Origin of the sequence: Pseudomonas sp. (assembly GCF_051660785.1) — a bacterium.
Lineage (GTDB): Bacteria > Pseudomonadota > Gammaproteobacteria > Pseudomonadales > Pseudomonadaceae > Aquipseudomonas.
In genome coordinates this window covers 1-55,972 of the sequence record NZ_JBOFQE010000017.1, presented here as the reverse complement: position 1 = coordinate 55,972, position 55,972 = coordinate 1, and the positions used below count along the sequence as shown (strand labels likewise).

General features: G+C 59.6%; 53 protein-coding genes and 2 pseudogenes. 29 read left to right on the top strand and 26 right to left on the bottom strand.

Translation table 11 applies throughout. The features are described from left to right. Window positions 1-324: 324 nt before the first annotated feature. Both ACRC4F_RS04670 and ACRC4F_RS04665 read left to right on the top strand, forming a co-directional pair. Window positions 325-1,299, top strand: coding sequence for a 2-hydroxyacid dehydrogenase (locus ACRC4F_RS04670; RefSeq protein WP_438658292.1), 975 nt, complete (start codon window positions 325-327; stop codon window positions 1,297-1,299). 140 nt (window positions 1,300-1,439) lie between these two features. Next, on the top strand, window positions 1,440-1,949 hold the full coding sequence (locus ACRC4F_RS04665; protein ID WP_438658291.1) for a DUF2165 family protein: 510 nt from the start codon (window positions 1,440-1,442) through the stop codon (window positions 1,947-1,949). A 28-nt stretch (window positions 1,950-1,977) separates the two neighbouring features. On the opposite strand, the gene ACRC4F_RS04660 is transcribed toward ACRC4F_RS04665, so the two are convergent. Further along, window positions 1,978-2,880: a DMT family transporter gene (locus tag ACRC4F_RS04660; protein ID WP_438658290.1), complete on the bottom strand. Its 903-nt coding sequence runs from the start codon at window positions 2,878-2,880 to the stop codon at window positions 1,978-1,980. Window positions 2,881-3,158: 278 nt separating this feature from the next. Here ACRC4F_RS04660 and ACRC4F_RS04655 point away from each other — a divergent pair, with 278 nt between their 5' ends. Beyond that, window positions 3,159-4,034, top strand: a complete 876-nt coding sequence (locus ACRC4F_RS04655) for a helix-turn-helix domain-containing protein (RefSeq protein WP_438658289.1) — start codon at window positions 3,159-3,161, stop codon at window positions 4,032-4,034. Between the two features lie 128 nt (window positions 4,035-4,162). On the opposite strand, the gene ACRC4F_RS04650 is transcribed toward ACRC4F_RS04655, so the two are convergent. From ACRC4F_RS04650 to ACRC4F_RS04625, 6 genes are all read right to left on the bottom strand, one after another. Then, window positions 4,163-6,592, bottom strand: a complete 2,430-nt coding sequence (locus ACRC4F_RS04650; protein ID WP_438658288.1) for a TonB-dependent siderophore receptor — start codon at window positions 6,590-6,592, stop codon at window positions 4,163-4,165. A gap of 215 nt (window positions 6,593-6,807) precedes the next feature. Then, window positions 6,808-7,797: a FecR family protein gene (locus ACRC4F_RS04645; protein ID WP_438658287.1), complete on the bottom strand. Its 990-nt coding sequence runs from the start codon at window positions 7,795-7,797 to the stop codon at window positions 6,808-6,810. Further along, entirely contained in the window at window positions 7,794-8,357 is a 564-nt protein-coding gene (locus tag ACRC4F_RS04640) for an RNA polymerase sigma factor (RefSeq protein ID WP_438658286.1), read from the bottom strand. The genes ACRC4F_RS04645 and ACRC4F_RS04640 overlap by 4 nt, the downstream gene beginning before the upstream one ends. Further along, complete coding sequence (locus ACRC4F_RS04635) at window positions 8,354-8,680, bottom strand: DUF3325 domain-containing protein (RefSeq protein WP_438658285.1); 327 nt, start codon at window positions 8,678-8,680, stop codon at window positions 8,354-8,356. The genes ACRC4F_RS04640 and ACRC4F_RS04635 overlap by 4 nt, the downstream gene beginning before the upstream one ends. After that, window positions 8,681-10,261, bottom strand: coding sequence for a PepSY-associated TM helix domain-containing protein (locus tag ACRC4F_RS04630; protein ID WP_438658284.1), 1,581 nt, complete (start codon window positions 10,259-10,261; stop codon window positions 8,681-8,683). Continuing rightward, window positions 10,258-10,563, bottom strand: coding sequence for a DUF3649 domain-containing protein (locus tag ACRC4F_RS04625; protein ID WP_438658283.1), 306 nt, complete (start codon window positions 10,561-10,563; stop codon window positions 10,258-10,260). Before ACRC4F_RS04625 ends, ACRC4F_RS04630 begins: the two co-directional genes overlap by 4 nt. Before the next feature lie 177 nt (window positions 10,564-10,740). On the opposite strand from ACRC4F_RS04625, the gene ACRC4F_RS04620 reads away from it, so the two are divergent. The 3 genes from ACRC4F_RS04620 to fecA all read left to right on the top strand — a co-directional run bounded on the left by ACRC4F_RS04620 (window position 10,741) and on the right by fecA (window position 14,787). Further along, complete coding sequence (locus ACRC4F_RS04620) at window positions 10,741-11,229, top strand: sigma-70 family RNA polymerase sigma factor (RefSeq protein ID WP_438658282.1); 489 nt, start codon at window positions 10,741-10,743, stop codon at window positions 11,227-11,229. Then, window positions 11,226-12,164 (top strand): FecR domain-containing protein, encoded by a 939-nt coding sequence (locus ACRC4F_RS04615; protein WP_438658281.1) that lies wholly within the window; start codon window positions 11,226-11,228, stop codon window positions 12,162-12,164. The genes ACRC4F_RS04620 and ACRC4F_RS04615 overlap by 4 nt, the downstream gene beginning before the upstream one ends. Window positions 12,165-12,453: 289 nt before the next feature. Further along, a complete protein-coding gene (fecA, locus tag ACRC4F_RS04610; protein ID WP_438658280.1) occupies window positions 12,454-14,787 on the top strand; it encodes a TonB-dependent Fe(3+) dicitrate receptor FecA in 2,334 nt (777 codons plus the stop codon). Between the two features lie 255 nt (window positions 14,788-15,042). On the opposite strand, the gene ACRC4F_RS04605 is transcribed toward fecA, so the two are convergent. Together ACRC4F_RS04605 and ACRC4F_RS04600 are read right to left on the bottom strand one after the other, a co-directional pair. Beyond that, the gene (locus ACRC4F_RS04605) at window positions 15,043-15,450 is read right to left on the bottom strand and encodes an HPF/RaiA family ribosome-associated protein (RefSeq protein WP_438658279.1); all 408 of its coding nucleotides are present in this window, start codon (window positions 15,448-15,450) and stop codon (window positions 15,043-15,045) included. 213 nt (window positions 15,451-15,663) lie between these two features. Beyond that, window positions 15,664-16,611, bottom strand: a complete 948-nt coding sequence (locus tag ACRC4F_RS04600) for a LysR substrate-binding domain-containing protein (protein WP_438658278.1) — start codon at window positions 16,609-16,611, stop codon at window positions 15,664-15,666. A 135-nt stretch (window positions 16,612-16,746) separates the two neighbouring features. Here ACRC4F_RS04600 and ACRC4F_RS04595 point away from each other — a divergent pair, with 135 nt between their 5' ends. Together ACRC4F_RS04595 and ACRC4F_RS04590 are read left to right on the top strand one after the other, a co-directional pair. Beyond that, window positions 16,747-18,123 carry an L-serine ammonia-lyase gene (locus ACRC4F_RS04595; protein ID WP_438658277.1) on the top strand — a complete coding sequence of 459 codons (1,377 nt, stop codon included), beginning with the start codon at window positions 16,747-16,749 and terminating at the stop codon, window positions 18,121-18,123. A 338-nt stretch (window positions 18,124-18,461) separates the two neighbouring features. Further along, entirely contained in the window at window positions 18,462-18,779 is a 318-nt protein-coding gene (locus ACRC4F_RS04590) for a DUF3509 domain-containing protein (RefSeq protein WP_438658276.1), read from the top strand. Here ACRC4F_RS04590 and ACRC4F_RS04585 read toward each other — a convergent pair. Then, window positions 18,776-19,276 (bottom strand): phosphate-starvation-inducible protein PsiE, encoded by a 501-nt coding sequence (locus ACRC4F_RS04585; RefSeq protein ID WP_074873852.1) that lies wholly within the window; start codon window positions 19,274-19,276, stop codon window positions 18,776-18,778. The two genes, ACRC4F_RS04590 and ACRC4F_RS04585, sit on opposite strands and share 4 nt — an antisense overlap. 335 nt (window positions 19,277-19,611) lie before the next feature. On the opposite strand from ACRC4F_RS04585, the pseudogene ACRC4F_RS04580 reads away from it, so the two are divergent. Continuing rightward, window positions 19,612-19,866, top strand: a pseudogene (locus ACRC4F_RS04580) (YebG family protein); the annotation flags it as partial. Window positions 19,867-20,025: 159 nt separating this feature from the next. Here ACRC4F_RS04580 and ACRC4F_RS04575 read toward each other — a convergent pair. Further along, complete coding sequence (locus tag ACRC4F_RS04575; protein ID WP_219095759.1) at window positions 20,026-21,045, bottom strand: Glu/Leu/Phe/Val dehydrogenase family protein; 1,020 nt, start codon at window positions 21,043-21,045, stop codon at window positions 20,026-20,028. Window positions 21,046-21,228: 183 nt separating this feature from the next. Here ACRC4F_RS04575 and ACRC4F_RS04570 point away from each other — a divergent pair, with 183 nt between their 5' ends. Next, entirely contained in the window at window positions 21,229-22,032 is an 804-nt protein-coding gene (locus ACRC4F_RS04570; RefSeq protein ID WP_438658275.1) for a SirB1 family protein, read from the top strand. A 118-nt stretch (window positions 22,033-22,150) separates the two neighbouring features. Here the strand turns inward: ACRC4F_RS04570 and maiA are convergent, their stop codons facing one another. The 3 genes from maiA to hmgA are packed head-to-tail and all read right to left on the bottom strand — an operon-like array spanning window position 22,151 to window position 25,411. Further along, window positions 22,151-22,786, bottom strand: a complete 636-nt coding sequence (gene maiA, locus ACRC4F_RS04565; protein WP_438658274.1) for a maleylacetoacetate isomerase — start codon at window positions 22,784-22,786, stop codon at window positions 22,151-22,153. 12 nt (window positions 22,787-22,798) lie between these two features. After that, entirely contained in the window at window positions 22,799-24,103 is a 1,305-nt protein-coding gene (gene fahA, locus ACRC4F_RS04560) for a fumarylacetoacetase (RefSeq protein WP_438658273.1), read from the bottom strand. A gap of 3 nt (window positions 24,104-24,106) precedes the next feature. Next, the gene (gene hmgA, locus ACRC4F_RS04555; protein WP_438658272.1) at window positions 24,107-25,411 is read right to left on the bottom strand and encodes a homogentisate 1,2-dioxygenase; all 1,305 of its coding nucleotides are present in this window, start codon (window positions 25,409-25,411) and stop codon (window positions 24,107-24,109) included. A gap of 165 nt (window positions 25,412-25,576) precedes the next feature. Between hmgA and ACRC4F_RS04550 the strand changes: the two genes are divergently transcribed. Next, window positions 25,577-26,377 carry an IclR family transcriptional regulator gene (locus ACRC4F_RS04550; protein ID WP_438658271.1) on the top strand — a complete coding sequence of 267 codons (801 nt, stop codon included), beginning with the start codon at window positions 25,577-25,579 and terminating at the stop codon, window positions 26,375-26,377. Window positions 26,378-26,387: 10 nt separating this feature from the next. Here ACRC4F_RS04550 and ACRC4F_RS04545 read toward each other — a convergent pair whose 3' ends face one another. The 3 genes from ACRC4F_RS04545 to ACRC4F_RS04535 form a co-directional block, all read right to left on the bottom strand. Next, window positions 26,388-28,937, bottom strand: a complete 2,550-nt coding sequence (locus ACRC4F_RS04545) for a LuxR C-terminal-related transcriptional regulator (protein ID WP_438658270.1) — start codon at window positions 28,935-28,937, stop codon at window positions 26,388-26,390. A 140-nt stretch (window positions 28,938-29,077) separates the two neighbouring features. Then, entirely contained in the window at window positions 29,078-30,445 is a 1,368-nt protein-coding gene (locus ACRC4F_RS04540) for a DUF1329 domain-containing protein (protein WP_438658269.1), read from the bottom strand. A 23-nt stretch (window positions 30,446-30,468) separates the two neighbouring features. Next, window positions 30,469-32,262: a DUF1302 domain-containing protein gene (locus ACRC4F_RS04535; protein WP_438658268.1), complete on the bottom strand. Its 1,794-nt coding sequence runs from the start codon at window positions 32,260-32,262 to the stop codon at window positions 30,469-30,471. Between the two features lie 795 nt (window positions 32,263-33,057). On the opposite strand from ACRC4F_RS04535, the gene ACRC4F_RS04530 reads away from it, so the two are divergent. From ACRC4F_RS04530 to ACRC4F_RS04520, 3 genes and pseudogenes are all read left to right on the top strand, one after another. After that, window positions 33,058-35,115, top strand: coding sequence for an S-type pyocin domain-containing protein (locus ACRC4F_RS04530; protein WP_438658267.1), 2,058 nt, complete (start codon window positions 33,058-33,060; stop codon window positions 35,113-35,115). A 1-nt stretch (window position 35,116) separates the two neighbouring features. Continuing rightward, window positions 35,117-35,356: pseudogene (locus ACRC4F_RS04525) on the top strand (bacteriocin immunity protein); the annotation flags it as partial. A 33-nt stretch (window positions 35,357-35,389) separates the two neighbouring features. Next, the gene (locus ACRC4F_RS04520; protein WP_438658293.1) at window positions 35,390-35,635 is read left to right on the top strand and encodes a bacteriocin immunity protein; all 246 of its coding nucleotides are present in this window, start codon (window positions 35,390-35,392) and stop codon (window positions 35,633-35,635) included. Between the two features lie 44 nt (window positions 35,636-35,679). On the opposite strand, the gene ACRC4F_RS04515 is transcribed toward ACRC4F_RS04520, so the two are convergent. The 4 genes from ACRC4F_RS04515 to ACRC4F_RS04500 all read right to left on the bottom strand — a co-directional run bounded on the left by ACRC4F_RS04515 (window position 35,680) and on the right by ACRC4F_RS04500 (window position 39,061). Next, window positions 35,680-36,591, bottom strand: coding sequence for an SDR family oxidoreductase (locus ACRC4F_RS04515; protein WP_010463212.1), 912 nt, complete (start codon window positions 36,589-36,591; stop codon window positions 35,680-35,682). Window positions 36,592-36,703: 112 nt separating this feature from the next. Further along, window positions 36,704-37,606 carry an alpha/beta fold hydrolase gene (locus ACRC4F_RS04510; RefSeq protein WP_438658266.1) on the bottom strand — a complete coding sequence of 301 codons (903 nt, stop codon included), beginning with the start codon at window positions 37,604-37,606 and terminating at the stop codon, window positions 36,704-36,706. Continuing rightward, window positions 37,606-38,388, bottom strand: coding sequence for a class II aldolase/adducin family protein (locus ACRC4F_RS04505; RefSeq protein WP_438658265.1), 783 nt, complete (start codon window positions 38,386-38,388; stop codon window positions 37,606-37,608). The genes ACRC4F_RS04510 and ACRC4F_RS04505 overlap by 1 nt, the downstream gene beginning before the upstream one ends. Window positions 38,389-38,605: 217 nt before the next feature. Beyond that, on the bottom strand, window positions 38,606-39,061 hold the full coding sequence (locus tag ACRC4F_RS04500; protein ID WP_438658264.1) for a flavodoxin: 456 nt from the start codon (window positions 39,059-39,061) through the stop codon (window positions 38,606-38,608). Window positions 39,062-39,162: 101 nt separating this feature from the next. Between ACRC4F_RS04500 and ACRC4F_RS04495 the strand changes: the two genes are divergently transcribed. Beyond that, window positions 39,163-39,639, top strand: coding sequence for a PAS domain-containing protein (locus ACRC4F_RS04495; RefSeq protein ID WP_438658263.1), 477 nt, complete (start codon window positions 39,163-39,165; stop codon window positions 39,637-39,639). A 54-nt stretch (window positions 39,640-39,693) separates the two neighbouring features. Further along, the gene (locus ACRC4F_RS04490; RefSeq protein WP_438658262.1) at window positions 39,694-40,299 is read left to right on the top strand and encodes a hypothetical protein; all 606 of its coding nucleotides are present in this window, start codon (window positions 39,694-39,696) and stop codon (window positions 40,297-40,299) included. Between the two features lie 2 nt (window positions 40,300-40,301). Here the strand turns inward: ACRC4F_RS04490 and ACRC4F_RS04485 are convergent, their stop codons facing one another. Beyond that, window positions 40,302-41,261 (bottom strand): MerR family transcriptional regulator, encoded by a 960-nt coding sequence (locus ACRC4F_RS04485; protein WP_438658261.1) that lies wholly within the window; start codon window positions 41,259-41,261, stop codon window positions 40,302-40,304. Window positions 41,262-41,472: 211 nt separating this feature from the next. On the opposite strand from ACRC4F_RS04485, the gene ACRC4F_RS04480 reads away from it, so the two are divergent. The 7 genes from ACRC4F_RS04480 to ACRC4F_RS04450 all read left to right on the top strand — a co-directional run bounded on the left by ACRC4F_RS04480 (window position 41,473) and on the right by ACRC4F_RS04450 (window position 46,198). Next, the gene (locus ACRC4F_RS04480; RefSeq protein WP_438658260.1) at window positions 41,473-42,042 is read left to right on the top strand and encodes an antibiotic biosynthesis monooxygenase; all 570 of its coding nucleotides are present in this window, start codon (window positions 41,473-41,475) and stop codon (window positions 42,040-42,042) included. 244 nt (window positions 42,043-42,286) lie between these two features. Beyond that, window positions 42,287-42,997 (top strand): dihydromonapterin reductase, encoded by a 711-nt coding sequence (gene folM, locus ACRC4F_RS04475; protein ID WP_438658259.1) that lies wholly within the window; start codon window positions 42,287-42,289, stop codon window positions 42,995-42,997. Between the two features lie 22 nt (window positions 42,998-43,019). After that, window positions 43,020-43,595 carry a GTP cyclohydrolase I FolE gene (gene folE, locus ACRC4F_RS04470; protein ID WP_438658258.1) on the top strand — a complete coding sequence of 192 codons (576 nt, stop codon included), beginning with the start codon at window positions 43,020-43,022 and terminating at the stop codon, window positions 43,593-43,595. Window positions 43,596-43,597: 2 nt separating this feature from the next. Continuing rightward, window positions 43,598-43,969, top strand: coding sequence for a dihydroneopterin triphosphate 2'-epimerase (gene folX, locus ACRC4F_RS04465; protein WP_007970304.1), 372 nt, complete (start codon window positions 43,598-43,600; stop codon window positions 43,967-43,969). Between the two features lie 68 nt (window positions 43,970-44,037). Then, window positions 44,038-44,334, top strand: coding sequence for a DUF1244 domain-containing protein (locus tag ACRC4F_RS04460; RefSeq protein ID WP_008150700.1), 297 nt, complete (start codon window positions 44,038-44,040; stop codon window positions 44,332-44,334). Then, entirely contained in the window at window positions 44,327-44,665 is a 339-nt protein-coding gene (locus ACRC4F_RS04455) for a HopJ type III effector protein (protein ID WP_438658257.1), read from the top strand. The genes ACRC4F_RS04460 and ACRC4F_RS04455 overlap by 8 nt, the downstream gene beginning before the upstream one ends. Before the next feature lie 282 nt (window positions 44,666-44,947). Beyond that, a complete protein-coding gene (locus ACRC4F_RS04450) occupies window positions 44,948-46,198 on the top strand; it encodes a 2-aminoadipate transaminase (RefSeq protein WP_438658256.1) in 1,251 nt (416 codons plus the stop codon). Window positions 46,199-46,374: 176 nt separating this feature from the next. Here ACRC4F_RS04450 and trxB read toward each other — a convergent pair whose 3' ends face one another. After that, window positions 46,375-47,337 carry a thioredoxin-disulfide reductase gene (trxB, locus tag ACRC4F_RS04445; protein WP_438658255.1) on the bottom strand — a complete coding sequence of 321 codons (963 nt, stop codon included), beginning with the start codon at window positions 47,335-47,337 and terminating at the stop codon, window positions 46,375-46,377. A gap of 314 nt (window positions 47,338-47,651) precedes the next feature. Here trxB and cysZ point away from each other — a divergent pair, with 314 nt between their 5' ends. Both cysZ and ACRC4F_RS04435 read left to right on the top strand, forming a co-directional pair. Further along, on the top strand, window positions 47,652-48,404 hold the full coding sequence (cysZ, locus tag ACRC4F_RS04440; RefSeq protein WP_438658254.1) for a sulfate transporter CysZ: 753 nt from the start codon (window positions 47,652-47,654) through the stop codon (window positions 48,402-48,404). Between the two features lie 40 nt (window positions 48,405-48,444). Continuing rightward, window positions 48,445-49,650 carry a glycosyltransferase family 4 protein gene (locus ACRC4F_RS04435; RefSeq protein ID WP_438658253.1) on the top strand — a complete coding sequence of 402 codons (1,206 nt, stop codon included), beginning with the start codon at window positions 48,445-48,447 and terminating at the stop codon, window positions 49,648-49,650. A gap of 111 nt (window positions 49,651-49,761) precedes the next feature. Here the strand turns inward: ACRC4F_RS04435 and ACRC4F_RS04430 are convergent, their stop codons facing one another. The 3 genes from ACRC4F_RS04430 to ACRC4F_RS04420 all read right to left on the bottom strand — a co-directional run bounded on the left by ACRC4F_RS04430 (window position 49,762) and on the right by ACRC4F_RS04420 (window position 52,112). Next, window positions 49,762-50,865, bottom strand: coding sequence for an NADH:flavin oxidoreductase (locus ACRC4F_RS04430; protein WP_438658252.1), 1,104 nt, complete (start codon window positions 50,863-50,865; stop codon window positions 49,762-49,764). A gap of 155 nt (window positions 50,866-51,020) precedes the next feature. After that, window positions 51,021-51,503 (bottom strand): glutathione peroxidase, encoded by a 483-nt coding sequence (locus tag ACRC4F_RS04425; protein ID WP_438658251.1) that lies wholly within the window; start codon window positions 51,501-51,503, stop codon window positions 51,021-51,023. A gap of 123 nt (window positions 51,504-51,626) precedes the next feature. Further along, window positions 51,627-52,112 carry an FKBP-type peptidyl-prolyl cis-trans isomerase gene (locus tag ACRC4F_RS04420; RefSeq protein WP_438658250.1) on the bottom strand — a complete coding sequence of 162 codons (486 nt, stop codon included), beginning with the start codon at window positions 52,110-52,112 and terminating at the stop codon, window positions 51,627-51,629. Between ACRC4F_RS04420 and ACRC4F_RS04415 the strand changes: the two genes are divergently transcribed. The 4 genes from ACRC4F_RS04415 to ACRC4F_RS04400 all read left to right on the top strand — a co-directional run. Then, window positions 52,081-52,419 (top strand): DUF3565 domain-containing protein, encoded by a 339-nt coding sequence (locus ACRC4F_RS04415; RefSeq protein ID WP_438658249.1) that lies wholly within the window; start codon window positions 52,081-52,083, stop codon window positions 52,417-52,419. The genes ACRC4F_RS04420 and ACRC4F_RS04415 overlap by 32 nt on opposite strands. Window positions 52,420-52,479: 60 nt before the next feature. Further along, on the top strand, window positions 52,480-54,579 hold the full coding sequence (gene pta, locus ACRC4F_RS04410) for a phosphate acetyltransferase (protein ID WP_438658248.1): 2,100 nt from the start codon (window positions 52,480-52,482) through the stop codon (window positions 54,577-54,579). Then, entirely contained in the window at window positions 54,580-55,485 is a 906-nt protein-coding gene (locus ACRC4F_RS04405) for an acyltransferase (RefSeq protein ID WP_438658247.1), read from the top strand. A gap of 172 nt (window positions 55,486-55,657) precedes the next feature. Then, window positions 55,658-55,972 (top strand): leucine zipper domain-containing protein (locus ACRC4F_RS04400; protein WP_438658246.1); only part of this gene is annotated, 315 nt, incomplete at its 3' end.

Here is a 55,972-nt window from a genome sequence, read left to right as displayed (position 1 = left end):
GAGGGCGATGCCCCCGGATGAATGCCGGAGCGAAGGTACGCCGAGCCTAAGCGAGGGGCCGGACGCTTGGGGCGAGCCTTTTTTTGCTTACTTTTTTTTGGCGTTTGAAAAAAAAGTGAGTCGCCGTAAGGGCGAAACCATAAGCAGCCGTTACCGCAGAAATGGATATGTACCCGGTCAAACACAACATGGTCGGCCCAAAGGCCGCCATCGCTGGCAGGCCAGCTCCCACAGAAACTCCCGGGCAATCCGCGGACTCGCACAACAACGAGGAAGAATGTTAGCGTGCTTGGCATTCTCCAAGCCCCGACGAGCCCTCCTCCCATGAAAAAGACCGTCCTCGCCTTCAGCCGCGTCACCCCGGAAATGGTCGAGCGCCTGAAGCAAGACTTCGACGTCATCGTCCCCAACCCGAAAAACGGCGACATCAACGCCCAATTCAACGAAGCCCTGCCCCACGCCCACGGCCTGATCGGCGTCGGTCGCAAACTCGGCCGCACACAACTGGAACACGCCGCCAAACTGGAAGTCGTCTCCAGCGTCTCCGTCGGCTACGACAACTACGACGTCGCCTACTTCAACGAACGCGGCATCATGCTCACCAACACACCGGATGTCCTCACCGAAAGCACCGCCGACCTGGCCTTCGCCCTGCTCATGAGCAGCGCCCGCCGCGTCGCCGAACTCGATGCCTGGACCAAGGCCGGCCAATGGCAAGCCACCGTCGGCGCACCGTTGTTTGGCTGCGATGTACACGGCAAAACCCTGGGCATCGTCGGCATGGGCAACATCGGCGCGGCCATCGCCCGACGCGGTCGCCTGGGCTTCAACATGCCAGTCATCTACAGCGGCAACAGCCGCAAGACCGAGCTGGAACAAGAACTCGGCGCTCAATTCCGCAGCCTCGACCAACTGCTCGCAGAAGCCGATTTCGTCTGTCTGGTCGTCCCGCTCAGCGAAAAAACCCGACACCTGATCAGCCACCGCGAGCTGGCATTGATGAAGCCAAGCGCCATCCTGGTCAACATCGCCCGCGGCCCGGTCGTCGATGAGCCCGCTCTGATCGAAGCGCTGCAAAACAACCGCATTCGCGGCGCCGGGCTGGACGTCTACGAGAAGGAACCACTGGCCGAGTCGCCATTGTTCCAGCTGAAAAACGCGGTGACATTGCCGCACATCGGCTCCGCCACCCATGAAACCCGCGAGGCCATGGCCAACCGCGCGCTGGCCAACCTGCGCAGCGCACTGCTGGGCGAGCGGCCGCAAGATCTGGTCAACCCGCAAGTCTGGAAAGGCTAATTAAAACGGGCAGACACTTATAAAGTGTCTGCCCGTTATTTACACAACTTGCAATTCAGTCAACAAACTAAAAAAAGTCAGGCGCTTTAGACTCCCCTCCACTTACCCGACCCCGGACTATGTATATGGAGAACTAAAGCTTGAACAACTACACCACTGAAAAGCTCATCAGAGTCAGCAAGATTGCACTGATGGCTTATATAAGCTTCTTTGGACTTTTGGTGATGTATAGCAACTTCACCGACTACGCCACAAACTACGAATATGTCGCCCACGTCCTGAGCATGGACACAACCCACAACAATGAACGAACAACCTACCGGGCCATCACGTCGCCCATGCTGCACCACCGGATCTACTGGCTCATCATCACCCTCGAAGTCACCTACACCGTTTACTGCCTGGTAGGCACTTACCACCTCTATCACAAACTGAATGCGTCAGCCCGAGAATTCCATGAAGCAAAAAAGTTCTCGATTATCGGCTTACTGATCGGCTTGTTCATCTATTACGTTTGTTTGCAGGTCGTCGGCGTTGAATGGTTCAACATGGATAAATCACAAACATGGAATGCCAAGGATTGGGCCCGGCATATCGTTGATTTCATGTTGCCGTTATTGATGTATATCGCGTTAAAGATCGAGCGCTGAAGCGTATCGCGCTCGATCTCCAGAACTATCAGGCCAGATTTCCAGTCTGCTGCAACACGCGCACCTTGGGTTTGCGGAACACCAGCACGTTGCCCAGCATCACCAGCACCAACCCGACCAATGCCGGCGCGGTCCATTGATAACCTTCGGCAAACGCCGAGACATTCAGTGCCACGACCGGGAACAGCACAGTGCAATAGGCCGCTCGCTCCGGGCCCATACGCCCGACCAGCGTCAAGTACGCGGTGAAGCCGATGACCGAACCCGGAATCACCAGGTACAGCAGCGAGCCGATGTAGCGCGCGTTCCATTCCATGTCGAACGGAATGCCTTTGACCAGGCACCACACTGACAACATCGCGGCGCCATAGGCCATGCCCCAGGCGTTGGTGGTCAGGGGTTTCAGGCCGGCCTTCTGTTGCAGGCTCGAGAGCATGTTGCCGGCCGAGAAACACAGGGTGCCAAGCAGTGCCAGGCCCAGGCCGAGCAAGGTTTCCGGACTGGCCGTATGACCGGCCAACTCAGGCCAGAACAGCAAGCCAAGTCCGAACAAACCCAGTGCACCGCCCATCAACACGTTGCGGGCGATTTTCTGGCCGAAGAACACTCGCGCATTAAACGCGTTCCATAACGTCGCGGTGGAAAACACCACGGCAACCAGACCGCTGGGAATCCACTGGCTGGCCGTCAGGAAGCACATGAAGTTGATGCAGAACAGGCACAAGCCCTGAGCCAGACAGATCAAATGCCCGCGACGGTTCATCACTTGCAGTCGGCGGGTGAGCAGCAACAGGACAAACAGCACCAGCGCCGCCAGGCCGAAGCGATAGACGATCGACACCGGAATGGCCACCACGCCCAGCTGCCATTTCAAGGCAATCCAGGTGGTGCCCCAGATCAGCACGGTCAATAAATACAACGAAAGGTTCATGGCAACAGCTCCGGAATGGGCAATGCTGTGTGGCGAGCGAGCTTGCTCGCGCCGGGCTGCGTAGCGGCCCTCAAAATCCTGGCAATTTCGCCAGGTATTGTGAGTGCTGCGCACTCAAGCGGGAGCAAGCTCCCTCGCCACAGTGCATTGCCTGATTAGGGATCCATTGTGCGGCGCTGATCGTGGGTGCACTTGCATAAACTTGCGCTTTTGTCGGCGCAGTGGCTGGCAGCGCAAGGTCTACGGAGTAGGATGCAAAGCGTCGGAGAGAAGCGATCATGCCCGCACTGGAAACCCTTCAAGTCTTTCAAGCCCTCAACCGCTCGCCCAATGCTCGCCTCGAGCACAGCGCCGAGCTCGGTGACGGCATGGCTGCAGCCTTGTGGAGCAACCATCACGACGCCCAAGACTACGAGGCGCCAAGCCATCACACGTTGTCGTGCTATATCGCCGGTGGCACCGGCACCTTTCGCCGCGACCAGCCCGGCACCAAGGGCGGCCCGGACAAGCTATGCATCCTTCCCGCCGAGCATCAGTCCGGCTGGGTGATCAACGGCGACATTCGCCTGGCCCACGTGTATTTCAGCCCCGAACAATTCGCCATCGGCTGCGTCACGCTGCTGGACCGCGAACCGCGTGAATTGCAGTTGCGCGAAGCCACTTTCCTCGATGACCCGGCACAGGCCCGGCGCTTTCGGCAAATGCTCACCCTCAACTGGGACGAACCCGGCGAACGCCTGCTCACCAGCAGCCTCGCTCACGAAATGCTCAGCCACGTGTTGCTCGGTCAGGTCGGGATGCGTGAGGGCTTGCGGCTCAAGGGTGGACTGGCGGCGCATCAACGGCGGCAGTTGGTGGAGTTCATCGACAATCAGTTGGCCGAGGCCATCAGCCTCGGGCAGTTAGCCGCGCTGTGTGCACTGTCGGAATATCACTTTGCGCGGATGTTCCGCGAGAGCTTTGGCTTGCCGCCGCATCAGTATGTGTTGGCTCGCAGGCTGAGCCGGGCGCGGGAGTTGTTGCGTTCGACATCGCAGCCGTTGGGGGAAATTGCATTGGCGTGTGGGTTTGCCAGTGCGAGTCATTTCACCAATCGGTTTCGGCAGGTTTTGGGAGGGACGCCTGGGGAGTATCGGCAGGCGTTTTTGCGCTAGGCTCGGAGATTATCGGTGTCTGTCAGGGCGCCATCGCGAGCAGGCTCGCTCCCACATTTGATCTGTGGCGTTCACAAAACCAATGTGGGAGCGAGCCTGCTCGCGATGAACGATGACGCGGTTTCCGATCAGAATTCCAAAGTGCTCGACAACGAGATCTGCCGCGAATCCCCCATCGACACAAAGAACCGGCTCGCCGCCGAGGTGTAGTAGGTACGGTCAAACAGGTTCTTCACGTTGAGCTGAAACTTGACCTTCTGCCCTTCAACCCTGGTGTCATAGGTCGCGAAGGCATCGGCCACGGTGTAGCTCGGCAGGTCGAAATCATTCACGGCGTTACCCGCACGCTCGCCGACATACCGCGCACCCGCGCCGACCCGCAATTGATCGCCGCCGACGATGGTGCCGAAGTCGTAGACCGCCGACAGCGAGCCACTGTTCTTCGCGACGTTTTGCAGTTGTTTGCCCTTGTAGACCGGGTCTTCGGTGACTTCGGCGTCGGTGTAGGCATAGCTGCCGATCATGCTCCAGCGGTCGCTGAGCTGGCCGCTCAAATCCACTTCCAGACCACGGGAGCGCACTTCGCCGGCGGCGCTGTAAATCGTCACCGGACCTTCGGAGTTGGCCACCAGCACGTTGCGTTTCTTGATGTCGAACAGCGCGACGTTACCGGTCACACGACCCGGCATGTCGAGCTTGGCGCCGAGCTCCCAGGACTTGGCTTCTTCCGGCGCAACGCTGCCGTCGAGCACGGTGCTGCTGCCGCTCAACGGTGCGATGGTCGAGTTGGGTTTGAACGATTCGGTGTAGCTGCCGTAGAACGACAACTCATCGGTGAAACGATAGACCAGACCGGCACGCGGCACCCACTTCTGGCCGTTGCTGTCGGTGTTGGCCTGGAACGGCACGCCTTTGCCGGCATACTGGTCGTATTCCTGGAAGCGTGCGCCCGCGACGAAAATCCATTGATCGGTGAGGTGGATCGAATCCTGGAGGAAGAGCGAATCGCTGCGCAGTTTATCGGTCTGCGCGCTGTCCGCCGGGCTGACGGTGGTGCCGGCGACTTCGCGGCCATAGACCGGGTTGACGTAGCTAAAGGTGCCCAGGCTTCTCTGGCGGATCAGGTCTTCGCGGTAGATCTTGCGGTATTCGTCATCGACGCCGAACACCAGATCGTGTTGCATGCCCAGCACGTTAACCTTGCCTTCGAGGCTGGCGGTGGTGAAACGGTCGGTGCTGATCGCGTTTTGAGTGCCGTCCATGCTGCGGGTCAGCGTGCCGCGTCGGGTGTCGATGGCGGTGACGCGCACCTGGCTGGCGTCGTAGGTTTCACGATTCCAGCTGTAGCCGAAGTGGGCGTTCCAGTTATCGTTGAGCTCGTGATCGGCCTCGAAATGGTACAGGTCCGAGCGGCCTTCCATGTTGTTGAACGGCTCGTCCAGGCGCTCATTGCGCGAGATGTCCAACGGGTGATTGGTGCGCGGATCGATGATCGTGCCGCGGTCGAACGGGGTCAGGAACTCGCGGTGTTCATAGGAGAACAACAGCTTGGTGCTTTCGCCAAACCAGGCCAGCGATGGCGCCACCAGCGTCTCGCGGTGGGTGCCGAAGTTGCGCCAGTAATCTTCGTCTTCGTGGTCCAGCACCATGCGGTAAGCGAAACCGGAATCACCAAGGGCGCCGGTGCTGTCGAGTCCCCCGCCGCTGCCGTTTTTGCCGTCGTCGTAGGTCGAACCGCGCAGGGTCAGGGCGTTGTATTGCTCAAGCTCGGGTTTCTTGCTGACCATGTTGACCACGCCGCCCGGGTCCTGAATGCCGTACAGCAGCGAGGCCGGGCCCTTGAGCACTTCGACCCGGTCGACGGTGGCATTCATGCCACGACCCTGCACGATCGGCATGCCGTCGCGCATGATCGAGCCGTTACGGTTGTCGCCGAAACCGCGGGTCATCACCGAATCCTGGGTGCTCGCCAGCGTGTTGCCCTGGGTGATGCCGCTGACATTGGCCAGCGCATCATCCAGATTACGCGGTGCCTGATCGCGAATGACCTGGGCCGGGATGACGTTGACGGTCTGCGGGATTTCCTGGAGCAAGGCCGATGAGCGCATCACCGAACTGGTGGGCGGCGGCTGATAGCTCATGGATTGATCGGCCACCGAATTGATGGTGGTGGTGCCCAGATTCAACGTGCCGGCGGTGGGCACAGGTTCCAGCACCAGCGTGTGGGCGTCGCTGCGGCGGAAGGTGAACCCCGAACCGCCGAGCAAACGCTGCAGGGCCTGCTCGGCGCTCAATTGGCCATTGACCGCCGGGGCGGTGAGGCCGTACGGCGCTTCATCGGTGTAGACCACGCTGATGCCGGTGACCCGGCTGAAGTCGCTCAAGGCCTGGGGCAGCGGTTTGGCAGCGATGGCGAAGCTGAATTGGGTGCGCTGCTGCGTGTTGGCCACCTCTGCGGCGGATGCGATGCCCGATGGCAGCAAGGCCAACGCCGACATACTCAGTGCAGAGGCACCCAACCACTGTTTGACCGAACCCGATTTTGCCCTGGACTTCATTGCTCAATGACCTGTGTAGAACCTACGGGATGCGAATGACTCGCAGTTTCAGTCACTACACGGATGGGGATTGGGTTTACCTCATCAAAATTCTGAAAATAATTTTATTGGGAAGTCAGTGGTGTTCGATCTGGCCTCATCGCGAGCAGGCTCGCTCCCACAGGGTACGCATTTCAAATGTGGGAGTGAGCCTGCTCGCGATGGGGCCGTTTGATTCAACGCAAAATAATCAGATGCCCCAAAACGCTGGTCTGCTCAAACCCCAAAACACCCTGCAACGAACTCAACACCGCCTGCGGATCCTTGCTCGGAAAACTGCCACTCACCCGCCGCGCCGCCAGCTCATCATTGAGCAACACAATCCGCCCCGGGTAATACCGCCCCAGATCCTGCACCACCTCAGCCAGCGTGGCCTTGTAGTAATTAAGCCATCCCTGACGCCACGCCAGCTGCGCTTCGCTGTCCACTGCACGCAGCTTTTGCGCCGAACCCTCGCCATACGCCACTTGCTGGCCAGCGGTCAGAATCTGCTGCTCGGCGTGCTTGTCCGCCGTCACGCCAACCCGTCCGGACAGCACCGTTACTTGCGCCCCGTGCGGTTGCAGGCGCACTTCAAATTGCGTACCGAGCACCCGCGCCTGGCCTTTTTCAGCGTCGACCACAAACGGATCGCCCGTGTGAGTCACGCTGAAAAACCCGGCACCGCGACGCAGCTGAACGTGGCGTTCACCGCGACTGAAATCCACGGCGATGGCACTGTCTGCATCCAGCGTGACTTGCGACTGATCGGCCAATGTAACGGTGCGAATTTCCCCCGGCGCAGACACATAGTCCGCTCCCAGATCATCGATCCAGCGCGTCGGCTTCCAACCCGCGCCAAGGCCGATCATCAGCACCAGACATGCGGCCATGGCCAGCGCGCCCGACCAGCGCCGCACGCTGGTACGTCGAGACCGGTTCATGGCGTTGAGGTAACCCTGCAAGGCGAAAGCGTCTTCGTCGGCCAGGGTTCGCGCCGGCGCTTCGCTCAATTCCCACAGCACTTGTGCCTGGGCGTAAGCCTCCGCGTGGGCGGGATCGGCCTGCAGCCAGCGGCTGAACGTGAGTTGATCGCCGCTGCTCGGCTGGTCGTGCAACAGGCTCAGCCAGGCGAGCGCAGCCTGCTCCTGAGCGGGCGTCGGGACGACGCGGTCGAGCTGATTCACGGTGCTTTCCCTGGCGTGCGCGTGGGCGGTTCCTGCAGGCTGGCCTTGCAGGCATCGAGGGCGCGCATCATATGTTTTTCCACGGCGCTTTGGGACAGGCCCATGGCCTTGGCGATCTCGGCGTATTTGCGGCCGTGGATGCGGTTGAGCAGAAAGATTTGTCGAGTGCGTTCCGGTAACGCGCGCAAGGCCGCTTCGACGTGACGCAGGTCGTTGCCCGCCTCCAGCGCCGCTTGCGGCTCGCTGCCCTGGCTGTCCGGTTCATCCGGCATCCAGCCTTCGTTGACCCGCACTCGCGTGCCTTCGCTGCGCAAATGGTCGATGGCGATGTTGCCGGCGCAACGCAGCAGGTAAGTGCTGAGTTCTTCGACCTGCACCAGCGGCCGCCGCCAGAAACGCAGGAACAAGTCCTGCACCAGATCGGCGGCGGTCGCTCGGCAGCCGACACGCCGGCTCACCAGCGCTTCCATCTGCGAACGCTGGGACAGGAACACCTGGAGGAAATGCGCGCGGGCGCCGCGATGCTCCTCATCGTGTGATTCAGGTGGATTGGTGATCATCCCTGCGCAAACACGGCGACGGGGCTGGCGAGCAGGCTCAACCCGGCCAATGCCAGGGCCAGGCGCGGGCGATACGGCATCAACAGCACCAGCAGCAAAGCGCTGAGCATCAACACCGCAAACCATTCCACCAACCCGAGACCCCAACCGGTTTTCGACACCGCCGCCCATAACGAAACCGCCAGCAACAACCAGCCGCTCAGCTTGAACGCTTTGCGCCGCCGGGCCGACGATTTGCGCCCCAGCAGTTCAGCGTGATGCCGGTCCATCGATAAACACAGCGCGGTGAAACCGCCGTAGCACAGCAGCAGGGCCAGCAACATTCAGTTCACCTTCTGCTCAAGCGTGATCGGTCGGGCGCGTTCTTTCGCGACGCGGACGGTCTGCCCGGCTCGCTGCATTTTCCACGCAGCCCAGGCCAGGAACACGCCACTGACCAGACTGGTCAGATCGAACCCGGCGAGCGTCCAGTCGCCTTGAGCCAGCGTCACGCCCAAGTGGTACGGCGTGGTCAGTGCGTTCAATAACGGCACGCCGCAGAACAGCACCGCGGCCAACGCCAATTGCTCGACCCATGCCGCGCGACCACGGCGGACCACCGCATGAATTACGCTCAAGCCCCAGACAATGAAGAAGCTATTCACCTCCCAATCCGCCCGAGTGGCCATCTCGACCGGCAGCAGCCGATTGGCCCAGAAGAACGCCGCCACCGCGACCACCAGCCCGGACATGCTGGCGATGTTCAGCACTTCCACCAGCCGCAACTCAAAGGGCATCACGGCGCTTTTCGCATGTTTGAGCTGGCGCTTGCCGAGCCAGACCACCAGCCCGGTGCCGATCAATGCGGTGCTCGCCAGACCGAAAATAAAGTACAGCCAGCGCAACACCGGGCTCGCAAAATGGCCCATGTGCAAACCGTAAAAACTGCCGGCAATCACCATCGGCACCGGTTGCTGCGGTGTGGCGCTGAGTTGTTGCCCGGTCACGCCGTTGAACGTCACCGCGCTGCCCGCGTCATGCACCACCCGATCCGCGCCGTCACGCACCAGCACCACCGAGGCGTTCGCATCGCCCGGATTGTTCACCGTCAAACGCGCCACACGCCCGCCCGACCATTGCTCGCGCGCACGTTCCAGGAGGGGCGCCAGGGGAGCCAACTGCCCCGGCTTGCCCGCCAGTTCCGGTGTGCTGGAGGCTGGAAACACGTCGTCGAAAAACGCCCGGACATCCCCTTTGTACGAGGCCAGGATGCTCGCCGGCATCACCATCGACATGAAAATCACCAGGCTGCTGTAGGTGATCATCAGGTGAAACGGCAGCACCAGAACACCCACTGCGTTGTGCCCGTCCAGCCAGGAGCGCTGGCCTTTGCGCGGGCGGAAGGTGAAGAAGTCCTTGAAGATTTTCTTGTGGGTGATGATCCCGGTGATCAGGCCGATGAACATCACCATGGCCGCGATGGTCGACAACCAGCGGCCCCACGGATAAGGCATTTGCAGCTGGAAGTGGAAGCGATAGAAGAAGTCGCCGCCCATCGTCTCGCGGCCCTGCACTTCGGCGCCGGTTTGCGTGTCGAGGAGTTTTTCAGTGAATCGGCCGCGCTCACCCGGCTTGGGCGGCGACTGTTGCCAACGTACCGACAGGCCTGGCTCGCGGGGGCTTGGTAAATTGATGAGCCAGCGTGAGGCGCCCGGGGCGTGCTGCTGCAGATAGTTTTGCGCCAGCGTCAGACTGCTTTCGGCAGTCTCCGAACGCGCCGGTATTTCGGGCTGCATCCAGTGACTGATCTCGTCCTTGAAATACGCGAGCGTGCCGGTGAGGAAAATTGCGAACAACAACCAGCCGAAGATCAACCCGGTCCAGGTGTGCAACCAGGCCATCGCCTGGCGGAAGCCCTCTTTCATGAGCGGCCCATCCAGTGCGCCAACCCTGCCACTGCTGCCAGCACCAGGCTCGCCACGATCAATCCAGACCACGCCCGCCACGCACTGCGACAGGCAAAACACCAGAGCACCGCAACCAGATAAGCCAGGAACGAGGTCATCATCCCGGTCACCACCGCTTCGGCGCGGGCCATTGGCAACCACAGGCTCAGACTGACACTGGCCAGCGCCGCGACGATATAGCCGCCCACCACCGCGGCCAACACTCGCGAAGTGACGGCCAATCGATAGGTAACGGGGAGCGTACTGATTTTGCCTTTCATGTTTCGACCTTGAAACCGGGTGAGGCCGCATGAAGATCAAGGGCCAGCAAGCGCGCAATACTAATGATAAATATTCTCATACGCAAAACAGATCCGATTGCCGGGGGCCGTCGCACACCCCTACAATGCGAACAATTCTTGTTATCTAACGTATCCGTTTGTGTCGGAGTGGTTCTGTTGCAGCCAGCCAATCCCGTCGAAGTCCTCTATCACGCTCACCACAACTGGCTCACCGGTTGGTTGCGGCGCAGGCTTGGCTGCCCGGATAGCGCGGCGGATCTGGCCCAGGACACGTTCATCCGCGTGCTGACCGCCCGGGAAACACCGCAAATCATCGAGCCGCGAGCATTCCTCACCACGATCGCCAAACGTGTGTTGTTCAACCATTACCGTCGCCAGGACCTGGAACGCGCCTACGCCGAAGCACTGGCGCAACTGCCTGAGGTGTACGCGCCCTCCGAGGAAGAGCGGGCAATCATCCTGCAAACCCTGATAGAGCTGGACCATTTGCTCGACGGCTTGCCGCGAAGGGTCAAGCGCGCCTTTCTGCTGGCGCAGGTCGATGGCCTGACTTATCCACAGATCGCGGCGGAACTGGGCATTTCCATCGCCACGGTTAAACGCCACTTGAGTAAAGCAGCCATGCGCTGCTACTTCGCACTATGAACGGCACTCCGGACTTTTCTTCCCAGGTCGCCGAGCAGGCGGTGCACTGGCTGATGGAAATGCAGCAAGGCCCGCTGAACCCGCGCCAGCAACAGGCCTGGCAGCATTGGCACGACGGGCACAGCGAGCATCAGCGGGCGTGGGAACATATCCAGCGGGTCAATCAGCGGCTGCGTGGTTTGTCGTCACCGCTGGCCCACGCGGCGCTCAATGCGCCGAAGTCCGGCAGCCGCCGTCAGGCGCTGAAACTGTTGCTGATTCTTGGCGCAGGTTCTGCGGTCACTTGGGGCATGCGCGAACACAACATGCTGCCGCCGTTGCTCGCTGATTACCGCAGCCCCACCGGCCAGCGGCGCAAGGTGGCGCTCGGCGCAGGCAATCAGTTGCAGCTCAACACCGCGAGTTCGGCGGATGTGCGGATGGAGGGCCAGCAACGGCTGATTCGTTTGCTGGAGGGCGAACTGCTGTTGACCGCTACCCAGGCGTTTCAGGTGCAGACCGCGCAGGGTGTTTTGACGATGCAAGGTGGGCGCTTGAACGTGCGGCAATTTGCTGATCACACGCAGGTGGCGGTGTTCGAGGGCAGCGTTGAGCTGATGCCGAACGGTGGCGCCCCACTGGTTTTACCTGCCGCTCGGCAATTGGGATTCGGGGCGGGTGGCGTGGGTAAACCGCTGCCGCTGGACGCCAACAGCGGCGCCTGGGCCGACGGCATGCTGGTCGCCGCACACATGCGCCTTGGGGATTTTCTCGATGAACTCGGCCGCTATCGTCGCGGGCAGCTTCATTGCGATGCGAAGGTGGCGGATTTGTTGATCTCCGGGACGTATCCTCTGGACGACAGCGAGCGGATTCTGGATCTGCTGGAAATCAGTTTGCCGGTGAAGGTCAGGCGCTTTACGAGGTATTGGGTGACCGTCGAGGCAAAGGTGTAGCCCAAGGCAAAATACAAACCCTGTGGCGAGGGGATTTAGCGAAACGTCGCACCGCCCCGCTCGGCTGCGCAGCAGTCGCAAACCTGCAAACGTAAATTACCTGAAGGAATGCGTTCATCTGGTTCGGGGCTGCTTCGCAGCCCAACGGGGCGGTGCGACGTTTCGCTAAATCCCCTCGCCACAAAAGCGATCCGCGCAAAAAAGTTTTGTTCTACGTGAGCCGTTTTTCAGATCTGGCGTGACAGAGAAGGAAAGCCCCCGTGATTCCACCTTCTCAGGATCGTCCTCCATGCACCCCACCCGCCTCACTCCGCTGGCCCGAACCCTGCGTCACCTCCTGCTCGGCGCCAGCCTGAGCTTCGGCGCGCTGCCGCTCGCACTCGCCGCCGATGCCAAGCCGTACCACATCGCACCGTCCTCGCTGGAAAACGCCCTCAACCAGTTCGGCCGTGAAGCCGGCGTGTTGATCACCTTTGGTTCGCAAGTCACTAGCGGTGTGCAGAGTCGTGGTCTGGAAGGCAACTTCACTCCGTCCCAGGGACTGGACGCTTTGCTCGAAGGCACCGGCCTGCAAGCGCGCGCCGAGGGTGACAATGCCTTCAGCCTGCAACCGGCGGGCGACACTTCGCTGGAGCTGGACACCTCGAAAGTGGTCGGCGACTGGCTCGGTGACGCCGCGCAAATCAACGTCTTCGAGCACCCGGGCGCACGTGATGTGATCCGCCGCGAGGCGTTCGAGCGCCAAGGCGCGACCCAGGCCAAGGACGTGCTCAACCGCATTCCCGGGGTGAACGCGCCTGACAACAACGGCACCGGTAGCCACGACATGGCGCTGAACTTCGGCATTCGTGGCCTCAATCCGCGTCTGGCTTCGCGCTCGACCGTGTTGATGGACGGCATCCCGGTGCCCTTCGCACCTTATGGCCAGCCGCAGCTGTCATTCGCGCCAGTGAGCATCGGCAACATGGACGCGGTGGACGTGGTGCGCGGCGGCGGTGCTGTGCGTTATGGTCCGCAGAACGTCGGCGGCGTGGTCAATTTCGTGACCCGCGCGATTCCCGATGAGCCGACGGTAAAAGGTGGTTTCCAGACCGAGACCAGTCCGTCCTCAAGCCACGACGGTTTCAAAACCACCGGCAACTTGCTGGCCGGCGGCACGGCTGACAACGGTCTGGGCGGCGCGCTGTTGTATTCCGGCACCCGCGGTGGCGACTGGCGTGAAAACAGCGATACCGAAATCGACGACCTGATCCTCAAGGGCAAGTATCAGCTCGATGACGCCAACAGCTTCAACGCGATGGCTCAGTATTACGAAGGCAAGGCGGACATGCCCGGCGGTCTGAATGTCGCCGATTACGACGCCGACCCGTATCAGTCGACGCGCCCGAAAGATCAGTTCTGGGGTCGCCGGACAATGTTCAACTTCGGCTATCGCTATCAGGAAGACCGCCGCGAATTCACCGCCAACACCTTCTTCACCAAAACCCTGCGCAGCGGCTATCTGGATCAGGGCTCGTTCCTGTCGCTGTCGCCACGCGAGTATTGGGTGCGCGGCCTGGAAACCCGTTTCGCCCAGGGCTTTGACCTCGGCCCGACCAGCCACGAAGTCGGCATCGGTTATCGCTACATCAACGAAGCCGGCCACGAACTGCGCTACCGCGAGCCGATCGCCAACAATACGTACCCGACCACCAACAGCCGCAATGACCGCGACACCCGTGGCGGCACCGAAGCCAACGCGTTCTTCGTCGACGACCGGATCGACATCGGCAAGTGGACGATCACGCCAGGCATTCGCTACGAGATGATCGATTCGCAGCAGACCAACAACCTGACCAACGTGAAATACAAGGGCGACTACAACACGGCGCTGCCGGCGTTGAATGTGCTCTATCACGTGACGGACACCTGGAATCTCTACGCCAACACCGAAGGCTCGTTCGGCAGCGTGCAATACAGCCAGATGCCAAACCGGGTGACCAGCGGCGAAGTCAAACCCGAGAAAGCGCGGACCTGGGAACTGGGCGCCCGTTACGACAACGGGGCGCTGAGAGCCGAGATCGGTGCGTTCCTGATCAACTTCGACAACCAGTACGAAAGTAATCAGACCAATGACTCGGTGATCGCCCGCGGCGAGACGCGTCATCAAGGGATCGAAAGCAGCATCAACTACTCGCTGGATGACTTGAGCCCGTCGCTGGCCGGCTTCGATGTGTACGCCACCTACGCCTATGTGGACGCGACCATCCGCGAAGACGGGCCGAACAAGGGCAATCGTGTACCGTTCTCCTCGAAACACAAAGGCACGATTGGGGTGGGTTACACCGAAGGCGCCTGGAAGCTGAATCTGGACAGCAGTTATCAGAGCAACCAATTTGCCGACAACGCCAACACCTCGGTCGAGAGCGCTGATGGCAGCACGGGCAAGATTCCCGGGTACATGCTGTTCAGCAGCCGCGCGGCGTATGACTTCGGGCCGAAGCTGTCAGATTTGAATGTGGCGGTGGGGGTGAAAAACATCCTCAACCACCAGTACTTCACCCGCTCGTTTGATGACAACAACAAGGGCAAGTACGTGGGGGAACCGCGGACGGTATATGTGCAGACATCCGTGGCGTTTTGATTACCGCCGACATTACTTGAGATTGTCACAACCCCTGTGGCGAGGGGATTTATCCCCGTTCGGCTGCGAAGCAGTCGCCAATCCTGTTGGATAGTTTGTCTGGGAGAATGCCGGGGGCCGCTTCGCAGCCCAACGGGGATAAATCCCCTCGCCACTAGGTATTCATAAACTATATAAATCACCCACCCTGAAACAAAAACGGGCCTGCATTAGCAGGCCCGTTGTCAGTGGAAAGGTAAAAAAGTGAATCAGGCTTCAGCCGTTTTGCGCAGCCTGTTCGTTCTCGAGAAATTCGTCTTCCAGCAGCTTGTCAGCGGTGGGCCTTTCGAACGGCACCACAGCGGCACGTGGTTTGCCCCGCAGTTTGCCGAAAAGATGCTCAAGCGCGTGTTCAAGTTTTTCCGCCGCACCGTCGATCGCCAGTTCCAGGCTCGCGGCTTTATGGGTTACAGAAATCGGTTGGTGGCCTTTTGGCCGCGCTTCCAGTTGGCAGCGCATGTCATGGGGACCTGGCTTGTCGCCATTCTCGTCCCGTAGATGAACCTCGACGCGTGTCAGGTCCTCTTCATAACGTTCGAGCGTGCTCTCAATGGTAGTACGTACCCACTCCTCCAGTCGGATGCTGCTTTGAATATGGTTATCACTGTTGACTTGGATTTGCATAGTTCATCCCTTATTTCAGCTAGCTCGCGAGAGGCCCTTCGGCTAGCCCTTGGGCGTCATCACCGTGACCTCTTACTTACACAATCGGTCTGTGCGCAGAACATTTCAACCCCTAAAAAAAGATAAATATGGATTCGCAAAAAAAGCCGGACAACAGCCAAAAGCGCTGTTAAGGTCGGGAGTTGGGTCGCCTCGCTTCTTTGTCATAATTGCTCACATCTGCCCCTCCGCCAGTGGGTGCAGGCTCCGGAAAATCCCCGCCTCCTCTACCAGCCAGTCATGCACCGCGCGTACGCCCGGATGGCTCAGCGCACCCGGCGCATAGAGCAGCATGTAGCGCTTGTGATTGGGTACCGCCAGGCCGAACGGCACGATCAACGCCCCCCGTTCCAACTCATCGTTGAGCAGCGTCCGCCGCGCAATCGCCACACCCATGCCAGCAATCGCTGCTTCAATCGTCAGGTGATTGCGATTGAAGGTATGCCCGCGCCGTACGTCGGCGCCCTCGAAGCCGATGGCATTGAGATAGAACTCCCATTCCGCGTACTCGTAACTGCCGCGCCAGGCGGTGATGTCATGCAGCAGCGGGAAGTGCACCAGGTCCGCCGGACCGTGCAACGGTGGTCGTCCACGCAACAAACTCGGCGCGCACACCGGGAAGATCTGCTCGTCGAGCAAGGTTGTGGATAACAATCCGGGATAACTGCCGTCGTTCAGGTCGATCGCCAGGTCGAAGTCACCCTCGTGCAACGGCACGCTGCTGTCCTCGGCCACCAGGCGCAATTGAATGTCCGGAAAGCGCTGCTGCAAACGCGGCAAGCGCGGGGTCAGCCACTTGCTCAGGAACGACGGAATCGAACGCACCCGCAGAATTCCGCTGATCATTCCCGCGTCCAGTCGTCGCAATTCCGCATCGATGCTGCCGTAAGCCTCGTTGACCGTAATAGCCAATCGCTGGCCCTCGGCGCTCAATTCCACACCGCGCGCACGGCGGTGAAACAAGCGAAAGCCCAGGCGCTCTTCCAGTTGGCGGATTTGCTGGCTGACCGCACCCGGCGTGATGTGCAGCTCTTCGGCGCAACGGGTGAACGACAAGTGCCGAGCGGCACAGGAGAACACGTGCAGCCAGACGTAAGTCTGGGCGTGCAATTGGCGACTCATTGTTTAGTCCTGCTAAAGGCTGTCTTAGGAAGTTTCGTTGGTCCTGTCGGACCGAGGCAGGCAGTATCGCCGACATTGCGCTTGTCCTACAAAAATGGCAGCGATTTCTCTTCCATTGCTTGTATAGGCTTTAGCATGGCTATCAGTGTTTTCGATCTCTTCAAAGTCGGTATCGGTCCGTCCAGTTCCCACACCGTCGGCCCGATGCGCGCCGCTGCGACCTTTGCCCAAGCCCTGATTGACCAACAATTGCTGGCCGACGTACGGCGCGTAGAAATCCGGCTTTATGGCTCGCTGTCGGCGACCGGTGTCGGCCACGCCACCGACCGTGCCTGCGTCATGGGCCTGATGGGCGAATGGCCGGACAGCATCGATCCGACCACCATCGATAGCCGAATCCAGACCCTGCGCGAAACCGGCGAATTGTCTCTGGCCGGCAGCAAGACCATCGCCTTCAACTGGCAAAGCGATCTCCTGCTGCTCGACGAGAGCCTGCCTTACCACCCCAACGCCATGTCCCTGACAGCCTTCGGCGAAACCGGAGAGTTGTCGGAGCAAACGTACTACTCGATCGGCGGCGGTTTCATCATCGAAGCGGCTGAAGCCGAGTCCGGCATTGCGCCGACCAGCGACGTGGTGCTGCCCTTCGATTTTTCCAGCGCCGCCGAACTGCTCAGGCTCTGCAACCAGCACGGTCTGCGGGTTTCCGAGTTGATGATGGCCAACGAACTGGCCTGGCGCAGCGAGGCGGAGATCCGCCAGGGCTTGCTGCACATCTGGTCGGTGATGCGCGAGTGCGTCGAGCAAGGCTTGCGCCACGAGGGCATCCTGCCCGGCGGTCTGAATGTTCCCCGTCGCGCTGCGAAACTGCACCGCAGCCTGTTGGAAATCGGCAAGCCGAATGTCATCACTTCCACGTTGTCGGCCATGGAGTGGGTCAATCTATTTGCCCTGGCGGTGAACGAAGAAAACGCTGCAGGCGGACGCATGGTGACGGCGCCGACCAACGGCGCGGCAGGGATCATTCCAGCGGTGCTGCACTACTACATGAAATTCAACCCGGACGCGTCGGACGATGACGTCGTCGCGTTCTTTTTAGGCGCAGCGGCCGTAGGCATTCTCTGCAAGAAAAACGCATCCATCTCCGGCGCCGAAGTCGGCTGCCAGGGTGAAGTCGGCTCCGCTTGCGCGATGGCCGCCGCCGGTCTGGCCGACGTGCTCGGCGCCACGCCCGAGCAACTGGAAAACGCCGCCGAAATCGGCCTGGAACACAACCTCGGTCTGACCTGCGATCCGGTCGGCGGCCTGGTGCAAGTGCCGTGCATCGAGCGCAATGCGATTGCGGCCGTGAAGGCGATCAACGCCACGCAAATGGCCCTGCGCGGCGACGGCAAACACTTCATCTCCCTGGACCGGGTGATCCGCACCATGCGCGATACCGGCGCCGACATGCACGACAAATACAAAGAGACTTCACGGGGTGGCCTGGCTGTCAGCTGGGTGGAATGCTGATCGGTTGATTGCACTGTCAGCGATCATCTACTCATTCGTGCCCTGAAACGGGCAGGCAAAAAGAAGGCGGACTGTGTAGCAGCTGGCGAAGCCTGGGTTCGCCAGCTGCTACAGGGATCGTATCGGGGCTTGAATACTCAGGAATAGCCACGGGGCGAGCACTGTTTTTGCCACGATCCATGTTCGACAGTTTTCCCGGCATGGCCCTTGCTACGTCCAGTCTGAGGCAAAAGGACTTTTGAAAACCTCAGCGAGCGGCCTGCCGATGGTCCGGTGTTGCGAACCAACCCGATCATGGCCGGTCAACAACTGCACGTTCAATCAGGCGGTGACGCATCATGGACAACCCTTTTCAGCTCATTACCGATGCCTTTGCAACGGATTATCAGATCAACCTGAGCATTCAGGGACTGGACGGCAGCATCATGCTGACCCTTTCCAACAGCGGCCACGTGGTTGCCAAGCGGTTGATCAGCGCCGAACAACGCAATGACCCCAAGCGCCTCAAGCGCCTGGTGCAAAGCATTCAATTCGGCATCGCCATCGAACAGGGCCACAGCGCCGTGGCCATCCTCGAAGCCATGACCGATGGCGACAATCGCAACCTGCCGCCACCCCAAGTCAAAGCCAAGCCTCGCCCGACCATGGGACTTTAGATCTCGCCCTTCTCCACTTCGGGATGCTCACCGGAACCCGCACCGATCTTGCGTTGCGGGTGTTCGATCTTCACCGAAGGGAATTGCGACGAGGCGTAGCGCACCACCAGAATCGCAAACGCCAGCAGCAAAATTCCGCCGCATAGATAGATGATGCCGATGTCCGGCGGATTGTGGTGCGAGACGTTGGAAATCAGCAGCCGCGTCAGCGCCGTGATCGCCACGTAGATCAGGAAGCGCACCGGCATGTGGTTGGTCTTGAAGTAAATCCCGACCATCGCCCCCAGTTCCAGGTAGATGAACAGCAGCAAGATGTCATCGATCTTGATGTGCCCCTCTTCGATCATCCCCAGAAACTCCATCACCGCCGCCCACGCGGTCACTGCACCGATGGCGAACAGGGCCAGGTAATGGAAGGTCTCGACGAACAGGTTGCCCAGGGACTCGGCCAATTGATGCACGTTCTGCCGCAGTTTCTCGGCCCAGTTGATTTTCACGATGATTCTTCCTTAGCTCGGTTCGAGCGGATGATGCGGGTTTGACGTGACGGTTGTTCTGCATGCAGAAAAAAGGCCAGTGGCACCTGCCACATGATGGCGAGGTGCTCTAAATCACGCTCCGTGGCGTTTGGTCGCACCCATCCCGATCGCATACAAACCTGTGGGAGCGAGCTTGCTCGCGATAGGTCCACCTAGGTTCACCTGACAAACCCTGATTTCGGTCTACATTAAAAAGCCACTACCCAAAGCGCAGGGATTCGCTTATCCTTTTCGCTGTATATAAATACAGTGGTCGAAACAGACAACTAATGTGAAGGCATGTGAGGTGGTGAATGGCCGTCGAAGTGGTATACCGCAGCAGCCGAGATCTGGAGCGCTTGTTCATGGATAAAGCCGAAGCTGACCGTCATGACAAAATGCTCGAACTGGCTGAATTGCTGGCTGAAGTGTTGCACAAAGCCGTTCCGTCCCTGACCGAACAGCAAGTGGAAGAAGCCGGGATCTACATGGCGAAGAATCGCGATGTGTTTGCCAAGGCATTCAAGAGCCAGCCGGATGCCTTGTCCGAACTGCTGAATGCACCGGCTGAAGTGGTTGAAAAGTCTGAACCGGTTGAAGAAGTTGCCGCCGCTGAGCCGACCAAGCCAGCCAAAGCCGCCAAGACGCCGAAGTAAGTAATGCCGAATTGAATAGGCCCTGAGTCAAATGACTCAGGGCCTTTTTCATGTCCGCAGCAAAAGCAGGATTCAGCGGTACAGCACTTTCTCCGCCAACTCATCCGCCACCCGTGCCGGCGAACGTTTTTCCGCCTGCGCGTGAGCGAAGACTTCGGTCAGGCGCGAGGCGATTTTCGACAGGTGCGCGGTGATGGTCGTGAGTTCTTCGCCACGGTGTTTGAGCGAAACGTAGATCAGCCCGCCGGAATTGATCACGTAGTCCGGCGCATACAAAATGCCTCGCCGCTCCAGTTGATCGGCGACTTCCAGATGGGTCAGCTGATTGTTCGCAGAACCGGCTACCGCCGAGCAGCGCAGTTGCGTCACGCTGTGACTATTGAGCACGCCGCCCAGGCCGCAGGGCGCGAGAATGTCGCACGGTGTACTGAGCAGCGCATCGTTGGCGATCGGATGAGCGCCCAATTGCTCCATCGCCAATTGCACCTTGCCGTGATCGATGTCGCTGACCAACAGTTCGGCGCCGGCGGCGTGCAACTGTTCGGCCAAGGCATAACCGACGTTGCCCAAACCCTGGATGGCGACTCGCAGGCCTTCAAGGTTATCGCTGCCCAGGCGAGCCATGGCGGTGGCACGAATGCCGGTGAACACCCCCATCGCTGCGTGAGGTGCCGGGTCGCCCGCCGAGGTAGTGCTGGTGACGTGCTGGGTCTGTTGGGCGATGCAATCCATGTCCGCCACCGAGGTGCCGCTGTCGATCGCGGTGATGTAGCGCCCGTCGAGCTGATTGATGCAGCGTCCGAAGGCTTCAAACAGCGCGGCGCGGTTTTCCACATGCACCGGTCGAACAATCACTGCTACCCCGCCGCCCTGGGCCAGGCCAGCCAGCGCCGCTTTGTAACTCATGCCCTGCGCCAGGCGAATGGCATCCTCGACCGCAGATTCGTCGCTGGGATAGGCAAGGTAACGACATCCCCCCAGGGCAGGCCCCAGACGGCTGTTATGGATGGCAATGACCGCCTTCAACCCGGTAACCGGGTCGACGCTCAGATGCAGCGATTCAAGGCGAGTGCTTTGCATGAGAGCGAACATCGTAGGGCTCCCGAATCACTTCTTGTAGTCGCCAGTATAGGCTTGCGCCCAAAATTTGCAGAAGCGCACCGGAATAAGCAGCGCCGCCATAATGGCTTTCGGACATAACCTGGTACCGCATGTGTGCAGCACTGGACGAACGCAGCAGACGAGGCTAAAACGAGGCATTGCCCGGAGATTCTGATGACGCCGCGCCAACGTTTTTTCGACTGCCTGCAACGATCACCTCCCGCGCTGTTCGAAGCGGCGCTGTGGATGGCCGTCGAGCATGACAAAGAGGTGAATCCCGAGAAGGTACTGGCCGACTTCCAGGACCTGCAGCAGCGAGTCAGCTATGGCTTGCCGATGCTGCCGGTGAGCGAATTGGCCCAGCCGCTGTTACGGCGGATGAATGACTTGGGGTTTGCCCAGGACGACTTCACGCCGCTGCGTCCGCAAGTGGCACTGGTCAATAAGGTGCTGGAACTGCGGCGCGGTCAGCCGCTGTCATTGGGGCTGATAGCGCTGGAATTGGCCAAACGCCTGGAGATCCCGATGGTCGGGGTGAATTTCCCCGGGCACTTCCTGCTGCGGGTACCGGGCGCCGATCATCTGCTGGACCCGTGCGGTGGGCGCCGCTTGTACCCCAACGACTGCCGTGAATTGCTGCAGCGTCAGTACGGCCCGAACATGCAACTCAACGCCGAGCATATGCTGACCGCCGAGCCGATGCAGATGCTGCAACGGCTGTCACGCAACCTGCGTCAGTTGCACCTTTCCCACGATGACTACATCGGCGCCCTGATCGACGCCGAACGCGTGCTGGAACTGGGCAACGCCAACACCGCCGATTACCTGGCCCGGGCCAGCCTCTATCAGCGGCTGGACTGCCCGAACGCCGAACGCTTCGACCTGGAACATGCACTGCTGCTCAGCGACGATCCGATCCAGCGGATTCGCCTGACTGAACGGCTGGGGCATCTGCCGCCGAACTCCATCGTCCACTGATCGCAGATCCAATGTGGGAGCGAGCCTGCTCGCGATGGCGGTAGTAGATCCAACATCAATGTGTCAGTCAGACCGCTATCGCGAGCAGGCTCGCTCCCACAGGGGCCGGTGTGAGGCTTTAGGGGGTGTCTGGCTGGTTGGCCGGGTGGGCCTTGATGAACGCGGGATGCTGCGCCGCCAGCGCCGCTACCCGACGAATCCGTGGATACGCTTCAAGCGAAATGCTGAACCGCTCAGCTGCGTACAGTTGAGGTATTAGATAGACGTCCGCCAGGCCCGGTTGCGGCCCAACGCAATACCCCTCATCCCCAATCAACTGTTCAACCGTCGCCAGTCCCTGGCTGATCCAGTGACCTATCCACTCCACCACCTGCGGTTCATCGTGACCCGATTGCCGCAGTTTGTTGAGCACGCTGACGTTGTGCAGCGGATGCACGTCGCAACCAATTACAGCCGCAACGCCACGCTCATGAGCGCGTGCGGCGAGGTCTTTGGACAGCAGCGGCACCTGTGGATAACGTTCCTCCAGGTACTCGATGATGGCCGGCGACTGAATCAGCAATTCGCCCTCTTCAGTGCGCAAAGCCGGCACCCGGCCTTGCGGGTTGATGGCCAGATATGGCGCTTGCCGATGCTCGCCACCTTGCGGCGCGATCAGGTTGACCGGCAGCGCCTGGTAATCCAGGCCCTTCAGCGCCAACGCGATGCGCACCCGGTAAGAGGATGTCGAACGGTAGTAGGTATAGAGCTCCATGACCCGATCCTCTTAGCGCGCCGCGATCACTTTGCCTCGGCATTCGCCGAAACCGATGGAGGCAAAACCGTCGCGACTGCAACGGGCGCGCAGGATGATTTCGTCGCCGTCTTCAAGGAATTTGCGCACCTCGCCCGACGCCAGCTCGATCGGCTTTTTCCCGCCCTCGGTGATTTCCAGCAAGCTGCCGAACTGACCGTTTTCCGGCCCCGACAGCGTGCCCGAGCCGAACAGGTCACCGGCCTGTAATTGGCAACCGTTGACGCTGTGGTGCGCGACCATTTGCGCCACGGTCCAGTACATGTGTTTGGTGTTGCTGAGGGTCAGGCGATGGGCCGGCAGTTTTTGCTCGCGCAGGCCTTCGGTAAGCAACAGCACTTCCAGCTCGATATCGAAAGCGCCAGCGGCTTGATCACGCTTGTCGAACAGATACGGCAGCGGCTGCGGGTCACCTTCAGGACGCGCCGGTTGAGCGCGACGGAACGGCTCCAGCGCTTCCGCCGTCACGACCCACGGCGAGATGCTGGTGATGAAGCTTTTCGACAGGAACGGCCCCAGCGGCTGGTATTCCCAGGCCTGGATGTCGCGCGCCGACCAGTCGTTGAGCAGGCAGAAACCGGCGATGTGATCGGCAGCGTCGCCAATGGCGATCGAGTCGCCCATTTCGTTGCCCTGACCGATCCAGATGCCCAGTTCCAGTTCGTAATCCAGACGGGCGCACGGGCCAAAGGTTGGTTCGGTCTGACCGGCCGGCAAGGTCTGGCCTTTCGGGCGGCGAACGTCGGTGCCAGACGGGCGAATGGTCGAGGCACGGCCGTGGTAGCCGATCGGCACGTACTTGTAGTTCGGCAGCAACGGGTTGTCCGGACGGAACAGTTTGCCGACGTTCTGCGCGTGCTCGATGCCGACGTAGAAGTCGGTGTAATCGTTGATCTTTGCCGGCAGGTGCATTTCGCAATTGGCCGCCAGTGGCAGCAGTTTTGCGCCTTGGGCTTCGATCTTGCCGTGCAGGGTGCTGCCTTCAGCGAACAGTTCCAGCAGACGTTCACGCAAGGCAACACGAGCCTCACGGCCCAATTCGAAAAACGCATTGAGCTGGCCGCCACGGGTGGCTTCTACGGCGGTTTTTGCCAGGCCATCGAACAGGCCGGCGTCCAGTGCCGCTTCAAGATCAAAGATGTGCTCGCCAATGGCTACGCCACTGCGCGGCGCCGAACCCTTCAAACTGAACACGCCCAGCGGCAGGTTTTGCAGTGGGAAATCGGCATGACCGTTGGCGGAGGAAACCCAGCTGCGAGTGGTGGAAGTCTGAGTCATGGGTTATCTCCGGGTCGGGTCGAAAGTGGCGGGCAGTGTGGCCCAGCAAGCATCGTAGTTGGTTTGCAGTTGCGGGCAATCGAGGGCGAAACGGCTCGGGCGCAGCACCTGGCTGGTCTCGAACATGAAGGCCATGGTGTTGTCGATTTTCGCCGGTGCCAGTTCGGCGTTGATCGCCTTGGTGCAGGTTTCGCCGTCCGGGCCATGCGCGCTCATGCAGCTGTGCAACGACGCACCGCCGGGCACGAAGCCTTCGGCCTTGGCGTCGTATTCGCCCTTGATCAGGCCCATGAATTCGTTCATCAGGTTGCGGTGGAACCACGGTGGACGGAAGGTTTTCTCGGCCACCATCCAGCGTGGCGGGAAGATCACGAAGTCCAGATTGGCCATACCGTGGACGCTGGTCGGCGACGTCAGGACGGTGAAAATCGACGGATCCGGATGGTCGAAACTGACCGTGCCGATGGTGTTGAAACGGCGCAGGTCATATTTGTACGGCACGTTGTTGCCGTGCCAGGCGACCACGTTGAGCGGTGAATGATCAAGCTCGCAGCCCCACAGCTGGCCGAGGAATTTCTGCACCAGGGTGGTCGGTTGCTTGAGGTTTTCGTAGTGCGCGACGGGCGTCAGGAAGTCCCGGGCATTGGCCAGGCCGTTGCTGCCGATCGGCCCCAGGTCTGGCAGGCGCAGCGGCGCGCCGTGGTTTTCGGCAATGTAGCCGCGCGCTTGCGGATCGAGCAGTTCGACGCGGAATTTCAACCCGCGCGGCAGCACGGCGATTTCCAGCGGTTCCAGTTCCAGCACGCCCAGTTCGGTGGCGATGCGCAGGCGACCCTGCTCGGGTACCAGCAACATTTCACCGTCGGCATTGAAGAACACGCGCTCCATGGAACGGTTGGCGCGGTAGCTGTAGATACTGATCCCGGCCGGTTTGTCGGCGCCCGAGTTGGCGGCCATGCTCACCAGCCCGTCGATGAAGTCGGTCGGCTCGCTCGGGATGTCCAACGGGTTCCAGCGCAGGCGATTGGGGGTCACTTCACCCAACGGACCACCCGCCAGTTGCCGATCCAGTTTGACGAACGCCGGGTGATTGGCCGACGGCTGAATCCGGTACATCCAGGTGCGTCGCGCTTCGCTGCGGGCCATGGTGAACGCGGTGCCGGAGAACAATTCGGTGTAGAGGCCGTAGGGGGCTTTTTGCGGGGAGTTCTGGCCCACAGGCAGTGCGCCGGGCAACGCTTCGCTGCTGAATTCGTTGCCGAAGCCTGACTGATAAGCCAGCGCTGGCGCCGTTGAATCGAGGTTCATGGAGCCTCCTGAACAGGGAGTAGGCAATGGCCTGTCGCTCTGCTGCAGAGGTCTCGGCACGCCTGGGTTATTTTTATCGTAATTCGATTACGCATAACGTAATTTGATTGGTATTGACCGTCAAGCTATAAAGACGCCCATTCGTCCCGGGATCAGACCGCCTTCATGGAAACGCCGCGCAACAACGATAAACAGAAAGTCCGCTCGGCCGAGGTCGGTACTGACATCCTCAAGGCACTGGCCGAGCTGTCGCCCTCCACCTCGTTGTCGCGGCTGGCCGAACACGTGCAGATGCCGGCAAGCAAGGTTCACCGCTATTTGCAGGCGCTGATTGCCAGCGGTTTCGCCGAGCAGAACACCGCCACCAACCATTACGGCCTGGGCCGTGAAGCACTGCGCGTCGGCCTTGCCGCACTCAACAGTATGGACGTGCTGAAAGTCGCCGCCCTGCCCCTGGCCGAGTTGCGCGATGAACTGAACGAGACCTGCTTTTTGGCGGTGTGGGGCAATCAGGGCGCAACCGTGGTGCACATCGAACCGGCGGTCCGTGCGGTGACGGTGGTGACGCAATTGGGCTCGGTGTTGCCGTTGCTCAGCTCATCCACTGGCCTGGTGTTTGGCGCGTTTCTGCCGAAGCGCGAAACCGTGGACTTGCGCGATCAGGAACTGCAAAACGCTACCGGCCACGTCTTGGCGGACGACCAGATCTATGCGGCCTTGTGCGAACAGATCCGCGAACGCGGCCTGCATCATGTGCATGGGCTGCTGATGCCGGGGGTGGACGCCTTGTCGGCCCCCGTATTCAACGCCGTGGGGAATGTCGCGGCGGTCTTGACCATCGTCGGCCCGACTTCGTTGTTTCACGCCGACGAAAACGGCCCGGCGGCGCAGCGATTGCTGGCGGCGACGCGGGCCGTGAGTTGGCGGATGGGGTATCAATCAACGGGCTCGACCGACAAAAACTAAACGCGCCGAATTAACCCAACAGGCCCATCCCCTTTGCCTTCGCGACCGCCTGGGTCCTGCGCTCAACGCCCAACTTCCCGTGAATGCGCCGAGCATGGGTTTTGACGGTGTGTAGCGAAATGAACAGTTGCTCGGCGATCTGTTGATTGGAATTCCCCAGCGCAATCAACTTGAGCACCTCAACTTCGCGCTGACTGAGCGGGTTATCACGCGCATGCTCAATGCTTTCAAGACATGGCTCGACAACGTCCAGAGTGGGCATCAGATCGGGCTGACGCAGTCGCAACTCGCGAAGCGCTTGCCGCAAGCCGCAACGCTCGGCCAGGTTCAAGCCCCTGCCCAAGGACTCCCGGGCGCTAACCGGGTCGCCGCTCAACCAGGCCACTTCAGCGCCCGCAAACAGCAGTTCGACCTCCAGCGCCAACATGGCAGAGCGTTGCGACTGATCGAGTGCCTGCGCGAGCTGGATCATCGGGTCTTTGGCCTGATGCAGATAAACTTGCGCCAACACCAGCAAATATTCGATCCGCGCAATCAACATCACTGTCGCGGGTGGAGCCTGTCGTGCCTGTGCGCCACGGTAGTGGCGCAGCACGCGGCTGAGCGCTTGATGGGCGAGTTCGGGGCGGCCTTGTTGCAGCCAGATCTGGCTGCTGATTTGCAACAGCACTCCGCGGTAAACGGTGTCGGGGCTTTGTCGCTGCTGCATCAGGCGGTCCGCGTCGCGCAGATGCGCAAACGCCAGATCATAGTCGCGTTGATTGGCCGCCAACTGTGCCAGACCGAGAAAACCGTACAGCACCCGCTTGTCGTGGTTGCGCAGACAGATTTGCAGCCCGGCTTCGAAATGCCCGGCTGCGTGGTCATCGCGTCCCAGGCATAAACTCAAACGCCCTCGATGCAAGGCAATACGCCCCAGCAAAGGCTCGGCAATTCGCTGTCGGGTGAACAAGTCATGGATGTTCGCGAGCAGGCTTTCGGCACGCTGAGGCGCACCACGTTGCTCCAGCAACTGCGCGTGATCGAGTTCCAGCAACCCTTCGAAGACCAGCGAACCTTGTGCTCGCGCCAGGCACAACGCCTCCCGGTTGATGGCTTGCGCGACATCGAGTTCGCCCCGCAGCAAGGCTTGTTGAGTCAAACCGGAGAGGCACATCAGACGTGCCGTCCAGAGGTCGGGGCTCAGCACTTGCAGCGCATCGAGAAAATGCGCGCGCGATCCGTCCATCCGCCCTTGAAGATGTAACAGCCAGCCTTGCTGAGCCTGCCACCGCGCGATCAGTTGCCGTTGCAGAATCGCCGACGGCTGCGGGGTGAATCGTGACAACTGCTCGATGCAATCTCCGGCTTGCTCAAAGCGCCCGGCAAACAACGACGCCGCCGTGATCAACCCGACCAGTTGTGGCGAGCCGAACATCAGCGCTTCGCCTTGTTGCTCGTACAACCGCAACAACAGCACGACCGTCTGCTCCTCGAACAAATGCTCGAAACTGAAGTGCTGCAACAGGCTGACCGCGACTTCAAATTCCTCAGCGAGCAAGGCCTGTTCGAACGCGGCCTTCCAGTCCAGCTCGGCGGCGAACCACTGGCAGGCGCGGCGATGCCAGGAGCGTCCGGCCGGCCATTGTTCATCGCGCATCAATTGCGTGAGTGGCGGGAAGATCTGCAGCCAGTCCGCCGAGTCCTGCCAGGGCTCGATAAAGCAACCCAGGTCCTGCAACGTCTTCAGGCATTGCGCGCCCTCCCCCGCGCCAAACAGGTGATCGCACAGCCGCGCATTGAATCGCGGCAAATGCGCGAGCACCCGCCAGGCCTCCGTCAACTCCGGGGTCAGGCTGGTGAACAGTTCGTGTTCGAGGTAATCGAGTAACGTGTCCTGCCTGCTGTGATGCGGGTCGTTGCGTGACCAGTCGCATTTCTGCAGCAGCGCAACGCGGACACCGGCACACCAACCTCCGCTGCGCTGGATAATCTTGCTGGCGGCGGTGCTGGCATCGGCCGGTGTCAGGTGATGCAACAGCGAGGCGATTTCGACTTGATTGAAGGCCAGCGTGGCGCGCTCGCATTCGTACAATTCGTCATCGAGCAGCAACCGTGGCCAGTTGCATTGCGGACGACGGCGGGCACCCAGCCACCAGATCAGCATCGGACTGCTGACGGCCAGCATGCGATCCAGCAGTTGATCGAGTTCCGGGTTCGGAACGCGGCAATAGTCATCGAGAAACAGCCAGGTCGGCGCTTGCAATCGAGCCAGCGCGCCGAGCATTACCGACTCTTCCGACGAAGCCAACCCCAGCGCTTCCGCCACACGCTGACGAAAATCCGCTGCGTTCATCGTCACGCCAGACAACGGCAACCAGCACACCCGACACTGTGGCGGCGCCTGCAGCAGGCAGTCGGCGAGCAACGCGGTCTTGCCGCTGCCGGCCGGCGCACAGAGTAATTTCACTCGCGATGTGGAAGCCAGCAAAGGCTCGGTCAACCGATCACGCGACAGGTGATGGGAGGACAGACGGGGCAGGAATCCAGAACGGTCAAGACACGGGGTCATGGCGGTCATTGCGGCGTGCCTGTTTAAAATTGTCCGGCAACCCTAGCCCTCTCCTACTCGCTTGTTTAGAAGTATTCAGGACGCTGATTGACGGCCATAAAAAAGGCGACCCAGCGGTCGCCTTTTGTACTGCGAATGTATCAATTGCCTTACCGGACACCCTCGGCACGCAACGCCGATGGCGTGTAGTCCGCGGCCTTGGCTTCGAAGCCGAATTCAAAGCTGTGCTTCTCTTCGTTCTTCATCCCCAGTGCAATGTATCGACCGGCAATGATGTCGTAGAGCGCTTCCAGGGTGTACGCCTGGGCCTGGTGATCGTAGTAGTACTGCGCGTGCCCCTCGGCCACTCGCCACAGTTGACCGCGACCGTCGTAGTGGTCCGCCAGCGCCACCTGCCAGCTGTCTTCATCGATGTACATGTGGCGTTTGGCGTAGATGTGCCGCTCGCTCGGCTTGACCGTGCCGATTACTTCCCAGACACGGTGCAGTTCATAGCGCGTCAGGTCCTGGTTGATGTGGCCAGCCTTGACGATGTCGTCGTATTTGAGGCTCGGCGAATCGAGTTTGTAGCTGTTATAGGGGATGTACATTTCCTTCTTGCCGACCAGTTTCCAGTCGTAGCGATCCGGCGCGCCGGAAAACATGTCGAAGTTGTCGGAGGTACGCAAACCGTCGGCGGCGGTGCCCGGCCCGTCGTAGGCCACTTGCGGTGCGCGGCGCACGCGACGCTGGCCGGCGTTGTAGATCCACGCCAGGCGCGGCTCCTTCACCTGGTCGAGGGTTTCGTGCACCAGCAACACGTTACCTGCCAGACGCGCCGGGGCCGTGACCGACTGCTTGAATAAGGTCAGCACGTTGGCGGCCTTTTCCGGGTCCAGGTCCTTCATCAATTGCGGGACGGCGATCTCTTCTTCAAAGCGGATCGGCGTGTAGCTGCCGTTGGTCTGCGGCGTTACCTGAGTGATGATGCGTCGCAGGTTGCCACCGTGATAACGGGTGATGTGGTTCCACAACACCTCCACGCCCGTTTTCGGAATCGGGAACGCGTAGTAGCGGTTGCCGGTGAAGTTGGCGAGGCCGTTACCCTCGTTGATGCTGTTCACGTTCAACGCGCTGCGCTTGGCCGACTCGTAGATCTCCGGTGGCACGGCCACGGTGCGGTGAGTCGGGTAGACCGGGATCTTGTAGGTTTCCGGGTAGCGTTTGAACATCGCCACCTGACCTTCCGAGAGTTTGTCCTTGTACTTGTCGACGTTGGCCGGGGTGATCACGAACAGCGGCTTTTCGCTGGCGAACGGGTCAGCCAGGAAGCCTTTGCTGTCCACCGCGCCCGCGTTTTTCGGGATGCCACCGGTCCACGCCGGGATCGAGCCGTCAGCGTTACCGGCCTTCTCGGCGCCGAGCGGCGTGAGGGTGGTGCCGAGTTTGTTCGCTTCGTCCGGCGACACCGCCGCCATCACGTTGGCCGCCAGCAGGCTCAGTGCCAGGGCACCGCATTGCAGAATCATCTTGCGCATCAAATTCATCCTTCTCAGCCAGATCAGAAGTTCACGCCGAAGCTCAGTGCCAGGAAGTCGCGGTCTTCCAGGGTGTTGTAGTCACCGCCGAAGAAATCGGTGTAACTCAGGCTCGCGGTATAGGTGTTGCGGTAGTCGGCATCGACGCCGACGCTGATGGCCTTGGCGCCTTCGTTGAACAGCCCGTTGGGGCCGTAGCCGGCGACGTCATGGGACCAGGACAGGTTGGGCTTGAGGTTGATCCCGCCGATCACGTTGGCGTAATCGAGGATTGCCCGGGCGCGGTAGCCCCAGGAGGTCGAGGTGACAAAACCTTCGGTATCGCCGCCGAAACCGTACTGGCCGTAGACCGAGTCGCGGCCATAACGCAGATTGCTGCGCGACTCCAGACCACCGACGTGGACCACTGCCGCTTCGCCGACGAGGGTCAAGCGCTGGGCGCCCCACACCTGATCGTAGAACTGCGTGAGGGTGCTCTGGATCTGCGTGATTTCCTTGCGGCGATAGCCTTTGTTGTCAGCTCCCGGGGTGGTGGCGATCGGTGATGCGGCGCCGCCGGCAATCGGATTGACCATTGCCAAAGTCAGGTCGTTGGTGCTGACCTGCACCGGCGCATTCGGGCGATAGCTGATCTCACCGCTCCACGCGGTGCCGGTTGGCAGGGTGGTGGAGAAACTCGCGCCGTAGAGACGAATGTCTTCCGGGTATTCGAGGTAGTACTGACCGCGTCCGAGCATCACGCTTTGCGCCAGACCCGCGCCGCTGCCCGGTGCCAGACGGTTGGCCACACTCACCATGCCCGGCAGGCTGGCCAGCGTCGACAAACCGGCGGTGGTGGTGCCGACTGTCGGCGTACGGCTGTGGTAGTTCATGAAATACAGGCCGTACTCGGTATCGTCACCGAGCCAGCGCAACGCCGTGCCCCACTGCCCGGAATCCCGCGCATCGCGGTCGCCGCCACGGGGAACGACCACACCCTCGCGGGTTACCTGGATCGGTTGGCCGAACGCCGCGGCTAACGGCGCCAACGGCGCAATCGCCGGACTGCCGACCGTGTAGTTGTTGTTGCAGCCATCCGCCACCACGTCGTTGCCGAAGAAGGTGCCGCAGTTGTCGACGACAGTCTGATCCCACTCCAGTTGATAGAAACCTTCCACCGAGAGTTGATCGGTCAGGCCCTGGGAGGCGAACAGCATATTGACCGGAATCAGACCCTCTTTGATCTCGGCGCCCGGACGACGGAACGCAGACACGTCGATCGGGTTGATGCTGTTAATCGAGTTGCCGATGAAGGTACTTTCGCCCCAGCTGACCACCTGCTTGCCGGCGCGCACGGTGCCCGGCAAATCGGCGATGGAATAGTTGTGATAGACGAAGGCGTCGAGAATCTGCGCACCGGACGACTTGGCGCCCTCCTTGCGGCCACTGTCACTGATCGGCTTGAACTCGCGGTCTTCGTCCTTGAGCTCGAAGTCGTACCAGTACTTGCCACGGACGAACACGCCGGTGTCGCCGTATTTCAGTTCGAGGTCGTGCAGGCCCTTGAAGATCTTGGAGAAGGTTTCGCCCTTCTTGAAATTCAGCCGGCCATCATCACCGGTCGAAGACTGACCGGTACCGCCGTTGACGGTGCCCACCAAAGACTTGTCGGCATCGCGCATGCCCCAACTCGCGCCGACGGACAGCGAGGAGTCGAATGTGCCCTCGATTTCGCCGATGTTGAATGCAACCGCTTGCGCCTGGGCACAGCAGCCCAAGGCAACCGCAGCGGCGAGCGCTTGCGGTGTGAAGATGGCGCGCATTGTTGTTTTTGTCATGCGTCTTCCCCGGTGAGTGACAGAAGGCCCCACCCTACTGCCGCAGGTTGGGAGCGATAAGCGCACCAAGGAGGTATTCGTGATGTACCTCTAAAGGATGAATGGCCTGGCGGTACGGGGCTTTGCGCCGGGCATGGATGGGCTGGATGGAGGGTTATCAGTCAGATGCATGGGCAGGGATGGCAATCGATCGTGTAGCAGCTGCCGAGCAACTGCTACAGGGGCCGTGCGGGGCGAACTGTTGCTCAGACTGCAACAGAGCATGTCGCGAATGGCTGTTTTTCCTTTGGGCTCAAGGCCTTATTCTTGCCGGGCTTTCAGGTGCACAGCCTGGAAGCGCGAAGCGATGGCGTGTGATCAACCCGCGCCATTGGCGACAGAATCCAGATGAATCGATGCCTTATCGATTGATCGCCCCAGGTACACCGACGTTGATTTGTAGCTCCTTGATCCAACGTCTTACTTTGGCCGCTGCGTTTGCAGCGGCCTTTTTTTATGGGCGCAGTCTTGTGGCTGGTGGGGTGACAGGGATTTCTCGCTCAAGATCCTCCTGCAAGATATTTCCTATAACGGGATAAGAAACATCTCTTTACGCGAAAGACTTTCACGGTTTTATTCCTGCCGCATCGAAACTTCTCTCAATTCTGTATGTAACAGCCCACACATCTCTCGGACCCAGACTTTCGGTTTTGGTTGTAACTTTAAATAGCGCGATGCAACAACTCGAATCTCTTTTCAAGAAAAACCACCAGCGCGCCCGCTAAATCGTTCCTGCACATTCAAAAGGATATGAATATGCAAAAGCCACCAACACCAGGTTTTCTGGATATCAGTGAGCCGGTCCATACGATCGGCCAAGCACCCGATCACATAACACCGGCACCCCGAACAGCAACTACAGTGATTACAGGCCCACACGGACACGGCATACCGGTTTACTACCAAAATCTCAATACAATCAAAGCCACTTCCAGTGCGCTGGAGCAAGAATATCAAACCAAGTCCAGCCAACTGCCACAAACCATTGAAAATGAACTTGCCACCACTCGGCTTGAGGGGCCAACCGATCCGCTTGCGCCTGTGCAGTCGATCATTCGCGAGCTAGACGTACGAAGCAGACTCACCGCTCGAAAAACCGCTGAGTTCCAAAACAAGACAGCGGTTGCCCATTCTTTTTATGGAGGAGATCCATTTAACAGACACATCAACGAATTCATGAACAAAGCCACAACTATCGAAAAAAGGCCTGCGCCGAACGGCGTTGCCATGCAGGCATTGTTTCAATCCCTTCGGGCGGCCCACGATGCAAGATTGTTGGCTCAAGGCCTCGAATTACTCAGACAGCAGAACGTCAATGTGCAGAACTTTCTCAGTGCTGTGCAGGCCAACGAGCAAGCACAGAAGGCCGCCGCTGAGTTGGTGCGCATAAACGAGGAAGCGGCGGCAAGGACTCGAGAGCAAGCGCGGCTTGCAGCATTGGAAAATGCGCGGCGAGTGGCGGCGGAACAAGCTCGGGTCGCGACGCAAGCGGCCGCGCAGCAGGTTGCTGTGGAACGGGCTCGTCTTGAGGCACAAGCCAAGGCCAAATGGGAAGCCGAATGGGAGCGGTTCCGCAAACAAAGAGAAGCAAACTCACGGGAGTTGATGGAAAAGCATGCCGAGTTCGTTCGGCAAAACGAGCAGGCGCGAGTTGAAAAGCAACAGGCGGAGAGAGAAAAGACGCGCCTCCATGCGCTATGGAGCACGCAGGCGTACCAGGCCAGTCTGACGTTCGCCAACGCAGGATCGACAGCGGCATCAGGCCCCGTATTTTCCGGAACAAACGGAACCGTGGACGTTAGCCGCGAGGCCTCTTTGGCCCTTAAGGCTGCGCTGCGAACTGCGGTAGCCGCCGTTGTCGAAGCGCTCGCAACAGCAACGGCGCCGACCCTTATGGGTTTCGCCGCGCTGATCGTTCCCTCCAGGCTGGGCAACAGTGATCTTTATTCTGTCAGTATTCCTCTGACAGAACTCGCGCCCCTTCCGACTGCCAATCTGTACGAGCAAGCAGTCACCGGAGGAGAAATTGACCTGCCGGTGACACTCGGCTCGAAGACGTATCGCAATAGAGTAGAACTCTTCGTCGTTGCCACTGACGGAGTGGCAGTCCCTAACAAAGTGCCAGTGAAGCTTGCTCACTTTGACCCACAAAAGAATGTTTACGTCTCCGGCAGCAACGTCATCAACGGTCCCGTCATTACCTGGACGCCATTGGTTGACCCACAAAATACGTCGACTGACTTCCCCCTGACCGAAACAGATCTGCCGATCTATGAAGGCGCCACTGTCACTCCCCACACCGGACGAATCGATCCATTTCCAGCGTTTGATCGCTACGGGTTTGGCGGATTTATCACCGTCTTTCCGATCGACTCCGGCCTTCCACCGATCTTCACCCTGCTCAGGGATCGACGGCAGGATTCCGGTATGGCCATCGGCGCTGGTCAGTCGGTTTCAGGAAATTGGTTGGGTGCTGCCGCGACTCTGGAAGGCGCGCCAATTCCCAAGCAGATTGCGGATAAACTTCGTGGGAGGGAGTTTTCGAGTTTCGATGCTTTTCGGAGAGAGTTTTGGAGGACGGTGGCAAAAGACGAGCTTCTGCTGGACCAATTCTCCTTCTTCAACAAGATTGATATCAGGAGAGGGCTTTCTCCAAGCGCTCTGCCATCAGAACAAGTGGGTGGGCGGCAAAAGTTTGAAATTCACCACATCAAGCCAATCAGCGAAGGTGGTTCGGTCTACGATCTAGATAATCTTCGAGTACTAACACCAAAACAGCACATCAGGATCCACTCCAAAACAGGAGATAAATGAGATGATCTTTCAAAAAAAATTCGAAGAATACACAGAATCCGAATATATAAGGCTGATAAACCGATTAATTGAAAGCGACTACTTATCGGAGCAAGAACACGATGCAATTGTCGACCACATCGTAACCACCTCAGAACACCCAAACGGCACAGGTATTTTGTATTATCCTGAACCGGGCGTTGAAGACAGCCCTGCTGGCGTACTAAAAGCCATCAAGGAATGGCGAGCCGCCAACGGAAAACCAGGCTTCAAACCCGAAGAATGTAAACCCAATATTTCTGATTATACCGAACAAGAATTTCTTGAATTTCTAGCCGAAATTTGCAACTCGGAATACTTGACTGAAAAAGACCAAATAAACGCAGTAGTCTTATTTGAGGCGCTGACGGAGCATCCAGACGGATCTGACTTAATCTACTACGCAGATTCAGACGCAGAGTCCACGCCTGAAGCCATCATTGAAAAAGTAAAAGTCTGGCGAGCCGCAAACGGAAAACCAGGCTTCAAACCCGAAGAATAAACATAAGGGAGCAAGCATTCCTGCTTGCTCCCTCTACGCCACTTTTAAATCGAATACCTCTGCAAATTCCCCATCATTTCCTTCAACGCCTCAATATTGTCCTTAGGATGCGCGGCCCCTTCGAAATCACAAATCTGCTCCCACTGCGCCGCCACATCCTCCGGCGAGAAACCCACCCGCGGATCAAACCCGGCGCCCAGGCTGCGTTCCCAGCGCACCTTGCCCATCCAGCCGCCGCCGACTTCAAATAGTCCGGAAGTTTCCTGGCAATTCTCGCTGGCCAGGTACACCACCAACGGGCTGACCAGCTCCGGCTTGAGTTGCTCGAACACTTGCGGCGGAATCAGGCCTTCGGTCATGCGAGTGCCGCCGGTGGGCGCGATGGCGTTGACCAGGATGTTGTTTTTGCGACCTTCGATGGCGAGGGTGCGGGTCAGGCCGTAGAGGCCGAGTTTGGCCATGCCGTAGTTGGACTGGCCGAAGTTGCCGTAGATGCCCGATGTCGATGCGGTGAAGATCACGCGGCCATAGTTTTGCTCGCGCATGTGCGGCCAGGCTGCGCGGGTGACTTTGTAGGCGCCTTCGACGTGGACGCGGTAAACCAGATCCCAATCGGCATCGTCCATTTTGTGGAAGGTCTTGTCGCGCAGGATCCCGGCGTTATTGACCACAACGTCGATGCGACCGAAGGCGTCGAGGGCGTGCTGGACGATTTTGTCGCCGTCGGTGACGGAATCGTGGTTGGCTTCGGCGATGCCGCCCGCCTCGCGGATTTCCGCCACCACGCGGTCGGCTGCCGAAGCGTTCGCGCCTTCACCTTGAGCCGAGCCGCCGAGATCGTTGACCAACACTTTGGCGCCCTGTTTGGCGAACAGCAGCGCGTGAGCCCGGCCCAGACCGCCGCCGGCACCCGTGACGATCACTACTTTATCTTCGAAGCGCACAGACTCATTCATTGGGGAGGACTCCAGCAGACCAGGGACAATAAGTCCGAGTGTCAGGCACCAGGCTGCTGGTCACAATAAACACAGGTAGAGCTGAATGGTGCCCGATAAGGCTGGGGGATAATCAGGAACAAGCCACCTTTCGCGGCGGTGAAACCAGCCGATCCCGAAACTCCTGGTAATGCTTGAGCACCTGCGCTGGCGCTTCGGTTTGCGGGTAATGGCCAATATCGGGCAGCAGGACCGTGTCCGGTTCGGGGATCAACTCCCGATAGCGCTTGACCATGTGCGCGCCGGAAATCGGATCGACCTCTCCATCGATGACCCGCAACGGGACTTCACCGCGCTGCATGGCGCTAACCCAACGCTCGCGCTGGACACGCCGCTCGGGGATATAGGCGATGAGTTTGTGCATGATCCGCGGGCCGTGATTGCTTTCGATCAAGCCCCAGAAATCATCCATCTCGCTTTCGCTGGGTCGCGTCTGCGGGCCAAATATCTGTCGGAAACTTTTCACCAGTCCATCGCGGGAAAAGGCGCGCCCGATCATCCAGCCCAAGGGGCTGAGCAGCAGTTTTTGCATCAATACCGGTCTATGGGTTTCAGGAAACAAGCCACCGTTGAGGAACACACAACTGGCGATATCAATGCGGGTTTCGTAATGCCGGGCCAACAGTTCCTGAGCCACGCTGTCGCCATAATCGTGGGCCAACACATGCACCGGCTCCTCGACGTTCAGATGCGCAAGCAAGGCCTGTTGCAGATCGGCCTGCTCCAACAGGCTGTACTCATGGTTGACCGGTTTGGCCGAGTCGCCGAAGCCGAGCATGTCGCAAGCGATCACTCGATAGCGCTGCGCCAGCGGTTGCCACAGGTAATGCCAGTCCCAACTGGCGGTCGGGAAGCCATGGATGAGCAGCAGCGGCTCACCCTGCCCCGCCGTCCAGTAACGGATGGTCTGGCCACGGAAGACGAACGTCTGGCCGCGCTTGCGCCAGACACACAGGGGGATCTCAGCGAGTGCCATCAGAGTTTATAACCCGGGTCTTGTTGATCGAGTTTGCGCAGCAACGCCGGCCAGGCCAACGCGCCACCCATCCCTTGAGCACTTTTGGTCACGCCGGCGATCATGGCCTTGGCACCCGCCAGAATCTGCGGCTCGATGGCAATCAGCTCGGCGCCACCGTTCTGCGCCAGCACCTGGATATCGCAGGCACGCTGGAAGGTAAACATCATCAGGAACGTGTCGGCGATGGTGCTGCCGCAGGTCAGCAAGCCGTGGTTATGCAGCATAAGGAAATTGTTTTCACCGAGGTCGGCTTGCAGCCGCGCCTTCTCTTCATGGTTTAGCGCAACGCCTTCATAGGCGTGATAAGCCAGGCTGGACAGCACAAACAATGATTGCTGACTGATCGGCAGAATGCCCTGTTTTTGCGCCGACACCGCCACACCCGCGGCGGTGTGGGTGTGCAGCACGCAGACCACATCGTGACGCACTTCATGCACGGCGCTGTGGATGGTGTAACCCGCCGGGTTGATCTCGTAAGGACTGTCCATCAGCTTGTTGCCGGCCTGATCGACCTTGACCAGGCTCGACGCGGTGATCTCGTGAAACATCAACCCGAACGGGTTGATCAGGAAATCTTCGGTGCCCGGCACCTTCGCCGAGATGTGCGTAAAGATCAGATCGTCCCAGCCATGCGCGGCGACCAGGCGATAACAGGCGGCGAGGTCGACGCGGGTCTGCCACTCGGCGGCACTGACCTGGTCTTTGACACTGTAGGGGGATTGGACGGGAGCAACATTCACGGCAAGGACCTCCTGTTCTTATTGTTTTACTGTCGTTACAGCAGTCTAGTCAGCCCCCGGATTTCGTGTAGTTGCATTGGCAGCCAGCTTGATGGCCTAACGAGTCAGTTCAGAAGAAAGCCTGGATCCATGTCATAGGACTGCCGCCAATAAGGGCGCGGCAAACAGATGTAACGGGCTCGTCAGAACCATGACAAGCCCCGCGCCCCATGGCCGGTCAACCCCGTAGCGCGGTAATCAACTCCGCCAGCCACGGCTCGGCGTCGGTTTCCGGGGTCACGCTTTCGCTGGCGTCCAGGCGCAACATCGGCAGCACTTCGCGCAGGCCCAGTTCGCCGAACAATTCACGCATCTGCTCACCGCCACCGCAGAACGTATCGCCATAACTCGCGTCGCCCAGGCCGATTACGGCACCTGGCAAACCACGCCAGGCGGCGGGTAGAAGATCTCGAATCGTCGAATACAACGGTTGCAGGTTATCCGGCAGTTCACCCATGCCGGTGGTCGATGTCACGGCCAGAAACGCTTCCGGGCCGAATGCCTGGATATCGGCAAGCGACGCGCGCGGGATGTGCCAGGTTTCAAAACCTGCGGCGTTCAAAATGCTTGCAGCGTGGCGGGCAAACTCTTCAGCCGTGCCGTATACCGAGCCGGAAATGATGGCAACTTTCATGAATCGATCCTGAAGCTGAGTAAAAGACAAAGATATTAACAGCACAGGCTCATTTGATCTTTTAGAATGCAAATCTCAATCAATACGGAAAGGATTCTCCGATGATCAACGCTCAACTGCTGCAAATGGTGATAAACGCGTCCAACGACGGCATCGTGATTGCCGAAAAGGAAGGAGATCAGGACAACATCCTGATCTACGTAAACCCGGCGTTTGAGCGTCTGACGGGTTACACCAGCGAAGAAATCCTCTACCAGGATTGCCGTTTCCTGCAATCTGGCGACCGCGATCAAGAGGCCCTCGCTACGATTCGCGAATCATTGACCCGTGGCGGCTCCTGCCGGGAAATATTGAGAAATTACCGCAAGGACGGCACGCCGTTCTGGAATGAACTGTCCCTTTCTACAGTGAAGAACCCGAGCGACGGGCAAACTTATTTTGTTGGCGTGCAAAAAGACGTTACGGTGCAAGTCAAGGCACAGCAGCGAGTTGCGCAATTGGAAGCTCAATTGGCTGAGACGCAAGCCGAGCTGGCTGCGTTGAAAGCGACGAACGGCGAAAACAAAACGGCGAATTAATTGTCATTAACTACAATCACCGATGACTTTGTAACTTTTTCTTTCGAGTTAGCCATGCAACGCGACGCACTCCTGACACAGGATGAGCTGGATTTCATCCAGACCATGCAACACAACCCGCAACTCAATGTGCGGGATGCGACGTCGAGTCTGCTCGTCAACGGTGGATCGCAAATCCGTGATTTGCTCACGCGCCTGGCGGCACATGAGCAAGTCACCATCCAGGCCAACTTCGAAAATCAGCAGATGACCTTTCCGCTGCACCTGGTGGAAGACGAGTTTCATGCGCTGCATTTACGCTTGGGCGTGCCGAGTATTTATGAAGACGGGCCGATGGTTCGGCCATGGCGCCTGACGCTTGAAGAGCCGGTGGCGCTGGAAAATGCCAAAGGCCAACCCGGCACGATGTGGGTGCACGAAATATCGTTCAAAGGGGTTTTGCTGGAAGTGCGCAACAAGACCAAACCGCCCAAGCACTTCGCGTTGTGGTTCAGTCCGTCAGGCTATGAGCGCATTGCTCTGCGGGGCACGTTTGAGCGTGAAACCGAACAAGGTTTCTACGCCTACGAATTGAGCCAGAGCGACAAGGACGAGACCGAGCGCTTGCGTCAGTACATCCTTCAACAGCACCGTCTGACACATCCCTCTCTGCACATCTGAGCTCAGGTATCGAGGGTTCCCGCCAGGAATTGCTTCAGACGCTGACGCATCACCACCCCCTCGTTTCCCAGACATCCGATCGACGTTCCAGCCAGGCTGTCCTGTGCCAGGTCCGACGCATCACCGGCCAGCAACAGCTGACAATCCAGGCTCAGCGCCAGTCGATTCAAGCGTCGAGGCAACTCGGGAGCCGGCGCGTGATTGGACACCAGCACCAGTGCCGAGGGTTTGATCCGCTCGCAAACCAGGGTCAACTCATCGAATGGCTGACCGATTGCCAGCAATTGAATCGCCGAATCGACACTGCTCAGGTACAGCGCCGTCACCAGCACTTCGAGCTCATGGGCCTGATCGGCCAAGGCGCAGACAATCACACGCCGTGGCTGCATGACCCGCACCAACAGCATGCGTTGCAGTACCCGAGACCGCAGAAAACCATCCAGAAAAAGCCATTCGCTGGTCTGACCGAACGCTTCATGGCGCTGCAGCATCAGCTTCCAGATCGGCATCAGGATGTCCTGGAACACCACTGTCAGGGGGTAACTGGAAAAAATCTGTCCATAGACCTGTTCCAGCTGAACCTCGTCAAACGCCGTCACCGCCAACTTGACCTGCTGCTGCCACTGGGCATAGTCGGCCTGAACGAGTTCGTCCGGAATGATGTTCGCCAGCGCTTTGAGCGGTTCGGTCCTGGCCAGTATCTTGCCGACCTTGCTGACCGCGACGCCGCGGTCGATCCAGCCAAGAATGCTGCGAACCTTTTCAATATCGGCCATCGAATACAGCCGATGCCCGCTTTCGGTGCGTGTGGGCTGGATCAGACCATAGCGCCGTTCCCATGCTCGCAACGTGACGGGGTTGATACCCGTCAGGCGCGCTACCTCACGAATAGGGAACAGATCTTCGCGCTCAATGGAAAGATCCACCTGTGAGGCGGGGACATTTTCAGTCAGGACAGGCATGTGGCAATTAACGTCCATGTACGAAATTGGATCCTATTCTAACTCCCATGCCCCATCACTACTCAATACTTTGATCACGACGAATGCCGCTGGTGTAATTATCAGAATCAGGAATAATCCTTGCTTGTTTCAAGACGCAGCCCATCACCCCGGCGCTGCGCCTGGCGAAACTCCTACCCGGAGTAACGCGTTTGTCATACGGAGATACACAATGTCGACCTCACCCGTCACGCTGATGGTTGCGCGCCGCGTCGCCGATGGGCGCTATCAGGACCTGATGGCCTGGTTGCGCGAAGGCGAACAACTGGCCACCGATTTCCCCGGTTATCTCGGCTCAGGCGTGCTCGCTCCGCCGCCCGGCGATAACGAATTCCAGATTATTTTCCGCTTTGCCGACGAGCAAACCATGCACGCCTGGGAGCATTCCGCTTCGCGTACCGCGTGGCTGGCACGTGGCAGTGATCTGTTTGCGCACAAGACCGAACATCGCGTCAGCGGGATCGAAGGCTGGTTCGGTGCCGTCGGCCAGCGTCCACCACGCTGGAAACAGGCCGTAGCGATCTGGCTGGCGTTTTTTCCGGTTTCGTTGCTGTTCAACTATGTAGTGGGGCCGTTGCTGGGCGAAATGAGCCTGCTGCCGCGCGTGCTCATCAGCACCCTGTGCCTGACGCCGCTGATGGTCTACTTCTTCATTCCGCTGTCGACCCGCCTGCTGGCCAGTTGGCTGAACAGCGCGCCAGCGCGCCCATTGCCCGCCGAGCCCTCCACCCAAAATCACTGATCCCCATGTGGGAGCCAGCCTTTGTGGCGAGGGGATTCATCCCCGTAGGGCTGCGAAGCGGCCCCGATACCAACACCGCGATGAATCAGATACACCGCAGCCAATGGTTTTACGACTGCTTCGCAGCCGAACGGGGCGGTGCGACGTGTCGCTGAATCCCCTCGCCACAAAGGCTCGCTCCCGCAATAGGTGAATGCCGCCGCGCGCTGGTATAGTTTTGCTCTTACCGCGACGCGAGCCGTTCATGACCTCTTCCGCAGCTCCGATCCTCATCACCGGTGCCGGCCAGCGTGTCGGCCTGCACTGTGCGCAGCGATTAATTGAAGACGGCCATCCGGTGATCTTCAGCTACCGCAGCGATCGCCCCGGCGTGCAGACCTTGCGCGATCTTGGCGCCACCGCAGTGTTTGCGGACTTCGCCACTGAAGCGGGAATCCTCGCGTTCATCACCGAACTGAAAACCCACACTGATAGCCTGCGCGCCATTGTTCATAACGCTTCCGAATGGCTGGCCGAAACCCCGGACACCGAAGCCGAAGCTTTCACCCGCATGTTCAGCGTGCACATGCTCGCGCCTTACCTGATCAACCTGCACTGTGCCGACTTGCTCGAACGCTCAAGCCCCGCCGACATCGTGCACATCAGCGATGACGTGACCCGCAGGGGCAGCAGCAAGCACATTGGCTACTGCGCCAGCAAAGCCGGGCTCGACAGCCTCACCCTGTCCTTCGCCGCGAAATACGCACCGACAATCAAGGTCAACGGAATCGCGCCGGCCCTGCTAATGTTCAACCCCGAAGACGATGCGGCGTACCGCGCCAAGGCCCTGGCCAAGTCCGCGCTGGGCATCGAACCCGGCAGCGAAGTGATTTATCAGAGCCTGCGTTATTTGCTCGACAACCCTTATGTCACCGGCACGACCCTGACCGTCAATGGCGGACGGCACATCAAATAAGCGGTCCCCGCGAGGATGTTCCATGACGTTATCCCTGCCCCAGAACGCGCTGTCCCAGAGCTATCGCGACATCCTCATCGGCCTCGGTGAAAACCCCGACCGCGAAGGACTGCAAGACACCCCGGTTCGCGCGGCCAAGGCCATGCAGTACCTCTGCCATGGCTACGACCAGAGTGTCGAAGAGATCGTCAACGGCGCACTGTTTGCGTCAGACAACGATGAAATGATCATCGTCGACAACATCGAGCTGTACTCGCTTTGCGAACATCACATGCTGCCCTTCATCGGCAAGGCGCATGTGGCTTATATTCCGACGGGCAAGGTGCTGGGCCTGTCTAAAATCGCGCGGCTTGTGGACATGTTTGCCCGTCGCCTGCAGATCCAGGAAAACCTCACCCGGCAAATCGCCGACGCCGTGCAGCAAGTGACCGGCGCGGCGGGTGTCGCGGTGGTCATCGAAGCCAGGCATATGTGCATGATGATGCGCGGCGTCGAGAAACAGAATTCGACCATGAACACCTCGGTGATGCTCGGCGCCTTCCGCGAGTCGAGCAACACCCGCCAGGAGTTCCTGCAATTGATTGGACGGAGCAAGTAGCAATGCCACAACTTCAACCAGGAATGGCTCGCATCAGGGTCAAGGACCTGTGCCTGCGGACCTTCATCGGGATCAACGAGGATGAAATCCTCAACAAGCAGGATGTGCTGATCAACCTGACCATCCTGTATGCCGCTCAGGAAGCAGTGCGTGACAACGACATCGATCACGCGCTGAATTACCGGACGATCACCAAGGCGATCATCGCCCACGTGGAAGGCAATCGCTTCGCCCTGCTCGAACGCCTGACCCAGGAGATCCTCGATCTGGTGATGGCCAACGCGTCGGTGCTGTACGCCGAGGTCGAAGTCGATAAGCCACATGCGCTGCGATTCGCCGAGTCGGTGTCAATTACCCTGGCCGCGAGCCGCTGATCGCGTCTGGCGCATTGTCCGTCAGACTTTTATCATCTCGCGCACGACTGAATAGCACAGAGCCCATCATGACTGACCAACAACGCCTCGAACTCGAAGCCGCCGCCTTTCGCCGGCTGGTCGCCCACCTGGACAGCCGCAAGGATGTGCAGAACATCGACCTGATGAACCTCTCGGGTTTCTGCCGCAACTGCCTGTCCAAGTGGTACAAGGCCGCTGCCGATGAACGCCAGATCGAGGTCAGCCTCGATGACGCCCGCGAAGTGGTTTACGGCATGCCGTACGCCGAGTGGAAAGCCCAATACCAGCAAGAAGCCAATGCCGAACAACAAGCGGCGTTTGCCAAAGGAAAACCCAATGAGTGATTGGAACACCCTGCGCGCCAGCCTCAAGAGCGGCGAACACGTTTTCGCCGACACCCTGGCGTTCATCGCCGCGGGTTACGACTACCAGCCTCAGGCGTTCAACAACGGCGGCGTGGAAAACGCAGCCGGGCAGAACGAGGGCTCGTGCAAGACCCTGAGCCTGGCGCTGCTGGAAGGCCTGAGCGATGAGGAAGCGCTGTTGGCATTCGGCGAGCATTACCGCTCGGTGTTGGCCACGCCTGAAGGCAGTGACCATGGCAACATTCGGGCGTTGATCGTTCATGGCCTGGCCGGCGTCAAATTCACCCAACAACCACTGACTCGCCGCTGACTGAAGCCCGCAAAACACGTCATGAGAGACACTGAACCTGTGGCGAGGGAGCTTGCTCCCGCTGGACTGCGCAGCGGTCCCCTTCTTTTTTAAGATTAAGCAGGGTCGCTTCGCAACCCAACGGGAGCAAGCTCCCTCGCCACAGATTATGCGTCGCCATCGATCGGTACCAGGGCACATCCCGACTTTTAAGATTGACCCGGTCACTTTATTTCGTTTGCCCGAAACCACTGCTCACGGCTTAGATAAAAAGAAGCATCCCTTCTTCAGAGTCGGTCATCCATGAGCAGCGAAACCATCAGCCAGTCGATCAATGTCGTTCATCCCGTCACGCTCAGCCACGGCAGAAATGCCGAGGTCTGGGACACCAACGGCAAACGCTATATCGACTTTGTCGGCGGCATCGGCGTGTTGAACCTCGGCCATTGTCATCCGCGTATCGTCGACGCCATTCGCGAACAAGCCACCCGGCTGACTCACTACGCATTCAACGCCGCCCCGCATGCGCCCTACCTCGAACTGATGGATCGTCTCAGCGCATTCATCCCGGTGGACTACCCGGTCAGCGGCATGCTCACCAACAGCGGCGCGGAAGCAGCGGAAAACGCCCTGAAGATCGTGCGCGGTGCCACCGGTCGCACTGCGGTCATCGCTTTCGACGGCGCCTTCCACGGCCGCACCCTCGCCACTCTCAATCTCAACGGCAAAGTCGCGCCTTACAAACAGAAAGTCGGCGTGCTGCCGGGGCCGGTGTTTCATTTGCCGTACCCGAGCAAGGACAACGGCGTGACCTGCGCCGAAACCTTGAAGGCCATGGATCGACTGTTCAGTGTCGAGATCGACGTTGAAGATGTGGCCTGCTTTATCGTCGAACCGGTACAGGGCGAAGCAGGATTTCTGGCGATGGACGTCGAGTTCGCTCAAGCGCTTCGGCGCTTCTGCGATGAAAAAAATATCCTGTTGATTGCCGATGAAATCCAGTCCGGCTTTGGCCGCACCGGACAGCGTTTTGCATTTTCGCGATTGGGCATTGAGCCGGACCTGATCCTGCTGGGTAAAAGCATTGCAGGGGGTGTGCCTCTGGGTGCGGTAGTCGGGCGCAAGTCGCTGCTGGACACGTTGCCCAAAGGTGGACTGGGCGGCACTTATTCGGGCAACCCCATCGCCTGCGCCGCCGCGTTGGCAACACTGGACGAAATGACCGATGCGAATTTGCAGGCCTGGAGTTCGCAGCAGGAAGAAGCGATTGTCAGTCGCTACGAATCCTGGCGCGACAGCAAACTTTCACCGTACCTGGGGCGTTTGACCGGCGTGGGCGCGATGCGCGGCATCGAGTTGAGCAATGCCGACGGTTCGCCGGCCTCGGCGCAGTTGGCGCAACTCCTGAGCTTGGCGCGCGACGCGGGCTTGCTGCTGATGCCCAGCGGCAAGTCGCGCCACATCATCCGGCTGCTGGCGCCGTTGACCACCGAGGCTGCCGTGCTGGAGGAAGGGCTGGATATTCTTGAGGCGTGCCTGAAGAAACTGGCCTGAATATAAAGTCCCTGCAGTCCCTGTGGGAGCTAGCCTGCTAGCGATGGTGTGTCAGCTACATCGATGTGACTGACACACCATCGCTAGCAGGCTAGCTCCCACAAGGGTTTGTGTTGGCCGCACTTTCTGTTGGCACAAAAAAACCGGCCGAAGCCGGTTTTTTCATTTCAACAGAATCAGAACGAAGCGTTCTGCAGACCGTCGAGGTAGCGTTCTGTGTCCAGTGCCGCCATGCAACCGGCGCCGGCCGAGGTGATCGCTTGACGGTAAACATGGTCAGCCACGTCACCGGCCGCGAAGATGCCTTCAACGCTGGTGGCCGTTGCGTTGCCGTCACGGCCGCCGTGGACAACCAGGTAGCCGTCTTTCAACGTCAGCTGGCCTTCGAACAACGAAGTGTTCGGAGTGTGGCCGATGGCGATGAACACGCCGTCGACTTTCAGCTCGTCGAAGCTGCCGTCGTTGTTCTTAAGGCGGGCACCGGTCACGCCCATGTTGTCGCCCAGGACTTCGTCCAGGTTCGAGTTCAGCTTCAGGATGATCTTGCCTTCGGCAACCCGGGCGTTCAGCTTGTCGATCAGGATCTTCTCGGCACGGAAGGTTTCGCGACGGTGGACCAGGGTCACGGTGCTGGCGATGTTGGCCAGGTACAGCGCTTCTTCGACAGCGGTGTTGCCGCCACCGACCACGGCCACGGGTTTGTTGCGGTAGAAGAAACCGTCGCAGGTGGCGCAGGCCGAAACGCCTTTGCCCATGAACGCTTCTTCCGACGGCAGACCGAGGTAACGAGCGCTGGCGCCCGTGGCGATGATCAGGGCGTCGCAGGTGTACGTCGCGCTGTCGCCGATCAGGGTGTACGGCTTGGCAGCGAAGTCCACGGCATTGATGTGATCGAAAACGATCTCGGTTTCAAAGCGCTCGGCGTGCTCCTTCATGCGTTCCATCAGCGCCGGGCCGGTCAGGCCGTGGACATCGCCCGGCCAGTTGTCGACTTCGGTGGTGGTGGTCAGTTGACCGCCGGCCTGCATGCCGGTGATCAGCAGTGGCTTGAGATTGGCACGGGCGGCATAGACCGCGGCGCTGTAACCGGCAGGGCCGGAACCGAGAATAATCACTCGCGAATGACGGACTTCAGACATGACCTGCTCCTGTTGACCGGCCCGGAACACCTGGCGCGGAACGCCGGATTGCCGGCGGGAATAAAAAAGGACCGTTGAATGCCTTGGGGAAGGCTCGGGTTCGACAGTCCTGTAAAAAGAATGGGTGCAGCGTATCGAGGGGGCGAAGATTAAGGAAATACGGTTTAACAATCCAGCTCATAGGCGGTCTCTATCCGGTTACGATGGATTTATAGGCGCCTTTGTTACAGTTAATGTCGATGTCGCTGCCGCGCTTTCGCCTGTCAGGCAAAGCCGGTAAGGTCGGCGCGTTTCCCCTTTGCTCGGAGCACGTTATGCCCGCCCCCGTTCTGTCCGGCCCGCAATACCTGCGCGAAGGCCTCAAGTTGGTCCTGAGCCCCAGCCTGCGTTTGTTCGTGTTGTTGCCCTTGGTAATCAACCTTGTGCTGTTCGTCGGATTGATCTACCTGGCCGGCCATCAATTCAGCTTGTGGGTGGATACGCTGATGCCATCCCTGCCCGATTGGCTGAGTTTTCTCAGTTATATCCTCTGGCCGATTTTTGTGGTGCTGGTAGTGCTGATGGTGTTTTTTACCTTCACCATGCTCGCCAACGTCATCGCCGCGCCGTTCAACGGTTTTCTGGCGGAAAAAGTCGAGGTGGTAGTGCGCGGCACCGACGACTTCCCGGCCTTCAGCTGGGGCGAACTGATCGCCATGGTTCCCCGCACCCTCTCTCGGGAGATGCGCAAACTCGGTTATTTCCTGCCGCGAGCGATCGGGCTGTTCATTCTCTCGTTCATCCCCGTGGTGAACATCATTGCTGCGCCGTTGTGGCTGCTGTTCGGGGTGTGGATGATGGCCATCCAGTACATCGACTACCCGGCGGACAACCACAAGCTCGGCTGGAACGAGATGCTCGCCTGGCTGCGCGAGAAGCGCTGGCAGAGCATGAGTTTCGGCGGGATGGTGTATCTGGTGCTGCTGATTCCGGTGGTCAACATCCTGATGATGCCAGCCGCCGTGGCGGGTGCGACCCTGTTCTGGGTGCGTGAGCGTGGCGCGGAGAATCTGGTGACCCAACGCTGACACCGTCACAAATCCATCATCGAACCGCCACAATGACGACATGGCCTCAGCCGACACTGAGGTCATGACGACAGCTCTGCACATCACTCTGATCACCGAAACCTACCCACCGGAAATCAACGGCGTGGCCAATACCCTCGGCCGCTTGTGCGATGGCTTGCGCGCGCGCGGGCACCAGGTCGAGCTGGTGCGGCCACGTCAGGGCTGCGATCAGCTGGCGGCCAGCAACGATGAGTTGTTGCTGTGTCGCGGCTGGCCGCTGCCGGGCTATCCCGGTTTGCAATGGGGCCAGTCGTCGATGCACAAGCTGCTGCGGCGCTGGAAGCGCAATCGCCCGGACGTGCTCTACATCGCCACGGAAGGCCCGCTGGGGTTGTCGGCATTGCGCGCGGCACGGCGTCTGGGGATTTCCGTGGTCAGCGGCTTTCATACCAATTTCCAGCAGTACTCCAGTCAGTACGGGCTCGGATTGCTGTCGCGCTTGCTGACTCATTACCTGCGCTGGTTTCACAATCGATCCACGTTGACGCTGGTGCCCAGCATCAGCCAGCGACTGGAACTGGAGCGGCGTCATTTCGAACGTCTGGCGTTATTGTCCCGAGGGGTCGACAGCCAATTGTTCCATCCGGTCAAACGCCTGCAATCGCTACGCGAACAGTGGGGTTTGGGCGAGAAGGACATCGCGGTCATCCATGTAGGACGTCTGGCGCAGGAGAAGAATCTTGGCGTGCTCAAGCGCTGCTTCGACGCGCTGAAAACGACTTATCCACAGCGCAACTTGAAATTGATCGTGGTCGGCGATGGGCCGCAGCGAGGTTTCTTGGAAAAGGAGATGCCTGAAGCGATTTTCTGCGGCTCACAACGTGGCGAAGCGTTGGCCAGTCACTATGCATCAGCGGACGTATTTCTGTTTCCGAGCCTGACCGAAACCTTCGGCAATGTGGTGCTTGAAGCGCTGGCCTCGGGATTGGGTGTGGTGGCCTACGATCAGGCAGCCGCTGCTCAGCATATTCGCCATGGCTACAACGGTGTGCTGGCGATGCCGGGGGATGAAGAGGCGTTCTGCGACGCTGCGACGTGGTTGCTGGAGGAGCGCGAGACGTTGAGGTGCGTAAGGCTCAATGCGCGCCAGCATGCGAGTCGGCAGGGCTGGGCGGCGATTATCGAGCAGTTTGAGGGGCAGTTGCGAGGGGCTTGTGTGGGGGAGCAGGTGGTGCCGAATGCACCAACCTTGCCCCGAGCCTAGGGTGACATTGAGTCAGTCATCGCCAGCAGGCTGGCTCTCACAGGTTCCGTGTACACCGCAGAACCCCTGTGGGAGCCAGCCTGCTGGCGATGAGGCCTTGCCAGTCGCCGATTAAACCAAGGTCATCAACGCCTCTCGGCTGAACGGCAGAATGTCTTCCTCACGACCGTCACGCACTTTCTGCGCCCAGTCCGGATCGACCAGCAGCGCACGCCCTACCGCCACCAGATCGAACTCATCGTTGTTCAACCGCTCCAGCAGTTTTTCCAGGCTGGCCGGCTGCGCGATCTTATCGGTGTTGACCATGAACTGCAGGAACTCGCCGTCCAGGCCAACGCTGCCCACGGTGATGGTTGGCTTGCCCGTGAGCTTGCGGGCCCAGCCGGCCAGGTTCAGTTCGGAACCGTCGAACTCCGGCTCCCAGAAACGTCGCGTCGAGCAGTGGAAAATATCCACGCCGGCGTCGGACAACGGCTTGAGGAATTCACCCAGCGCCTCCGGGGTTTGCACCAGACGCGCGGTGTAATCCTGCTGCTTCCACTGCGAGAAACGGAAGATGATCGGGAAGCCTTCGCCGACTGCTGCACGCACGGCTTGAATCAGTTCGATGGCAAAACGCGAACGATTGGCCAGGTCGCCACCGTATTCGTCGGTGCGCTGGTTGCTGCCTTCCCAGAAGAACTGATCCACGAGATAGCCGTGGGCACCGTGGATTTCAACACCGTCCATGCCGATGCTTTGGGCATCTTTAGCGGCTTGGGCGAACGCGGCGATCACATCCTGGATGTCTTGTTTAGTCATGCCGTGCACCACGACCTGACCGTCCTTCAGTTTCTCCGACGGACCGTAACCCGGCACGCTGGCATCCGGCTCGGTGCCGATGCGGCGCACGCTGCCCACATGCCACAGCTGAGGAACGATCTTGCCACCCTCGCCATGGACCGCGTCGACCACTTTCTTCCAGCCCGCCAGCGCGGCTTCACCGTAGAAATGCGGCACGTTCGGGTAGCCATTGGAGGCTTTGTGCCCGACGGTGGTGCCTTCGGTGATGATCAGGCCTACGCCGGCAGCGGCGCGACGACGGTAGTACTCGATCACTTTGGAATTAGGAACGCCGCCCGGCGAAAACGAACGGGTCATTGGCGCCATGACGACGCGGGTCGGCAATTCGAGGGAGCCGAGATGGAACGGTTTGAACAGGGCTTTGACGGGCATGGGACGCTCCACGGAAACGATATCGACGGGACACAAATTTTATGACGGCGATAATATGCGCAGTCGAAGGCCATGCACAGCACTATTGATCTGAATGATTAAGGGTCAAAAGGCAGGCATAAAAAATCGCAGCGTGTTGGCTGCGATTTTGGGGATCAGCTCAGCGCTTTTTCAATCGCATGGATGACCGACGGATCATCCGGAGCCGTACGCGGCGAAAACCGCGCCAACACACGTCCGTCTTTGCCGAGCAGGAATTTTTCGAAGTTCCAGGTAATGTCCCCCGGAAACTCAGCGCCCTCGCCCGCCAGCAAACGGTACAGCTGATGACGATCGTGACCGTTGACTTCCAGCTTGCTGGACAACGGAAAGGTCACGCCATAGTTGAGGCTGCAGAAATCCTGGATCTCTTGCTCGGAGCCCGGTTCCTGCCCGGCAAACTGGTTGCACGGCAAGCCCAGCACGCTGAAACCTTTGTCTTTATATTGCTGGTAGAGGTTTTCCAGCGCCGCGTATTGTGGGGTCAAACCACATTTGGAGGCGACGTTGACCACAAGCACGACGCGCCCCTTGAGGGGTGCCAGCGGTAGCTCCTGTCCATCCAGGGCTGTCAATTTAAGGTCGTGAAAAGCACTCATGACGAACTCCAGATTCCCGTGTTCTACTCGAAACAGCCACTTGGCGATGTCGCCAGGGACAGCCGCGGACTAAAAAGGCGCCCCTCGGGCGCCTCTCCAGTTCTCTGAGCTTAGCGCAGAAAATCAGTGGTGATGGCCACCTTCGCCATGGACGTGACCATGAGCGATTTCTTCCTGGCTGGCATCACGGATGTCGACGATCTTGACCTGGAAATTCAGGCGCTGACCGGCCAACGGGTGGTTGCCGTCGACGGTGACTTCGTCGCCGTCCAGATCGCGGATGGTGACGATCTGCATCTGGCCGTCCGGCGCGGAAGCGTGAAACTGCATGCCCACTTCCAGTTCGTCGACACCTTCGAACATGCTGCGGCTCAGGGTGCTGACCAGTTCTGCAGCGTATTCGCCGTAGGCATCTTCAGGTTCAACGGCTACGGTCAGCTCGTCGCCGACTGCTTTGCCTTCCAGGGCCTTTTCCAGGCCCGGGATGATGTTACCTGCGCCTTGCAGGTAGACCAGCGGCGCGCCGCCGGCGGAGCTGTCGATGACCTCACCAGCGTCGTTGGTCAGGGTATAGTCGATGGAGACAGCCTTATTGGCGGCGATCAGCATGGGGCGAGACCTTTTGCATAAGAATGAAGAAAGGCCAAGTTTAGCGAAGCAATCGTCCGAAAGCGAACACAACCCGGACAGACGGATTGCGGCGCAAGGCTCGACGGTCACCGGTTTCCATCAGGATGAGGACGGGCATTGGGTGGCCGAGCTGTCCTGCGGCCACACCCAGCACCTGCGTCACCAGCCACCGTGGCAATCGCGTGCCTGGGTCCTGGACCCCGCGCAACGTATTGAAAAAATAGGCCAGCCCTTTGATTGCGGTTGGTGCGCACAAGGCTCGGTTAGCGATAACCTTGGCGACTGAATTTCGGTAGATCGTCAGATATAGATGATCGCCTTTGCCATGCTCCCTTAGAGAATCCGCATGCAAACTTTTTTTATCGCGCCCACCGATTTTGGTGTGGGTCTGACCTCCATCAGCCTCGGGCTGGTGCGCACCCTTGAGCGAGCCGGCCTCAAAGTCGGCTTTTTCAAGCCGATTGCCCAGCCGCACCCGGGTGACACCGGCCCGGAACGCTCCACCGAACTGGTGGCGCGCACCCACGGTTTGAAACCTCCGCAGCCACTCGGCCTGGCTCACGTCGAGCGCATGCTCGGCGACGGTCAGCTGGATGAGCTGCTCGAAGAAATCATCACCCTCTATCAGCAAGCGGCCGTCGGCAAGGACGTGCTGATCGTCGAAGGCATGGTCCCGACCCGCAGCGCCAGTTACGCGGCCCGGGTCAATCTGCATCTGGCCAAGAGCCTCGACGCCGAAGTGATCCTGGTCTCGGCACCGGAAAACGAAGTGCTGACCGAATTGTCTGGCCGGGTGGAATTGCAGGCGCAATTGTTTGGTGGGCCGAAAGACCCGAAAGTCCTCGGCGTGATCCTCAACAAGGTCAAGACCGAAGAAAGCATGGAGGCCTTCGCCTCGCGCCTGAAAGAGCACTCGCCATTGCTGCGTAGCGGTGATTTCCGCTTGCTCGGCTGCATTCCGTTCCAGCCGGAACTGAACGCGCCGCGCACCCGCGACGTCGCGGACCTGATGGGCGCGCAAATCCTCAATGCCGGTGATTACGAAACCCGGCGCATGACCAAAATCATCATCTGCGCCCGCACCATGCGCAACACCGTGGAGCTGCTCAAGCCCGGCGTGCTGGTGGTGACGCCCGGCGACCGCGACGACATCATCCTCGCCGTCAGCCTCGCCGCCATGAATGGCGTGCCGCTGGCCGGCCTGTTGCTGACCAGCGACACCCTGCCCGACCCGCGCATCATGGACCTGTGCCGTGGCGCGCTGCAGGCGGGCCTGCCGGTGTTGTCGGTGAGCACCGGTTCCTACGACACCGCCAACCAGTTGAACGGTTTGAACAAGGAAATCCCGATCGACGACCGCGAGCGCGCGGAGATCATTACCGACTTCGTCGCCAGTCATCTGGATGCCGACTGGCTGCACCAGCGTTGCGGTACGCCGCGCGAAATGCGCCTGTCGCCTGCGGTGTTCCGCTACCAACTGATCCAGCGTGCCCAGGCCGCGAACAAGCGCATCGTCCTGCCTGAAGGCAGCGAGCCGTTGACTGTGCAAGCGGCGGCGATCTGTCAGGCCCGTGGCATCGCCCGTTGCGTGTTGCTGGCGAAGCCGGAAGACGTCGAAGCCGTGGCCCGCGCCCAAGGCATCGAGCTGCCGCCGGGGCTGGAGATTCTCGACCCGGACCTGATTCGCGAGCGCTACGTCGAACCGATGGTGGCGCTGCGCAAAAGCAAAAGCCTCAACGCACCGATGGCCGAGCAGCAACTGGAAGACACCGTGGTGATCGGCACCATGATGCTGGCGCTGGACGAGGTCGACGGCCTCGTCTCCGGGGTCATCCACTCCACCGCCAACACCATTCGCCCGGCCCTGCAGCTGATTAAAACCGCACCGGGCTGCACGCTGGTTTCGTCGGTGTTCTTCATGCTGTTTCCGGAAGAAGTGCTGGTCTACGGCGACTGCGTGATGAACCCGCACCCGAGCGCCAGCGAACTGGCCGAGATCGCTCTGCAAAGTGCTGACTCGGCTGCCGCGTTCGGCATCATTCCGCGCGTGGCAATGATCAGTTACTCCAGCGGCGAATCGGCCAGCGGCGAAGAAGTCGAGAAGGTTCGCGAAGCCACGCTGCTGGCCCACGAACAGCAGAACTCGCTGCTGATCGACGGCCCGTTGCAGTACGATGCCGCCGCCAACGAAACCGTGGCCAGGCAACTGGCACCGAACAGCCAGGTCGCCGGGCGCGCCACGGTGTTCGTGTTCCCCGACCTGAACACCGGCAATACCACGCACAAAGCCGTGCAGCGCAGTGCCGATTGCGTCAGCCTCGGGCCGATGCTGCAAGGCCTGCGCAAACCGGTAAACGACCTGCCGCGCGGCGCGCAAGTCGATGACATCGTTTACACCATCGCGTTGACCGCGATTCAAGCTGCCAACCGACCTATGGATCTTTAAATGCTGGCTTTTCTACCTGCCGCCGTGCGCGGCGTGATTGCATCGTTGTTGCTGGCGTTGAATACCATCCTGCTGTGCTCGTTTCTGTTCTGCGTGGCGATCTTCAAAGTGTTGCCCTTTGCCCTCACCCAGCGTTTCACGCTCTGGTTGATGAGCCATACCCATGAAGCCTGGATCAGCAACAACAAGGCCTGGATGAACCTGGTCTGCCGCACCCGCTGGCACCTCAGCGGCCTGCAAGGTCTGGATTATCAACACTCGTACCTGATCACCAGCAACCACCAGAGCTGGGTCGACATCATGGTGTTGCAGTACGTGCTCAACCGCCGCATCCAGCCGCTGAAGTTTTTTCTCAAACAGGAACTGATCTGGGTGCCGGTGATTGGCCTGGCCTGGTGGACGCTCGGTTTTCCGTTCATGAAGCGCTACTCCAAGGCCTATCTGGAAAAGTACCCGGAGAAGAAAGGCAAGGACCTGGAAACCACCCGCAAGACCTGCGACAAGTTCCGCAATAACCCGGTGGGGATTTTCAACTTTGTCGAGGGCACGCGCTTCACTGAAGGCAAGCATGCGCAGCAGAAATCACCGTTCAAGTACCTGCTCAAGCCCAAAGCCGGCGGCATTGCGTTTGTGCTGGATGCGATGGGTGAACAGCTTGAGTCGATCGTCAACGTGACCATTCACTACCCGGCCGGGCGTCCCGGGTATTGGGATTTGCTCTGTGGGAATGTGAGGGATGTGGTGGTGCATTTTCAGGAGTTGAAGATTCCGCCGCAGTTCATTGGCAAGAACTACGACCAGGATGGGGAGTATCGATTGCAGTTTCAGGGCTGGATCAATCAGTTGTGGGAAGACAAGGATGCGTTGCTTGCGCAGATGCATCGCGAATACCCCGATAAACACTGACCCTACTGTGGGAGCCAGCCTGCTGGCGATTGCGGGTTCACATTCAGCAGATTTATTGCCTGAATCACCGCAATCGCTAGCAGGCTAGCTGTGATCTCTCTGTAGGTTGTTCACTCGGGGCTTTTCCGGAAAATTGGAGGTGCGAACCAAACCAAGTACCCGGAGGCCCCGAGTGAACACTCATAAAAATGCCCGATTAACCGTTTCTGGTCGAGCCCTTCTCGTTCATCGAATACTTAAAGAAGGCCTAAGACCTGTTGAGGTAGCTCAGTCCCAAGGAGTCAGTGTTCGCACGGCCTACAAGTGGCTTAATCGTTATCGCGCTGAAGGCGAGGAAGGACTGCAGGATCGTTCGTCCCGCCCCAAGCTCTGTCCGCACGCGCTTCCTGAGAAGTGCCAGGAACAAGTGCTTGAGCTACGTCGCCAGCGAAAAACCTATCGCCAGATCAGCCGGGACTTGAAGGTGGGACACAGCACTGTAGGCAGG

What these genes read in the sequence shown, in the direction of transcription:
- ACRC4F_RS04670 (WP_438658292.1), top strand. Translation starts at nt 325, where the DNA reads ATGAAAAAGACCGTCCTCGCCTTCAGCCGCGTCACCCCGGAAATGGTC.
- ACRC4F_RS04660 (WP_438658290.1), bottom strand. Translation starts at nt 2,880, where the DNA reads ATGAACCTTTCGTTGTATTTATTGACCGTGCTGATCTGGGGCACCACC.
- ACRC4F_RS04655 (WP_438658289.1), top strand. Translation starts at nt 3,159, where the DNA reads ATGCCCGCACTGGAAACCCTTCAAGTCTTTCAAGCCCTCAACCGCTCG.
- ACRC4F_RS04650 (WP_438658288.1), bottom strand. Translation starts at nt 6,592, where the DNA reads ATGAAGTCCAGGGCAAAATCGGGTTCGGTCAAACAGTGGTTGGGTGCC.
- ACRC4F_RS04640 (WP_438658286.1), bottom strand. Translation starts at nt 8,357, where the DNA reads ATGATCACCAATCCACCTGAATCACACGATGAGGAGCATCGCGGCGCC.
- ACRC4F_RS04635 (WP_438658285.1), bottom strand. Translation starts at nt 8,680, where the DNA reads ATGTTGCTGGCCCTGCTGCTGTGCTACGGCGGTTTCACCGCGCTGTGT.
- ACRC4F_RS04630 (WP_438658284.1), bottom strand. Translation starts at nt 10,261, where the DNA reads ATGAAAGAGGGCTTCCGCCAGGCGATGGCCTGGTTGCACACCTGGACC.
- ACRC4F_RS04625 (WP_438658283.1), bottom strand. Translation starts at nt 10,563, where the DNA reads ATGAAAGGCAAAATCAGTACGCTCCCCGTTACCTATCGATTGGCCGTC.
- ACRC4F_RS04615 (WP_438658281.1), top strand. Translation starts at nt 11,226, where the DNA reads ATGAACGGCACTCCGGACTTTTCTTCCCAGGTCGCCGAGCAGGCGGTG.
- fecA (WP_438658280.1), top strand. Translation starts at nt 12,454, where the DNA reads ATGCACCCCACCCGCCTCACTCCGCTGGCCCGAACCCTGCGTCACCTC.
- ACRC4F_RS04605 (WP_438658279.1), bottom strand. Translation starts at nt 15,450, where the DNA reads ATGCAAATCCAAGTCAACAGTGATAACCATATTCAAAGCAGCATCCGA.
- ACRC4F_RS04600 (WP_438658278.1), bottom strand. Translation starts at nt 16,611, where the DNA reads ATGAGTCGCCAATTGCACGCCCAGACTTACGTCTGGCTGCACGTGTTC.
- ACRC4F_RS04595 (WP_438658277.1), top strand. Translation starts at nt 16,747, where the DNA reads ATGGCTATCAGTGTTTTCGATCTCTTCAAAGTCGGTATCGGTCCGTCC.
- ACRC4F_RS04590 (WP_438658276.1), top strand. Translation starts at nt 18,462, where the DNA reads ATGGACAACCCTTTTCAGCTCATTACCGATGCCTTTGCAACGGATTAT.
- ACRC4F_RS04575 (WP_219095759.1), bottom strand. Translation starts at nt 21,045, where the DNA reads ATGTTCGCTCTCATGCAAAGCACTCGCCTTGAATCGCTGCATCTGAGC.
- ACRC4F_RS04570 (WP_438658275.1), top strand. Translation starts at nt 21,229, where the DNA reads ATGACGCCGCGCCAACGTTTTTTCGACTGCCTGCAACGATCACCTCCC.
- maiA (WP_438658274.1), bottom strand. Translation starts at nt 22,786, where the DNA reads ATGGAGCTCTATACCTACTACCGTTCGACATCCTCTTACCGGGTGCGC.
- fahA (WP_438658273.1), bottom strand. Translation starts at nt 24,103, where the DNA reads ATGACTCAGACTTCCACCACTCGCAGCTGGGTTTCCTCCGCCAACGGT.
- hmgA (WP_438658272.1), bottom strand. Translation starts at nt 25,411, where the DNA reads ATGAACCTCGATTCAACGGCGCCAGCGCTGGCTTATCAGTCAGGCTTC.
- ACRC4F_RS04550 (WP_438658271.1), top strand. Translation starts at nt 25,577, where the DNA reads ATGGAAACGCCGCGCAACAACGATAAACAGAAAGTCCGCTCGGCCGAG.
- ACRC4F_RS04545 (WP_438658270.1), bottom strand. Translation starts at nt 28,937, where the DNA reads ATGACCGCCATGACCCCGTGTCTTGACCGTTCTGGATTCCTGCCCCGT.
- ACRC4F_RS04540 (WP_438658269.1), bottom strand. Translation starts at nt 30,445, where the DNA reads ATGCGCAAGATGATTCTGCAATGCGGTGCCCTGGCACTGAGCCTGCTG.
- ACRC4F_RS04535 (WP_438658268.1), bottom strand. Translation starts at nt 32,262, where the DNA reads ATGACAAAAACAACAATGCGCGCCATCTTCACACCGCAAGCGCTCGCC.
- ACRC4F_RS04530 (WP_438658267.1), top strand. Translation starts at nt 33,058, where the DNA reads ATGCAAAAGCCACCAACACCAGGTTTTCTGGATATCAGTGAGCCGGTC.
- ACRC4F_RS04515 (WP_010463212.1), bottom strand. Translation starts at nt 36,591, where the DNA reads ATGAATGAGTCTGTGCGCTTCGAAGATAAAGTAGTGATCGTCACGGGT.
- ACRC4F_RS04510 (WP_438658266.1), bottom strand. Translation starts at nt 37,606, where the DNA reads ATGGCACTCGCTGAGATCCCCCTGTGTGTCTGGCGCAAGCGCGGCCAG.
- ACRC4F_RS04500 (WP_438658264.1), bottom strand. Translation starts at nt 39,061, where the DNA reads ATGAAAGTTGCCATCATTTCCGGCTCGGTATACGGCACGGCTGAAGAG.
- ACRC4F_RS04495 (WP_438658263.1), top strand. Translation starts at nt 39,163, where the DNA reads ATGATCAACGCTCAACTGCTGCAAATGGTGATAAACGCGTCCAACGAC.
- ACRC4F_RS04490 (WP_438658262.1), top strand. Translation starts at nt 39,694, where the DNA reads ATGCAACGCGACGCACTCCTGACACAGGATGAGCTGGATTTCATCCAG.
- ACRC4F_RS04485 (WP_438658261.1), bottom strand. Translation starts at nt 41,261, where the DNA reads ATGCCTGTCCTGACTGAAAATGTCCCCGCCTCACAGGTGGATCTTTCC.
- ACRC4F_RS04480 (WP_438658260.1), top strand. Translation starts at nt 41,473, where the DNA reads ATGTCGACCTCACCCGTCACGCTGATGGTTGCGCGCCGCGTCGCCGAT.
- folM (WP_438658259.1), top strand. Translation starts at nt 42,287, where the DNA reads ATGACCTCTTCCGCAGCTCCGATCCTCATCACCGGTGCCGGCCAGCGT.
- folE (WP_438658258.1), top strand. Translation starts at nt 43,020, where the DNA reads ATGACGTTATCCCTGCCCCAGAACGCGCTGTCCCAGAGCTATCGCGAC.
- folX (WP_007970304.1), top strand. Translation starts at nt 43,598, where the DNA reads ATGCCACAACTTCAACCAGGAATGGCTCGCATCAGGGTCAAGGACCTG.
- ACRC4F_RS04460 (WP_008150700.1), top strand. Translation starts at nt 44,038, where the DNA reads ATGACTGACCAACAACGCCTCGAACTCGAAGCCGCCGCCTTTCGCCGG.
- ACRC4F_RS04455 (WP_438658257.1), top strand. Translation starts at nt 44,327, where the DNA reads ATGAGTGATTGGAACACCCTGCGCGCCAGCCTCAAGAGCGGCGAACAC.
- ACRC4F_RS04450 (WP_438658256.1), top strand. Translation starts at nt 44,948, where the DNA reads ATGAGCAGCGAAACCATCAGCCAGTCGATCAATGTCGTTCATCCCGTC.
- trxB (WP_438658255.1), bottom strand. Translation starts at nt 47,337, where the DNA reads ATGTCTGAAGTCCGTCATTCGCGAGTGATTATTCTCGGTTCCGGCCCT.
- cysZ (WP_438658254.1), top strand. Translation starts at nt 47,652, where the DNA reads ATGCCCGCCCCCGTTCTGTCCGGCCCGCAATACCTGCGCGAAGGCCTC.
- ACRC4F_RS04435 (WP_438658253.1), top strand. Translation starts at nt 48,445, where the DNA reads ATGGCCTCAGCCGACACTGAGGTCATGACGACAGCTCTGCACATCACT.
- ACRC4F_RS04430 (WP_438658252.1), bottom strand. Translation starts at nt 50,865, where the DNA reads ATGCCCGTCAAAGCCCTGTTCAAACCGTTCCATCTCGGCTCCCTCGAA.
- ACRC4F_RS04425 (WP_438658251.1), bottom strand. Translation starts at nt 51,503, where the DNA reads ATGAGTGCTTTTCACGACCTTAAATTGACAGCCCTGGATGGACAGGAG.
- ACRC4F_RS04415 (WP_438658249.1), top strand. Translation starts at nt 52,081, where the DNA reads ATGGAGACAGCCTTATTGGCGGCGATCAGCATGGGGCGAGACCTTTTG.
- ACRC4F_RS04420 (WP_438658250.1), bottom strand. Translation starts at nt 52,112, where the DNA reads ATGCTGATCGCCGCCAATAAGGCTGTCTCCATCGACTATACCCTGACC.
- pta (WP_438658248.1), top strand. Translation starts at nt 52,480, where the DNA reads ATGCAAACTTTTTTTATCGCGCCCACCGATTTTGGTGTGGGTCTGACC.
- ACRC4F_RS04405 (WP_438658247.1), top strand. Translation starts at nt 54,580, where the DNA reads ATGCTGGCTTTTCTACCTGCCGCCGTGCGCGGCGTGATTGCATCGTTG.